Here is a 48,061-nt window from a genome sequence, read left to right as displayed (position 1 = left end):
GATCCCTTGAAGCCGCCCGCAAAATTGCCGCCCTGGATACACACTCGACGCCGTCAGCGCACACTCGATGCCGTCGGTGTCGGATTCGGCCCACCGATCCAGCGCGGCTAAGCTCGTCACCCATGACGAGCGTTTCCGAGAGCCATGTCGAAGCGGCCGCTGAGCACGAGATCGACATCCACACCACCGCGGGCAAGCTGGCCGAACTGCGCAAGCGGGCCAGCGAGACGCTGCATCCGGTCGGTGAGGCCGCAGTCGAGAAGGTGCACGCCAAGGGCAAGCTGACCGCCCGCGAGCGCATCACCGCGCTGCTCGACGAGGACTCGTTCGTCGAACTCGACGCACTGGCCAAGCACCGCAGCACCAACTTCGGGCTGGGCGAGAAGCGGCCGGTCGGCGACGGCGTCGTCACCGGCTACGGCACGATCGACGGCCGGGACGTGTGTGTCTTCAGCCAGGACGTCACGGTGTTCGGCGGCAGCCTCGGCGAGGTGTACGGGGAGAAGATCGTCAAGGTACAAGAGCTGGCGATCAAGACCGGCCGCCCGCTGATCGGCATCAACGACGGCGCCGGCGCGCGCATCCAAGAGGGTGTCGTCTCGCTGGGGCTCTACAGCCGGATCTTTCACCGCAACATCCAAGCCTCGGGTGTGATCCCGCAGATCTCGCTGATCATGGGCGCCGCCGCCGGCGGGCACGTCTACTCCCCTGCGCTGACCGACTTCGTCGTGATGGTCGACCAGACCAGCCAGATGTTCATCACCGGCCCGGACGTGATCAAGACGGTCACCGGTGAGGACGTCACGATGGAGGAGTTGGGCGGCGCGCACACCCACATGGCCAAGTCCGGCCTGGCGCACTATGTGGCCTCCGGCGAGCAAGACGCCTTCGACTACGTCCGCGAGCTGCTGAGCTACCTGCCGCCCAACAACTTCACCGACCCGCCGCGCTACCCGGTGCCGGTTCCCGACGGCGCCATCGAGGACAACCTCACCGTTGAGGACATCGAGCTGGACACGCTGATTCCGGACTCGCCGAACCAGCCGTACGACATGCACGAGGTGATCACCCGAATCCTCGACGACGACGAGTTCTGCGAGGTGCAGGCCGGTTACGCGCAGAACATCGTGATCGGGTTCGGCCGCGTCGACGGGCGACCGGTCGGAATCGTGGCCAACCAGCCCACCCAGTTCGCCGGCTGCCTGGACATCAACGCCTCGGAGAAGGCGGCCCGCTTCGTGCGGACCTGCGACTGCTTCAACATCCCGATCGTCATGCTGGTCGACGTGCCGGGCTTTCTGCCGGGCACCGGCCAGGAGTTCAACGGCATCATCCGCCGCGGCGCCAAGCTGCTCTACGCCTACGGTGAGGCCACCGTCGCCAAGATCACCGTCATCACCCGCAAGGCCTACGGCGGTGCCTACTGCGTGATGGGCTCCAAGGATATGGGCGCCGACGTCTGCGTGGCCTGGCCGACGGCGCAGATTGCGGTGATGGGCGCCTCAGGTGCGGTCGGGTTCGTCTACCGCCAGCAGCTGAAGGAAGCGGGCGAGGACGGCCGGGATGTCGATGCGCTGCGTTTACAGCTGCAGCAGGAGTACGAGGACACTCTGGTCAACCCCTACGTCGCCGCCGAGCGAGGCTATGTCGACGCGGTGATTCCGCCGTCGCACACCCGCGGCTACGTGGCGACCGCGCTGCGGTTGCTGGAACGCAAGATCGCCCAGACGCCGCCCAAGAAGCACGGGAACATTCCGCTGTGACCGACGGGAACGAGATGAGCGACCAGGAGCATGCACACGAGCCGCACATCGCGGTGCTCAAGGGCAACCCGACCGACGAGGAATTGGCCGCGCTGATCGCGGTATTGGGCAGCGCCGGCGGCGGCGCGGCCGAGGCGGTGCAGCCTCAGCGCAGCCGGTGGGGCTTGCCGATCGACAAGCTGCGCTACCCGGTGTACAGCTGGCAGCGGGTCACGCTGCTGGAGCGGACGCACATGCGCCGATGACCCGTCTGGTGCTCGGGTCCGCCTCGCCCGGCCGGCTCACCGTGCTGCGCCAGGCCGGTATCGAGCCGCTGGTCGTGGTCTCCGGCGTCGACGAGGACGCCGTCGTGGCCGGGCTGCCATCGGATGCCTCGCCCGCTGAGGTGGTCTGCGCGCTGGCGCGAGCCAAGGCCGAGCAGGTGGTCAATGACCTGGAGGCTTCCATCGCCGCGGATTGTGTTGTCGTCGGCTGTGATTCGATGCTGGAAGTCGATGGCCGGCTGGTTGGCAAACCCGGCTCGGCCGATGCTGCACAAGCCCAATGGCACTCGATGGGCGGCCGGTCCGGCCGGCTGCACACTGGTCACTGCCTGGCCCGCCTGCACGACGGCGCCATCACCGCATGCGAAGTCGAACCACTGTGCACCACAGTGCATTTCGCTATGCCTGACCAAGACGACCTGCAAGCGTACGTCGATAGCGGCGAGCCGCTGCGTGTCGCCGGCGGCTTCACGATCGACGGGCTCGGTGGCTGGTTCGTCGACCGGATCGAGGGCGATCCGTCGAACGTCATCGGTATCAGCCTGCCGTTGACCCGCCGGTTGTTGCAGCGCGTCGGGTTATCGGTCAGCGCCCTGTGGTCGAGCCGCTGATCGAGACCTGACCGAGATACAACCGCGACCGCTCCGAGCCGAGACACACCGGAAATGGTTGCTTAGCTTCGGCGTATTGGCGGCGACACTGGACCCATGCCGGTGGAAGAGACCATGTGGAACGTGCCCGTGTCGCGGGATATCGACCGCTACGACACCGAACAACTCCGAGCCGCACTGACCAACGTTGTGCGAGATCAGTTGTCGCCGGGCAAGCGACTTCTGCGAGTGGTCAGCTGGTGCCCCAATGGCGGCGCGCTGTTCCGGCCGAGGCCGGACGCCCGCCGCTTCGCGGTGGCCTACGAGGTGGCGCTGAGCGTCTGACTCCGGCGACGCGTCGAGGTCTTGGTGCCTGCTACGCCGTGAAATCCACGACGGTAGGCTCAATGCCGTGCCGCTACCAGCAGATCCCAGCCCCACCCTGAGCGCCTATGCCCACCCGGAACGGTTGGTCACCGCCGACTGGCTGGCCGGCAACATGGGCAAACCCGGCCTGGTGATCGTCGAATCCGACGAGGATGTACTGCTCTACGACGTCGGTCATATCCCCGGCGCAGTCAAGATCGACTGGCACACCGACCTCAACGACCCCCGGGTGCGCGACTACATCACCGGCGAGCAGTTCGCCGACTTGATGAACCGCAAGGGTATTTCGCGCGACGACACCGTGGTGATCTATGGGGACAAGAGCAACTGGTGGGCCGCGTACGCGCTGTGGGTCTTCACGTTGTTCGGCCACCCGGACGTCCGGCTGCTGAACGGCGGGCGCGACCTGTGGCTGTCCGACGGCCGGGAGACCACGCTGGATGTCCCGACCAAGACGTCGACCGGCTATCCCGTCGTGCAACGCAATGACGCACCGATCCGCGCTTACAAAGACGACGTCTTAGCAGCGTTGGGTTCTGGCCCGCTGATCGACGTCCGCTCGCCACAGGAGTACACCGGCGAGCGCACCCACATGCCCGACTATCCCGAGGAGGGCGCGCTGCGGGCCGGCCACATTCCCAGCGCGGTGTCGATTCCGTGGGCTAAAGCCGCCGATGACAGCGGCCGGTTCCGCAGCCGCGAGGAGCTCGAGCAGCTTTACGGGTTCATCGAGCCAGATGACAAGACGATCGTGTATTGCCGCATCGGTGAACGGTCCAGCCACACCTGGTTCGTGCTGACGCATTTGCTCGGCATCCCTGGTGTGCGTAACTACGACGGCTCCTGGACCGAATGGGGCAACACCGTGCGGGTGCCGATCGTCGCCGGCGAAAAGCCAGGAGCCGTACCGGTCCGATGAGCATGCCCGCACCGCTGGCCGAAGTGGTGTCCGACTTCGCCGAAGTCCAGGGCCAGGACAAGCTGCAGTTGTTACTGGAATTCGCCAATGACCTGCCGGCATTGCCGGCCGATCTGCAAGAGGCGGCCATGGAACCGGTGCCCGAGTGCCAAACCCCGCTGTTCCTGCACGTCGACGCTCATGACCCCGACCGGGTCCGACTGCATTTCAGTGCGCCCGCCGAGTCCCCCACGACTCGCGGATTCGCCTCGATCCTGGCCGCCGGGCTCGACGAGCAGCCCGTGGCCGACATCCTGGCGGTGCCCGATGATTTCTACGCCGATCTGGGGCTGGCGGCCCTGATCAGCCCGCTGCGGTTGCGCGGCATGTCGGCGATCCTGGCCCGGATCAAGCGGCGGCTGCGCGAGCCTTAGACTTTCCCCGACATACTTGTAAGAAAATCTCTTAAAGAGCGACAGACGTCCAGCCATACAGGAGGCGCAGTGCCTAGTCATGCCAGCTCGAAGATCGCCAAGGTTCTCGTCGCCAATCGCGGGGAGATCGCGGTCCGGGTGATCCGGGCGGCCAAAGACGCCGGCCTGCCCAGCGTCGCGGTGTATGCCGAACCCGACGCCGACGCGCCGCACGTGCGGCTGGCCGACGAGGCGTTCGCGCTCGGGGGGCAGACCTCGGCGGAGTCCTACCTGGTGTTCGACAAGATCCTGGAGGCCGCCGCGAAGTCCGGCGCCAACGCCATTCATCCCGGCTACGGATTCCTTTCGGAGAACGCCGATTTCGCCCAGGCGGTCATCGACGCCAACCTGATCTGGATCGGTCCGAGCCCGGAGTCCATCCGCGATCTCGGCGACAAGGTCACCGCCCGCCACATCGCCGCCCGCGCCCAGGCCCCGCTGGTGCCCGGCACTCCCGATCCGGTGAAGGACGCCGACGAGGTGGTGGCCTTCGCCCAGGAGTACGGCGTGCCGGTCGCGATCAAGGCCGCCTTCGGCGGCGGCGGCAAGGGCATGAAGGTCGCCCGCACCATCGAGGAGATTCCCGAACTGTTCGAGTCGGCCACCCGCGAGGCCGTCGCAGCGTTCGGCCGCGGCGAATGCTTCGTGGAGCGCTACCTGGACAAGCCCCGCCACGTCGAGGCGCAGGTGATCGCTGACCAGCACGGCAACGTCGTCGTCGCCGGCACCCGGGACTGCTCGCTGCAGCGGCGCTTCCAGAAGCTGGTCGAGGAGGCGCCGGCGCCGTTTCTGACCGACGCGCAGCGCAAGGAGATCCACGAGTCGGCCAAGCGGATCTGCAAGGAAGCCCACTACTACGGTGCCGGAACCGTCGAATACCTGGTCGGCCAGGACGGGCTGATCTCGTTCCTCGAGGTGAACACCCGGCTGCAGGTCGAACACCCCGTTACCGAGGAGACCGCCGGCATCGACCTGGTGTTACAGCAGTTCAAGATCGCCAACGGCGAAAAGCTGGACATCACCGAAGACCCGACCCCGCGCGGGCATGCCATCGAGTTCCGGATCAACGGCGAGGACGCCGGCCGCGGCTTCCTGCCGGCGCCCGGCCCGGTCAACCGGTACGACATCCCCACCGGGCCCGGTGTCCGGCTGGACTCCGGCGTCGAAGCCGGTTCGGTGATCGGCGGTCAGTTCGACTCGATGTTGTCCAAGCTGATCGTCTACGGAGCCAGCCGTGAGGAGGCGCTGGCACGAGCCCGCCGCGCGCTGGACGAATTCCACGTCGAGGGGCTGGCCACCGTCATCCCGTTCCACCGCGCGGTGGTCGCCGACCCCGCCTTCATCGGCGACGACAACGGCTTCTCGGTGCACACCCGCTGGATCGAGACCGAATGGAACAACACGATCGAACCGTTCACCGGCGGCGAGCCGCTCGACGACGAGGATGCCCGTCCGCGCCAGAAGGTGGTCGTCGAGGTCGGCGGCCGCCGCCTCGAGGTGTCGCTGCCGGCCGATCTGGCGTTGTCCAACGGTGGTGGCGACACGGCGGGCGTCATTCGCAAGAAGCCCAAGCCGCGCAAGCGTGGCGCTCTTTCCGGCGCCGCCGCCTCCGGTGACGCGGTGACCGCGCCGATGCAGGGCACAGTGGTCAAGGTCGCCGTCGAAGAGGGCCAGGAAGTGACTGCCGGTGACCTGGTCGTGGTGCTGGAAGCGATGAAGATGGAGAACCCGGTCACCGCGCACAAGGACGGCACGATCACCGGGCTGGCCGTCGAGGCCGGTGCCGCGATCACCCAGGGCACGGTGCTCGCCGAGATCAAGTAGCTCGGCAGGCGGCCAGATGGACCCAGTCGAAATCAATGCCGGCACATGGTATCTGCGAGCACTCCGCGCGGACGACCGGATCGACGACCGACCGGTGCTGGCCGAGCTCGGCGTCACCGACCCCGACTACATCGAGCGCAGTGCCGTCCACTGGACATCGGACAGCTGCTACACGTGGGCGGTATGCGAACCGACGACGGGCGAGATGCTGGTCGAAATCAGGCTCGACCCGGCGACCGGTGAGATCAGCACCCGAACCCGCGCAGCCCACGACCAGGCGGCGGCCGCGGGCAGCGCGTCGGTGCGGCGCTTCGCCATGACACTGCCGGCGAAACCCCAGTGACCAGGGTTTCTGAGAATCGCTCTCAGGTCGTTGTCGACCCGGCACGGCGGGAGTAATGTTCATCACCAGGTTGAGTTAACAGCCGCCCGGAAAAGCGTCAAAGACGTGCGGGAGGCGCGGCCGCCCGCCGCGAGGGGCATCACAACCGCCTGACGTGATCCACAGCACGAACACTCGTCGACTGATGGAGTCACCATGTCTTCCGCCAACAACAGACGCGTTGAGCGCAGCACCGCTGCGCCAGACGGCGTATTTCCGTCTCAACCGTGGGAAAACCACACCGTCCGATTCACTGCTCAGTGGGTGTCGTCGGTCGCCGTAATCGGTGCGTACGGTGAACTCGACGCGTCCAACGCCAATCAGCTCGCCAATTATGTCCAGCGCTGCTCCGCTCATTCCAAGCGAGTGATCGTGGACTTGACCGGCCTGGAATTCTTTGGCACAGCAGGTTTTTCAGCCCTGCACACAATCAACGTCAGGTGTGCGGGTGCCGATGTGGAATGGGCCGTCGTGCCCGGCCCAGCGGTTTCCCGGTTGCTGCGGATCTGCGATCCGGACAAAACACTGCCGACCACGGATTCGGCGGCGGCCGACCTGGCCACCGACGATGAGCCGCAGCGGTCACTCCAGCTGATCCCGCAGGCGCGCTAGCGATTTCGCGAGCAGCCGAGACACGTGCATCTGTGAGATGCCGACGCGCTCGGCGATCTGCGTCTGCGTCATCGAGTCGAAGAACCTGAGCACCAACACCGTTCGCTCACGTTCGGGCAGCGCATCCAGCAACGGGCGCAACGATTCACGGTTCTCGATTCGCTCCAGGCCGGTGTCGACATCGCCGAGCGTGTCGGCGATGGCACGGGCGTCCTCATCACCGCTGCCGCCGCCGCTGTCGATGGACAGCGTGTTGTACGAGCTGCCGGCCACCAGGCCTTCGATGACCTCGGTGCGGTCCATGTCCAGTTCTTCGGCCAACTCCGTCGCGGTGGGTGCGCGGCCCAGCCGCTGTGAAAGGTCGGCGGTAGCGGTGCCCAGCCGTAGATGGAGCTCCTTGAGCCGTCGGGGCACCTTGACCGACCAACTGTTGTCCCGGAAATGGCGCCGAACTTCGCCCATGATGGTCGGCACCGCGAACGAGACGAAGTCCGACCCCGCTTCGACGTCAAAGCGGACGACGGCATTGACCAGCCCGACCCGCGCAACCTGGACCAGGTCGTCGCGTGGTTCGCCCCGGCCCTCGAACCGCCGGGCGATGTGATCGGCCAGCGGCAGGCACCGTTCGACGATCTTGTCCCGCTGACGCTGGGATTCCGCGGAATCGGCCGTCAAACTGACCAGTTCACGGAACATGTCGGGAACGTCGGCGTATTCGTTGGGCCTCGAGCTCGAACCGCCGACAGCTCGCGGTGTCACCTGGCGGAGCCCGCCCGTCGCGTAGTCAGCGTGATGCCGAACACCCCGCCGGATCCGTCTTGGGCTCGCCCGTCGTGGAATGTCTGCACATCATCGGCCAGCGAGGTCAGCACATGCCAGCTGAAGCTCCCCGGGGTCACCACCTCCGCGGTCTGGCAGGCTGCCGACGCCTGCACCACCAACTCGTCGTCGCGCGGATCGACCACCAGCATCAACGACGCGTTGTCGGCGGCAGACCGGATCAACCGGGTGCACACCTCATCCACCGCCAGCCGAAGGTCGGCGACTGCGTCGAAGTCGAGGTCCTCAAAAGTGCCGACCGCGCCGACCAGGGTGCGCAGCACGGCAAGGTTCTCCAAGCGTGCGGCGACCCGAAGCTCAATGGCGCGGTCACTCCGTTGCTGGGTGTTGCCCGGCACATCGGTAGTGGTCATCTGCCCTCCCGGCATGGTTCGACTGAGACTACCCCCGCGTTGGAGCCGGTTAGTCATGGCCACCGCCGGGTATTCCAGCCGCCATGGACGAGGCTGAGACAACGGAAACTCCCCGCACGCGCCGACTTCGGCGCACTGCGCTGATCGCCGTTATCACGCTGGTCGTCTTGATTCTGGTCGCAGTGGGAATCTACGTGATCGCGTTTGTGATCCTGTCCCCGATGCTGGCGTAGCCGAGTTTTCGCATCGTTGCTGGATGCCGTCGAAGTGATCATTGTGCAGACTTGATACCCCTTCGCTGCGGCGATCAAAACCCAGGAGAATGTGATGGACGACCGCGACGACAGGTCCGACGAAGTTCCCGTCGCCGATGCCGTCGAGCAGGACCAGGAAACCACACCCGTGCCGAGCGTGCTGGAGGGCGAAATCCCGCCGGTAGAGGCCAATACCTCCGACTGGCAAGAGCAGCATCAGGAAATCGTCGGCGGCGACGATGACGACCGCGACGAGTACCGGCAGTAAGCCTCCACCGGCTGCGCCGCGGGACTTAGGCTTATTGCCATGAGCGTCACTATCCGGCGAGTTCTGCTGCGAGCTGTCGTGCTGCTGGGAGCGTGGGCGATTGGACTGTTGGTGGCTGCGTGGGTGGTGCCGGGTGTTTCAGTGTCGGTGTCGGGGTTCGTCGTCGCCATAGTGGTGTTCTCGGTAGCGCAGGCAATCCTGTCCTGGTGGATTTTGAGGTTGCCACGCGCCTATGCGTCGCTGCTGCTGGGGGCCACCGGCCTGGCACTGACCGTGGTCGCGTTGATCGTTGCCGCGGCTGTGACACGCGGGCTCGACATCCCCGACACGCCATCCTGGGTTGCCACAACGGTCGTGGTGTGGCTCGTGACAACGGTGGGGGCGATCATGGTGCCCGAACTGTTCGCCCGCGACGAGGTCGGCTCGCGCTGACCCCATCGAGGCTGCGCCTCCGGTCAGCGCCGACGACCCGCATTTCGCCAGGTCCGTCCAGTGTCGCGTGAGTAGCATTGTGTTTGTCTCGTCCTACGACGGAAGGCGCGATGATGGGAGACAGGCATCACGATCCGAGCGATCACTTCCGTACCACCCAGCCCCACGCTGGTATCTCCATGAAGGACAACCTGTTCTGGCCCGGATTTATCCTCTTAGCCGTCGCGGTAGCCGGGATGATCAGCACCGCGGCAGCCGCCGCTTACCAGCATTACGAGTGGCTCGGCACGACAGTGCTCGTCGCCGTGCTCGGCACGACAACCGGGGCGCTGTGGTTCGTCGTGGAGCGTCGCCGCGTGGTCCGCATCGACGAGCAGTGGCAGGTTGCGAACCGCGACGGCCGACCGCACCAGCCCGCGACCTAAGTCGACGCCCTCAGCCGGCCAAGGCGGGGCCGACGATCGGCGGGACGCCCATCGTCAGCGTCAGAACCATCAGCACCAATAGGAACCATCCGGCGCCCTGCCAAGCCCACCAGGTTCGACGATCACGCCACACGCGGTAGGTGCGCAGGAATGCCCAAAACCCGCCGGCCAGCAGTATCGCCGGTGCCCCGAACGCCAACAATGTGCGCTGCGGCGCGCCGCACGCCGCGGTGTCGACAGCCAGCGGACCGGTACAGGTGCTGACCCACAAGGCGGCCACGATGAAAAAAGCCACCGCGGCCGCTCCCGCCAACACCGCGAATCGGACGGCTGACCCAATGTCGCCGTCATGCTGCTCGATATGGTCGCCACGTGACCGTTGGCGCGATATCTGCATCCTGAACCTCGATCCTGCGTTCGGCTGCTCTAGATCCATCGTCCGATCGGTCGCATCAGTTACATCCGGTCGTAGTCAGCCATCCCGGCTCCGCCGCGCTCACGCGCGGGAGCGGTTATACCCAGTGGTCGGAGGGGGTAAACGTCCTTGCCGACCGGCGCCGCGCGCTACGACGCAACCGCATAGGAGACCGCCCGATGACACTGCCCACCGCCGATGAATTGCGCATCCGGGTGCACCGGGCATTGGCCGCTATCGGCGCCTCGCCGACGCTTGGCGAGCCCGGCGGCTCCGGCATGCCGGCCAGCACTCCCATCACCGGCGAGGTACTGTTCACGGTCGCCCAGACCGACGATGTCGAAAGCGTGGTCGCGACTGCCGCCCGGGCCTTTCCGGCGTGGCGTGCCACCCCGCCGCCGGTGCGTGGTGCGTTGGTGGGGCGCCTCGGCGAGTTGCTCACCGCGCACAAGGAAGCACTCGCCACCCTGGTGACCGTCGAGACCGGCAAAATCACCGCCGAGGCGCTGGGCGAGGTGCAGGAGATGATCGACGTCTGCCAGTTCGCCGTCGGGTTGTCGCGTCAGCTGTACGGCCGCACCATCGCTTCTGAACGGCCGGGCCATCGGCTGATGGAGACCTGGCATCCGCTCGGCGTGGTGGGTGTGATCACCGCGTTCAACTTCCCGGTTGCGGTGTGGGCCTGGAACATCGCGGCGGCGTTGGTGTGCGGCGACACCGTGGTGTGGAAGCCGTCGGAACTGACCCCGTTGACCGCGCTGGCCTGCCAGGCGCTGATTGAACGCGCGGCCGGCGATGTCGGTGCGCCACCCGAAGCCAGCCGCCTGGCCATGGGTGGTCCTGAGGTCGGCGAGCAATTGGTCGACGACGAGCGGATCGCGCTGCTGTCGGCGACCGGTTCGGTGCGGATGGGTCAGCGGGTCGGGCCGCGGGTCGCGCAGCGGTTCGGCCGGGTGCTGTTGGAGTTGGGCGGCAACAACGCCGCGATCGTGACGCCGTCAGCCGACCTGGACCTGGCGGTGCGCGCCATCGTCTTCGCCGCTGCCGGCACCGCCGGGCAACGCTGCACCAGCCTGCGCCGGCTGATCGTGCACCGCTCGATCGCCGACGAGGTTCTTGAGCGTGTCGTCTCGGCCTACGGTCAGCTGTCGATCGGCGATCCGTCCGACAGCGCCACCTTGGTCGGGCCGCTGATCCACGAAACCGCCTACCGCGACATGGTGGGCGCGCTGGACCAGGCGCGGGCCGACGGCGGCGAAGTGATCGGCGGTGAGCGCCACGATGTCGGACCGCCCGGTGCGTATTACGTTGCGCCAGCCGTAGTGCGGATGCCCTCGCCGACGGCCATCGTGGCGACCGAGACGTTCGCGCCGATTCTCTACACGCTGACCTATGACGATCTCGACGAAGCCATCGCGTTGAACAATGCTGTCCCACAAGGGCTTTCGTCATCGATTTTCACCACCGACATGCGGGAAGCGGAGCGCTTCATCGACGGGTCGGACTGCGGCATCACCAACGTCAACATCGGCACGTCCGGTGCCGAGATCGGCGGGGCGTTCGGCGGCGAGAAGCGCACCGGCGGCGGACGTGAATCCGGGTCGGACGCATGGAAGGCCTACATGCGCCGGGCCACCAACACCGTCAACTACTCCGACCAACTGCCGCTGGCACAGGGTGTGCACTTCGGCTGAGACCCGCTCACCGGGCGTCGCGGCCTTCGCGGCTGCGCTCGTAGGCGCCGCGACGGAGATCGGTCAGCCAGCCGGGGGCCAGTCTGATCTGCTGCGGGGCGTGGATCGTCGGGTCGAACACCACGTCGTGAACCTGGTCGGCGGGCCTCAACCGATCCAGCGTCAGTTGCGCCAGCGACTCGAACGCCTCAGTGCCACAGGCTTGCTCGATGTCGAATACCACACCGCCGTCGTCGATGCGATCGCTGATGCTGTCCAGTGACACACCGCGATCGTCGATTTCGGTGATCAACCGGGCACGGATCCACCAGTACTGCTGCTGATACCGCAATGGCATCAGGCTCGACAGCACGACGTCGCGCCACGACGTCACCGGCCGCAACCCGATCCGGGGCAGCACCCGCGCCCCGGTCGACGCCAACAAGACATCCCAGCCGGTCGGCGGAAACTGCGACCGCGGCATCTTCCAGGCCAAGCCGACGACATCAGGCACCGCGCCGGGAGTACCGGCGCCCTTGGACACCCGCGCGACCACATCACACGACGCGACCGGCAGCCCGCGGTCCCGCGGCGCCGACCGCTCGAGCCGACCGGTGGCCAACACTCCGGCCGGATGGAAGACGCGACGACCGCGCAGTGCGGATACCCACCGGAACGGAGTTGCAGCAACGTCGGAGACGTTCATGGTGAGGAGCTCAAGCGGACACCGAATCCGTCTCTCGATCCCAGACCCGGTGCTTGGCCAGCGCGGCCGCAAAGGCGTCGAAGAAATCGTCGGCCAGGTCGCCTGCGGCCGCTGTTGTCGTCAGCACGCCTTGGGCGTCGACCACATCCGTACTCTCAGCGGTCTGCTCGGATATGCCGGCTTTCGGCAGCAACTTCACGCCCGCCCCGAACGCCGCCACCGGCTTGAGGTGCTTGTAGGCCTCGGTCACGAAGTGCAGCGCATACCCGTCGCCGGAGAGCGTTTCGATGGCGTCGGGTCCGCACGGCACCACCACCGCGTCGTACAGCACCGACGCCACGCTATTGATGGCGCGGTCTACCGCGAGTTCGCCGCCGGAGCCACCGGACAGCGTCCCGCCCCCGATCGGCGCCAGCACCTCGGCGATCGCGCCGCGCTGCCGCATCGCCTCGATGAACGCTTCGGTGCCTTGCACGTCGACACCATCGGCGGCCAGGATGGCGATCTTGCGGCTTTCGATGGTGTCGGTGACGGTGTTCAGCTGGGACAGCGCCGGCGAGGCCGGCATCTTGTCGTCGACGGGTTGCTCGTCTGGCACGGGCAGACCCAACTGGCCGGCCACCTGGGCGGCCAGGTCGTGGTCGACCAGGTTCAGCTGATCGACGACCCGCGATCGGATTTCGATGGTTTCGCAATGGCCGAGTTCGAAAGCGTATGCGGCGACGATGTGTTTGGCTTCCGGCGCCGACATGCTCTTCCAGAACATCCGCGCCTGACTGTAGTGGTCCTGGAAACTCTCGGCCCGTTGACGGATCTTGTGACCGTCGACTTTTTCGGTGTAGTGCCGGAACACGCCCTCGTCGGCCATCGCGGGGCAACCACCACCCAGTGAATTCTTGTAGTAACTCGATTTGCCTTTCGGGATGGCGGTTTGGCTGTAGCCGTCGTGTTGGTTGTTGCGGACGTCAGCCACCGGCCGGTTAACCGGCAACTGCGCGAAGTTGGGTCCACCCAACCGGATCAGCTGGGTGTCCAGGTAGGAGAAGTTGCGGAACTGCAGCAGCGGGTCGTTGGTGAAGTCGATGCCGGGCACCACGTTGGCGGTGCAGAACGCGACCTGCTCGGTTTCTGCGAAGAAGTTGTCCGGGTTGCGATTGAGCACCATCTTGCCCACCGGCCGAACCGGAACTTGTTCCTCGGGAATGATTTTCGTCGCGTCGAGCAGATCGAACTCGAAGTTGAACTCGTCGCTTTCCGGGACCAGCTGCACACCGAGTTCGTACTCGGGATACTGACCGGCCTCGATGGCGTCCCACAGGTCGCGCCGGTTGAAGTCGGGGTCCTTGCCGGCGACCTTTTGGCATTCGTCCCATACCAGCGAATGCACGCCGAGCTTCGGCTTCCAGTGGAACTTCACGAATGTGCCCTCGCCCTTGGCGTTGACGAACCGGAAAGTGTGCACGCCGAAGCCCTGCATCATCCGGTAACTGCGCGGCAACGACCGATCCGACATCAGCCACATGATGGTGTGCAGCGTCTCGGGCTGCAGCGACACGAAGTCCCAGAGCGTGTCGTGGGCGGATTGGGCCTGCGGAATCTCGTTGTGCGGTTCGGGTTTGACGGCATGGACGAAGTCAGGGAATTTGATCCCGTCCTGAATGAAGAACACCGGGAAGTTGTTGCCGACCAGATCGTAGTTGCCCTGGTCGGTGTAGAACTTGGTGGCGAACCCGCGCACGTCGCGCACGGTGTCGGCGGAGCCGCGGAAGCCGGCGACCGTGGAGAACCGTACGAACACCGGCGTCTGCTTGCCCGGTGTGGTCAGAAACTTTGCGGCGGTGTATTCGGCAAGTGAGTCGTCGTAGGGCTCGAAATGGCCGTAGGCGCCGCTGCCGCGGGCATGGACGACGCGCTCGGGGATGCGCTCGTGGTCGAAGTGAGTGATCTTCTCCCGGGCGTGAAAGTCCTCCAGAAGCGTCGGACCGCGCGCACCGGCACTGAGCGCATCGTCGGTGTGGTCGACCCGAACACCTTGCTGCGTGGTCAAGTACCCGGTACTGCGGTCGAGTCGGTACTGGTCTAGCTGCTGTTGTTTTGCATCGTCTTTGTCTGCCATCGCGTCCCTCCGGGATAGGAATTCGCAGGCTGGGTACCCATACCCGATTTCGACAAACGCCCGACAGGCGCGCGCCGCCTCGGCGTCAGTTTGCCCGCGGCAACTGGCCCGGCTTGTATCCGAACACCGCCGAGGTCGGCCCGATCAGATGGCGCGCCTTGACGTCGACTAAGCCATGGGCCCGAAACATTTCGACACACTCTGCAACCGAGGATTCGTAGCCCTCGCGGGTCTCGAGCATGACATTGAGGCTCGACAGCAGGCTGGCGTAGTTGTGCCGGTGGCCGGGATCGACCATCGCGTCATAGACGATCACGGCGCCGCCGGGCGGAATCGCGGCATATGCCTTATCGATCAGTTCCCGCCGGGTGGCCTGGTTGTAACCGTGGAACACATGGCCGAAGGAAACGACATCGGCGGGTGGTAGGGGTTCCACGAGGCAATCGCCGGCGATGAAGCGGATCCGGTCCTCGAGCCCGAACGACGCGACGTACTCCTCGAAGACGGGCTGCACGGCGGCGAAGTCGAAACCGGTGCCGCGTAGGTGCCGGTGCGTGAGCGCGACCCGTACCGGAAGTGCCCCCTGGGCCGAGCCGACGTCGACGAACGTCCGAAAACGCTTCCAGGGGAATCGGACAGCCAGCAGGGTGGCCTCGACGGTCGAGACGCCGGTCATTCCGGTCAGGAATTCCCGCATCGCCGCAGGATCCCGATAGAGCGTGGAAAAGAACTTGTCTTCGCCCTGCCCTTCCTCGGCGGCGGGACGCCCCGTCCGCAGCAGATCCGGAAGGCCGCACCACAGCGCGTAGAGGCGTCTGCTGGACAGCTCCATCAGTCCGGCGGCATAGCTCGGCTTGGTTCTATCCAAGAATATGGCGCTGCGCGCGGCGTTGGAATACCGCCCCGATCGGTCGCGGCGCAGCAGCCCGAGGGCAACCAGCGCATCCAACGCGTCGCCGGCGGCCCGGGGGTGCCAGCCGAAGGCTTCGATCAGCTCCCCTTCCGACCGTGGCCCCTCGGCCAATTCGGTGAAAACACCGCATTCGACGGCGGTCAGGACGAGCCGGGAGGACCAGAACGCCATCCCGGTCTCCACGATCTGCTGCGGGCCGGCGATGCGCTGAACCACCCGACCGACTATCGGGCTCTGGAAAACTCGCATGATCAGCCGCTCACGCCGAATGTCGCGTGCCCCGTAGCTGATCAATGGACCGGCGGCCTTCTGCAATCCCTTATCGCGGCGTGCCATTGGCTAACTTTTACCATTCGCCGGTGCCGACCGGCACAGGTGGTGGAAAATTTGCCCGCATCCGGTTTATTGGACGTTTCGGCTGAATATGATGGCAGCAAACGACGCAACGGGATGTGCAAGTAGCATCGCGGTATGCCAGCAACCAGACGGCGGTTATCTCCCGAGAGTCGGCGCGCTGAGTTGCTAGCCCTCGGAGCGCAGGTCTTCGGCCAGCGACCCTACGACGACGTCCGCATCGACGAGATCGCGGAGCGGGCCGGTGTTTCGCGAGCGCTGATGTACCACTATTTCCCGGATAAGCGAGCGTTTTTCGCCGCAGTGGTCAAAGACGAGGCCGATCGGCTGTTCGACGCCACCCACAACCTTCCCGACTTGGGCTTGACGCTGTTCGACGAGGTTCGGGCAGGCGTGCTCGCGTACATGTACTACCACGAACAGCATCCGCACTCCTCCTGGGCGGCGTATGTCGGCCTGGGCCGCACCGATCCCGTGCTGCTGGGCATCGACGACGAGACCAAGAATCGCCTGATGATGCACATCATGTCGCGCATCTGCGATATCGAGGGACCCGGAAGCCAGCTCGAGCCCGATGTCGAGAAGGACGTGCACGTGATCGTGCACGGCTGGATAGCGTTCACCTTCGAGCTGGGCAGACAGCGGATCATGAACCCCTCGATCGAAGCGAGTCGACTCGCCGACGCGTGCGCGCACACGCTGCTTGACGCGGTTGCCCGGGTTCCCGGCATCCCACCCGAGCTGGTCGAAGCGGTGGGCCCGGACAAACGCTCATGACCGCCGCGTTGTCGTAGTCCCTTGGCACTATGGCTGAGTGAGCACCACACCGGCCGATCCACTTGCGCGGTTCAGCGCGGTCACCCGGGACTGGTTCGCCGGTACCTTCGCTGCGCCGACACCCGCCCAGGCCGATGCCTGGGCGGCGATCGCCGACGGACATAACACACTGGTCATCGCCCCGACCGGGTCCGGCAAGACGCTGGCGGCATTCCTGTGGGCGATCGACAGCTTGGCCGCCTTGGCCGAGCGGCCGGCCGGCACCCGGGTCCTGTACGTGTCGCCGCTGAAGGCCCTGGCCGTCGACGTCGAGCGCAACCTGCGCACGCCGCTCACCGGAATGGCCCGGGTCGCCGAGCGACGCGGTCTGCCCACCCCGGAGATCGGGGTGGGGGTGCGGTCGGGTGATACCCCGCCCGCACGCCGTCGCCAACTCGTCAGCACACCGCCCGAGGTGCTGATCACCACGCCGGAGTCGCTGTTCTTGATGCTGACCTCAGCGGCCCGTCAGACCCTGACCGGGGTGCAGACCGTGATCGTCGACGAGGTGCACGCCATCGCCGGCACAAAACGCGGTGCGCATCTGGCGTTGTCACTGGAGCGCCTCGATGAGCTGTTGCCCCGGCCGGCCCAGCGAATCGGGCTGTCGGCCACCGTTCGCCCCCCCGAAGAGGTCGCGCGGTTTTTGTCGGGGGCAGCCCCCACGACAATTGTGGCGCCGGCCGCGGCCAAGACGTTTGACCTGACGGTGCAGGTACCCGTCCCCGACATGGCCGACTTGGCGAACAACTCCATCTGGCCCGATGTCGAGGCCCGGTTGGTGGACTTGATCGAAGCGCACACCTCGACGATCGTGTTCGCCAATTCGCGGCGGTTGGCTGAACGACTCACCGCACGGCTCAACGAGATTCACGCCGAGCGCTCGGGCGTTGACCTGCCGGCGGAGGCCAACCCGCAGGTGGCGGGCGGTGCACCGGCCCAGCTGCTGGGCAGCGGCCAGACCTACGGCGCCGAGCTGGTGCTGGCCCGCGCCCATCACGGGTCGGTGAGCAAAGAGCAGCGCGCCGTCGTCGAAGAAGACCTCAAAAGCGGACGGCTCAAGGCGGTGGTCGCGACCTCCAGCCTGGAGCTGGGCATCGACATGGGCGCGGTGGACCTGGTGATTCAGGTCGAGGCGCCGCCGTCGGTGGCCAGCGGCCTGCAACGCATCGGCCGGGCCGGACACCAGGTCGGCGAGACCTCTCGGGGGGTGCTGTTTCCCAAACACCGCACCGACCTGATCGGCTGCGCGGTGACGGTGCAGCGCATGCTCAGCGGGCAGATCGAGGCGATGCGGGTGCCCGCCAACCCGCTGGACATCCTCGCCCAGCACACGGTGGCCGCCGCCGCGCTGGAGCCGGTTGACGCCGATCGCTGGTTCGACACGGTCCGGCGCAGCGCGCCGTTCGCGACGCTGCCGCGCAGCGCTTTCGAGGCCACGCTGGACCTGCTGTCCGGCAAGTATCCGTCCACTGAATTCGCCGAGCTGCGGCCACGGCTGGTCTACGACCGGGACAACGGAATGTTGACCTCCCGCCCGGGCGCCCAGCGACTGGCGGTCACCTCAGGCGGGTCCATTCCCGATCGTGGACTGTTCGCGGTGTACCTGGCCACCGAAACGCCTTCCCGGGTAGGAGAACTCGACGAAGAGATGGTCTACGAGTCCCGGCCCGGAGATGTCGTCGCTCTTGGTGCGACCAGCTGGCGGATCACCGAGATCACCCACGATCGGGTGCTGGTGATTCCGGCGCCGGGGCAGCCGGCCCGGCTACCGTTCTGGCGCGGCGACAATGTCGGGCGTCCGGCCGAGCTGGGCGCTGCAGTCGGTGCGTTCACCGGTGAGCTGGCCGGCCTGGATGCCGGTGCGTTCGAGAAGCGTTGCGCGGACTTGGGCTTCAACGACTACGCAACCGACAACCTGCGACGGCTACTCGAAGACCAGCGTGCCGCCACGGCGGTGGTGCCCACCGATGCCACGTTGTTGGTTGAGCGATTCCGCGACGAACTCGGTGACTGGCGGGTGATTCTGCACTCCCCCTACGGGCTGCGGGTGCACGGTCCGCTGGCGCTGGCGGTGAGCCGCCGGCTGCGCGAACGCTACGGCATCGACGAGAAGCCCACTGCCTCTGACGACGGGATCGTGGTACGGCTGCCGGACGCAGATGCCGCGGACAACCCACCGGGCGCCGAGCTGTTCGTCTTCGACGCCGACGAGATCGACCCCGTCGTCACCGCCGAGGTGGGCGGATCGGCGTTGTTCGCGTCGCGCTTTCGGGAGTGCGCGGCCCGCGCCCTGCTGCTGCCCCGCCGCCATCCCGGTCGCCGCTCTCCGCTGTGGCACCAGCGCCAGCGCGCGGCTCAACTACTCGACGTGGCCCGCAAATACCCGGACTTCCCGATCGTGTTGGAGACGGTGCGCGAATGCCTGCAGGACGTCTATGACGTCCCCACGCTGACCGCATTGATGGCCCAGATCGCCCAGCGTCGGGTGCGGGTGTTGGAGGCCGAGACCGCAACACCTTCGCCGTTCGCGGCGTCGCTGCTGTTCGGCTATGTCGGGGCGTTCATGTACGAGGGTGACAGCCCGCTGGCGGAACGCCGCGCCGCCGCACTGTCCTTGGATGCCACCCTGCTGGCCGAGCTGCTTGGCCGTGTCGAGCTACGCGAGCTGCTCGATCCGAACGTCGTCGCCGCCACCGGCCGGCAGTTGCAGCACCTGGCGGATGACCAGGCCGCCCGCGACGCCGAGGCGGTCGCCGACCTGCTGCGGCTGCTGGGCCCGCTGACCGAAGACGAAGTCAGCGCGCGCGCCGGCGGCGCCGACGTGGGCGGCTGGCTGGAAGGTCTGCGCACCGCTAAACGGGCACTGCCGGTGTCGTTTGCCGGGTGCGATTGGTGGGTGGCCATCGAGGACATCGGCCGGCTGCGCGACGGGGTCGGGGTGGCGGTGCCCGTCGGAGTGCCGGCCAGTTTCACCGAAACCGTCGCCGACCCGCTGGGTGAACTATTGGGGCGCTATGCCCGCACCCACGGCCCGTTCACCACTGCCGAGACCGCCGCGCGGTTTGGCCTGGGCCTGCGGGTGGCGGGCGACGTTTTGGGCCGGTTAGCCGTCGACGGCCGGTTGGTGCGCGGCGAGTTCACGACCGATACCTCCAGCGACCAGTGGTGTGACGTCGAGGTGCTGCGGATTCTGCGTCGACGGTCGTTGGCAGCGCTGCGCGCGCAAGTCGAACCGGTCAGCACCACCGCCTATGCCCGCTTCCTGCCGGGCTGGCATCAGGTGGGGTCTTCGACTAACGCGGGCGCGGATGGCCTGGCGTCGGTCATCGATCAGCTCGCCGGCGTCCCGCTGCCGGCCTCGGCAATCGAGCCGCTGGTGCTGGCGCCGCGGGTGCGCGACTATTCGCCCGCCATGCTCGACGAGCTGCTGGCGTCGGGAGAAGTCATCTGGTCGGGTGCGGGGTCGATCTCTGGTTCCGACGGCTGGATCATCTTCCACGCCGCCGACGCAGCGCCGTTGACGCTGCCCGCCGGCACAGACATCGAGTTCACCGACGCCCACCGCGCAGTGCTGGAAACGCTGGCCCGCGGCGGCGCATTCTTCTTCCGGCAGCTCTGTGACGGGATCACCGACGGCGAACTCAAAGCCGCGCTGTGGGAACTGATTTGGGCCGGCTGGGTCACCGGCGACACCTTCGCGCCGGTACGCGCAATGCTCGGCGGCGGCCCGGGCGCCCGCAAACGTTCCGCGCCGGCGCACCGCAACCGCCGCCCACCGCGGCTGAGCCGCTACAGTGTCGCGCACGCTCAGACGCGCGCCACCGACGCGACGGTGGCCGGTCGGTGGTCGGCGCTGCCGGCGCCGGAGCCGGACTCGACTCTGCGGGCCCACTATCAGGCCGAGCTGCTGTTAAACCGCCACGGTGTGCTGACCCGCGGCGCAGTGGTCGCAGAGGCCGTTCCCGGTGGGTTCGCCACGCTCTACAAGGTGCTGACGGCGTTCGAAGACGCCGGCCGCTGCCAGCGCGGCTATTTCGTCGAATCGCTGGGCGGCGCCCAGTTCGCCGTCGCGTCCACGGTCGACCGGCTGCGCAGCTACCTCGACGGCGTCGACCCGGAACGCCCCGAGTACCGGGCGGTGGTATTGGCCGCCGCCGACCCGGCCAACCCGTACGGCGCCGCGCTGCCGTGGCCGCCGAGCGACGGCACGGCCCGGCCCGGCCGCAAAGCGGGTGCGCTCGTCGTACTGGTGGACGGCGCGCTGGCCTGGTTTTTGGAGCGCGGCGGCCGGTCACTGCTCAGTTTCACCGACGACCCCGAGGCCGGCCGCGCGGCAGCCACCGCCGTTGCTGATGTGGTCGGCATGCGGCGTGTCGACTCGCTCCTGATTGAGCGGGTCAATGGCGTGCCGGTGCTGGAGCTGCGCGATTCGCCGGTGCACGCGGCTCTTACCGATGCCGGGTTCACCCGCACCCCACGCGGGCTACGGCTGCGGACGTGAGCCACCATGCCTGAAGGTGACACCGTTTGGCACACGGCCGCCACGCTGCGCCAGGCGTTGGCCGGAAAGACCTTGACTCGTTGCGACATCCGAGTGCCGCGGTTCGCCACCGTCGACCTGACCGGGCACACCGTCGACGAGGTGCTCAGCCGGGGCAAGCACTTGTTCATCCGGGCCGGGTCCGCCAGTATCCATTCGCACCTGAAGATGGACGGCAGCTGGCGGGTCACCAATCGTTCCCCCGACCACCGGGTGCGGATTATTTTGGAAGCCGGCGATGTTCGGGTAGCGGGAATCGACCTCGGCCTGCTGGAGATCCTCGACCGGGCGCACGACCAGGACGCGGTGACACATCTGGGACCGGACCTGCTGGGTGAAGACTGGGACCCGCGGCTCGCGACCGCCAACCTGACGGCCGATCCGCAGCGGCCCCTGGCCGAGGCGCTGCTCGACCAGCGGGTGATGGCCGGGATCGGCAACGTCTACTGCAATGAACTGTGCTTCGTCAGCGGCCTTGCGCCGACGGCGCCGGTCACCGCACTCGCCGATCCACAGCGGCTGGTCGCGCGAGCTCGGGACATGTTGTGGGCCAACCGCTCCCGTTGGTCGCGCTGCACGACCGGTGACACCCGCCGCGGCCGTCAGCTGTGGGTTTACGGACGCGCCGGCCAGCCGTGCCGCCGCTGCGGCACCGCGATCGCATCGGACGACACCGGCGACCGGGTCGCGTTCTGGTGCCCGTCGTGTCAGCGCTAGCCAAAGTGCCGTCCGGTGACGAATGTTTGGTGGATCCCGCTGATCGGGTCGTCGAACTCCAGGGTGTGCGCCAACAACCGCAATGGCGCACTGAAATCATCAGCAGCGACGTCAACGATGTTGGGGTACAACGGGTCCCCGTGGATAGGCAAGCCGACCGACGCCATGTGCACGCGCAGCTGATGGGTTCGTCCGGTCCGCGGTGTGAGCCGGTACAACCCGTGTGGGGCTAGCAACTCGACCAGCGTCTCGGCGTTGGGTTCGCCGGGCTCCTCGACGGCTTGTAAACAGCCTCGCCGCTTGATGATTCGGCTGCAGATCACCCGAGGCAACGGGACATCTGGGTCTACGTCGGCGCGCGCCAGATACGTCTTGCGGACCGCTCCGCGAGCGAACATCGTCTGGTAGATGCCGCGCACTTCACGGCGGGTAGTGAACAACAACACGCCGGCGGTCAACCGGTCCAAGCGGTGCGCCGGGCTCAGCTCCGGCAGACCCAGTTCGCGGCGCAACCGCACCAGTGCGGTCTGCGCGACGTGGCGGCCGCGCGGCATGGTGGCCAGAAAGTGCGGCTTGTCGACGACGACGATGTCGTCATCCCGATAGATCACCGGGATCTCAAAGGGCACGGCAACCTCCACCGGCAACTCGCGGTAGAGGTAGACGCTGGCACCTGTCGGCAGCACGGTCGTGTCGTCAACCGGATTCCCGTCGGCGTCGACGACTTCGCGGGCCCGCACGCCGAACCGGGCGTTCAGCTCGGCCAGCACCGGTCCCCCGCGCAGCCGCACCCGCGCCGGCCCCAATCCGTCGCGGACCGGCAACGGCGCCGGTCTCACGTTAACGGCACCGGCTCGAGAATTTCGGCGCGAGCCTCGGGAGCGCTGGCGCGCAACGCATCCGCGGACTCGTCGTCGGGCTGCGTCTGTGACAGTATTTCGGCTTCCACCCGCGCGATGTAAGTCTGCACCTCGCGGTCGATGTCCGCGGCGCTCCAGCCCAGTATCGGCGCGACGACCTCGGCCACCTCGCGCGCGCAATCGACCCCGCGGTGCGGGTACTCGATCGAAATCCGCATCCGGCGGGCCAAGATGTCCTCCAGATGCAGCGCGCCCTCGGCGGCAGCGGCGTAGGCCGCTTCCACCTTCAGGTAGACCGGTGCCTGCGCGATCGGGTCCAGCAGGTCGGGACGGTCATCGGCCATCGCCAGCACCTCGCCGATCAGCGACCCGTAGCGGTCCAGCAGATGACGCACCCGATACGGGTGGAGCCCGCGCAGCGCACCGACGTGTTCGGTCTGGTTGATCAACGCAAAGTATCCGTCGGCGCCCAACAGCCGCACCTTCTCGGTGATCGACGGCGCGACGCGGGCCGGGATATATTGCGCCGCCGCGTCAATCGCGTCGGCCGCCATCACCCGGTAGGTGGTGTATTTGCCGCCTGCGATGGCGACCAGGCCGGGGGCGGGAACCGCCACCGCGTGCTCGCGGGACAGCTTGGAGGTGTCGTCGCTCTCGCCGGCCAGCAATGGCCGCAATCCTGCGTACACCCCGTCGATGTCGGTATGGGTCAGCGGGGTCGCCAGCACGGTGTTGACGGTGCCGAGGATGTAGTCGATATCGGCCTTGGTGGCCGCCGGGTGGGCCAGGTCGAGGTTCCAGTCGGTGTCGGTGGTGCCGATGATCCAGTGGCTGCCCCACGGGATGACGAACATCACCGACTTCGCGGTGCGCAGAATGATCGCGACGTCGCTGACGACGCGGTCACGCGGCACCACGATGTGCACGCCCTTGGAGGCACGCACCTGAAACCGGCCGCGCTGCTTGGACAATGCTTGAATCTCGTCAGTCCACACCCCGGTCGCGTTGACCACGACATGACCGTGTACGTCGGTGACCGCGCCATCCTCGGAGTCGCGGACCTGCACCCCGGTCACCCGGTCGCCTTCCCGCAGCAACGACACGACCTGGCTCGAGGACCGCACCACCGCGCCGTAATGCGCGGCGGTGCGTGCCACGGTCATGGTGTGCCGGGCGTCGTCGACGACGGTGTCGTAGTAACGGATCCCGCCGATCAGCGAACTGCGCTTCAGCCCCGGGCACAGTCGAAGCGCACCCGCCCGGGTCAAATGCTTCTGCGCCGGAACGGATTTCGCACCGCCGAGTTGGTCGTAGAGGAAGATGCCGGCGGCCACATACGGGCGTTCCCACCACCGCTTGGTCAGTGGGAACAGGAATGGCAACGGCTTGACCAGATGCGGAGCCAGCGTGGTCAAGGACAGTTCCCGCTCATAGAGCGCCTCGCGGACCAGCCCGAATTCCAGTTGCTCGAGGTAGCGCAGACCACCGTGGAACATCTTCGACGACCGACTGGAGGTGCCGGCCGCAAAGTCACGCGCCTCGACCATCGCCACTTTCAGTCCGCGGGTGGCGGCATCCAGCGCGCATCCCGCGCCGACCACGCCGCCGCCGATCACCACCACGTCGAATTGCTCGGCACCCAGCCGCTCCCAGGCAGCCGCACGTTGTTCGGGTCCCAAGGCGGAGGCCGGCCAGAACTGCCCGTTGCCCGGTCCGCGGATCGGGTCGCTCACGACACAGAACTCCTGTCGGTTACTCGTCGGTAGACGCTGGCCTAAGGCTACCGGGAGTCAATCCAGATCATCGTGAGCCATCAGCCGCCGCGCAGCCTCGGTGATCGAGCCCGACAGCGACGGATAGACCACCAGCGTCCGGGCCAACTGATTGACCGTTATGCGGTTCTGCACCGCCACCGCGATCGGCAGGATCAGCTCCGAGGCAATCGGTGCGACAACCACACCGCCGATCACCACGCCGGTGGCCTGGCGGCAGAACAGTTTGACGAACCCGTGGCGCAGTCCGGACATCTTGGCCCGCGCGTTGGTCTTCAACGGCAACATGATGGTGCGGGCCAGCACGGACCCGTCGTCGATGGCCGATTGCGGGACACCGACCGCCGCGATCTCGGGCCGGGTGAACACCGCCGCCGCGACCGTGCGCAACCGGATCGGGCTGACCGCCTCCCCCAGCGCGTGCCACATGGCGATCCGGCCCTGCATCGCGGCCACCGACGCCAGTGGCAGTAAACCGGTGCAGTCCCCGGCGGCATAGATGCCGGGGACTGAGGTCCGCGAGACCCGGTCGACGGTGAGATAGTTGCCGCGGCCCAGCTCGATGCCGACCCGGTCCAGGCCCAGGCCGGCGGTGTTGGGTGTCGACCCGATCGTCATCAGGGCGTGGCTGCCCTCGACGGTGCGGCCGTCGGTCAGCTTCACCACGACCCCGTCGTCGGTGCGGGTCACCGAGTCGGCGCGCGCGTTCTTGACCAGCTGGACGCCGCGTTCGGCGAACGACTCCTCGAGCACCCGCGCGGCGTCGGCGTCCTCGTAGGGCAGCACCCGATCCCGGCTGGCCACCACGGTCATCTCGACGCCCAATTCGGTGTAGGCGTGGACGAACTCGGCACCGGTGACCCCGGAGCCCACGACGATGAGGTGGTCAGGCAGCGACTCCAGGTCATAGAGCTGACGCCAGGTGAGGATCCGCTGGCCGTCGGGCTGCGCCGACGGCAAGATGCGCGGGCTGGCACCGGTGGCGATCAGCACGAAGTCGGCGGTGAGTTCGCTGGTGCCGCCGTCGTGAGCGGCCACCTTGACGCAGTGCCGGGCCAGGCCGGGGGCGGTGTCGACCAGCTCTCCGTGCCCGGCGATCACCTCGACGCCCGCGCTGAGCAGCTGGGCGGTGATGTCGGCGGACTGGGCAGCGGCCAGGGTCTTGACCCGCTGGTGAATTTCGGCGAGCGAGATCTTGGCGTCGTCGATGTCGATGTCGAAGCCGAGGTGGGGGGCGCGACGCAATTCGGTGCGCACGCCGGTGGAAGCGATCAACGTCTTGGACGGCACCACGTCGGCCAGCACGGCTGCGCCGCCGATGCCGTCGGAGTCGACGACAGTGACCTCGGCATCGCGTGCAGCGGCCACCAGCGCCGCCTCGTAGCCGGCCGGCCCACCGCCGATGATCACGATGCGGTTCGCCACAGCCCCTAACCTAACCAAGTTGTCGGATGACCGCCGAGTGAGCGGGTGGCGTCTAAGCTTTGTCCACGTGCCGCTCTACGCCGCCTACGGGTCGAATATGCATCCTGAGCAGATGCTGCAGCGGGCACCCCACTCGCCGATGGCCGGAACCGGCTGGCTGCATGGTTGGCGGCTGACATTTGGCGGCGAGGACATCGGCTGGGAAGGCGCGCTGGCCACCGTCGTCGAGGAGCCGGACTCGAAGGTGTTCGTGGTGCTCTACGACGTGACATCGTCGGACGAGATGAACCTGGACCGCTGGGAAGGATCCGAGCTGGGGATCCACAAGAAGATCCGATGCCGGGTGGAGCGGTTGTCGTCGGACACCACAACCGATCCGGTGCTCGCGTGGCTGTACGTGGTGGACGCCTGGGAGGGCGGTCTGCCGTCGGCGCGCTACCTCGGCGTGATGGCTGATGCGGCTGAAATAGCCGGTGCGCCAGAGGAATACGTCCACAAGATACGCACCCGCCCGGCCCGGAACATCGGCCCGGGCACGTAACTTTTTCGGGCCCTTCTGCGCCGAGCGTGCGTGTCCCCGGCCGACACGCCGGGATTAATCCGTATTTTGCGCACGCTCGCGCCGAAAGTCAGAAGGCGGCGGCCTGCTCGACGATGTTGACCAACACCCGCACACCGATCGCCAGGGCGCGCTCGTCGAGATCGAAGGTCGGCTGGTGCAGATCCAACTGCGGCCCCTGGCCCGACCACACCCCGAGTCGCGCCATCGCGCCGGGGATTTCCTCCAAATACCAGGAGAAATCCTCGCCACCGCCGGACTGCCGGGTATCGGACAGCACATCGGGGCCCACGGCCTCGATGGCGTGCGCCAGGATCCGCGTGGAAACCTCCTCGTTGACCACCGGCGGCACGCCGCGGTGGTATTGCAGCGTGTGCTCGATTCCCAGCGGTCCCAATAGCGCGGAGACAGTCTCGCGGATGATGCCCTCCAGGCTCTGCCAGGTCTCCCGGCTGGCGGTGCGGACCGTCCCGGCCAGCACGCCGGTCTGCGGGATCGCGTTGGCGGCCACCCCGGCGTTGACTGCGCCCCACACCAGCACCGTGCTTTTGCGCGGGTCGATGCGGCGCGACAGCACACCGGGCACTCCGGTGATCAGGGTGCCGATCCCGTAGACCAGGTCGGCGGTCAGGTGCGGACGCGACGTGTGCCCGCCGGGTGAGTACAACGAGATCTCGAGCCGGTCAGCCGCCGAGGTGATCGGGCCGGGTTTCACCGCGACCCGGCCGACCGCGAGCCGGGGATCACAGTGCAACGCGAAGATCCGGGTGACTCCGGACAGCGCCCCCGCCGCGATCGCGTCGATCGCCCCGCCGGGCATCAGCTCTTCGGCGGCCTGAAAGATCAGCCGCACCCCGACCGGCAGTTCGGGCACCGAAGCCAAGGCCTGGGCGGTGCCGAGCAGGATCGCGGTGTGCCCGTCGTGTCCACAGGCGTGCGCGACGTTGGGCATCGTCGACTCGTAGGGAGCGCCGGTCCGCTCGGCCATCGGCAACGCGTCCATGTCGGCGCGCAGCGCGATCCGCGGTTCGTTCTCCGGGCCGAAATCGCAGGTCAGCCCAGTGCCACCGGGGAGCACCTTGGGGTTGAGGCCGACGTCGGCCAGCCGCTCGGCGACAAATTGAGTGGTGGCGTACTCCTGCCGGCCCAATTCCGGGTAGCGGTGGATGTGACGCCGCCAGTCGATCAGGTCGTCGTAGTGGGCGGCCAGCCAGGATTCGGCGCTGTCGACGAGGCTCATGTCGCCGCCGGACGAAACACGAGGCGCGCGAACGTCAATTCCGGTTGAGGATGGATTGGCTCGAGCAGCTCGACCAGGCCGGTGCCCCGGCGCCGCGCCGCATCGTCGACGGCATTCAACGCGGTGGCAGTGGGCATTCTCGCAGTATCTCACCGAGTAGGCTCGCGCTTTGTGACTGGTCCGCCCGACGCCGACGCGCTGGCGCAACGGGCGGCGAAACTCATCGCCGAGGGCACCGGTGTCGCCGAGCACGACGTCGCGATTGTTCTCGGGTCGGGGTGGGCACCGGCCGTCACGGCGCTGGGCACGGCAACCGCAGTACTACCGATGGCCGAATTGCCCGGGTTCACGCCCCCCACCGCGGTCGGGCACATCGGTCAGGTGTTGTCGGTAGGCGTCGCTGAGCACCGGGTATTGGTAATGGCCGGTCGCATCCACGCCTACGAAGGACACGACCTGCTGCACGTCGTGCATCCGGTGCGGGCGGCCTGCGCGGCCGGTGCCCGGGTCGTCATCCTCACCAACGCGGCAGGTGGTCTTCGCACGGACTTCGCGGTCGGTCAATCGGTGCTGATCAGCGATCATCTGAATCTGACCGCCCGGTCTCCGCTGGTCGGGCCGCAGTTCGTGGACCTGGTCGATGCGTACGCGCCACGGCTGCGGGAGCTGGCCCGGCAGGTCGACCCCGAGCTGGCCGACGGTGTGTACGCGGGATTGCCCGGACCGCATTTCGAGACGCCGGCCGAAATCCGGATGCTGCGTGTGCTGGGAGCCGACCTGGTGGGAATGTCGACCGTGCACGAGACGATCGCCGCGCGGGCCGCGGGCGCCGAGGTGCTGGGTGTGTCGCTGGTGACGAACCTGGCGGCCGGGATCACCGGCGAGCCGCTCAGCCACGTCGAGGTGCTGGCCGCCGGCGCCGCCTCGGCCACCCGGATGGGTTCGCTACTGGCCGATGTCGTTGCGCGGTTGTGAGGCCCCAGGAGTGGATCGCGCACGATCCAGATCCGCTGACAGCTGCCGAACTCGCCCGCTGCGACCCCGCTGAACTGTCCGCGCGGTTCTCGCGGCCGTTGATGTTCGGCACCGCCGGGTTGCGCGGCCCAGTGCGGGGCGGTCCGGATGCGATAAACCTCGCGGTGGTGTTGCGCGCCAGCTGGGCGGTGGCCCAAGTGCTCAAACGCCGCGGTTCGGCCGGTTCGACGGTGATCGTCGGGCGCGACGCCCGGCACGGCTCGGATGCGTTCGCCGTGGCAACCGCTGAAGTGTTTGCGGCCGAGGGTTTTTCGGTGCTGTCGCTGCCGCAGCCGGTACCTACACCGGTAGTGGCGTTCGCGGTGCGGCATATCGGCGCGGCGGCCGGCATCCAGATCACCGCATCACACAATCCGCCGGTCGACAACGGCTACAAGGTGTATTTCGACGGTGGCATTCAAATCATCTCCCCCGCCGACCGCGACATCGAGACCCAAATGGCGACAGCCCCTTTCGCCGACCGCATTGCGCGCTCGCCCGTCGAACCCGCGGATAGCGCGCTGATCGATCGCTACATCGAGCGGGCCGCCAGCGTGCGGCGTTCGAAGACGGGGCCGGTTCGAGTAGCGCTGACGCCGCTGCACGGGGTGGGCGGTGCGGTGGCCATCGAAACTTTGCGTCGCGCCGGGTTCGACGACGTGCACACCGTGTCCGCCCAATTCGCGCCCGACCCCGACTTCCCCACCGTGACGTTCCCCAATCCCGAAGAGCCCGGCGTCACCGACGCGCTGTTGGCCCTGGCCGTCGACGTCGACGCCGACATCGCGATCGCGCTCGATCCCGACGCCGACCGCTGCGCAATCGGAATACCCAGCCCGTCGGGGTGGCGCATGCTGTCCGGCGACGAAACCGGCTGGTTGCTCGGCGATTACCTCCTCTCCCATGCCGGTGCCCGCGCGACGAGCGTGGTGGCCAGTACGGTCGTGTCGTCGCGGATGCTGGCCGCGATCGCCGAGCATTATGGCGCCCGGCACGTCGAGACGCTCACCGGTTTCAAATGGCTGGCCCGCGCCGACGCGGAGCAGCCCGAGAGCACCCTGATCTACGCCTACGAGGAGGCGATCGGGCACTGTGTAGACCCGGTCGCGGTGCGCGACAAGGACGGCATCAGCGCCGCGGTGCTGGCATGTGATCTGGCGGCGTCATTGCGGCAACAGGCTCGCTCGGTACTCGACGTGCTTGACGATCTCGCGCGCCGCTACGGGGTGCACCTCGGGGCCGCCGTCACGCGCCCGGTTGCCGACACCGGCGAGGCCACCGAGTTCATGCGCCGGTTGCGGTCAACCCATCCGACGCGGTTGGCCGGAGTCGAGATCAGCACCACCGACCTCGCGCCGCGCACCGATGCACTGGTGTTCACCGGCGCCGCCGCCGACACGTCAGTCCGGGTGGTCGTCCGCCCGTCGGGAACCGAACCAAAGCTCAAGTGCTATCTGGAAGTTCGCTGCGCACCGGTCGGCGACCTGGATCATGCCCGGCATCACGCAGCCGCGCTGCGCGACGAACTGGTCACCGTGATCCAAAGGTGGTAGGTCAGCGTGGACCGAATTGTCGATCGCCGGCGTCGCCGAGGCCTGGGACAATGTAGCCGTTCTCGTTGAGTCGCTCGTCGATCGCAGCGGTGAACAGTCGCACTGTTGGGGCCAACTCCTGCAGCGCCGCAATGCCTTCCGGTGCCGCCACCACGCACAGCGCGGTGATGTCGACCGCGCCGCGGCGACACAGTAATGCGATGGTGTGCGCCATCGACCCGCCGGTGGCCAGCATCGGGTCAAGCACCATCACCGCCTGCTCGCTCAGGTCTTCGGGCAGCGACTCCAGATATGGGACCGGAAGGAAGGTTTCCTCATCGCGGGTGACCCCGACGAACCCGACACCGGCTTCCGGCAGCAACGCATGCGCCTGATCAACCATGCCCAGACCGGCCCGCAGCACCGGCACCAGCAGCGGCGGCCTGGCCAGCCGCGTACCGCTCGTGTCGGCCAACGGTGTGCGCACCGTGACCGTCTCACAGGGCGCGTCCCGGGTGGCCTCGTAAACCAGCATCAACGTCAGATCGCGCAGCGCGGCGCGAAACGCAGCGCTGCCGGTCTGTTCGTCGCGCAGCGTGGTGAGTCTGGCCGCGGCCAGCGGGTGGTCGACGACGCATACCTCCACGGCAATCGACCCTAGTATTTTGCTGCTGGACACGCGTGCGTTCATGGCGGGCTTGCCGGACAACGGCTCCTATACTCCCGGCATGCGACGCCGTCGCGGGCGCTACGGCAACCGATACCGAACAGTCAGCCTGTTTGGCACATTGCTGCTACTGGTCGTCGTGATGTCCTGGCCGACAACGCATTTCGCGGTGCCGAAAGCTCCGGTGAGCTTCGCCGCCGCCGCCGTCCCGTCGCCGGCCCACGTCGTCGTCGTGGTGGAGGAGAACCGCTCCTACTCGAACATCATCGGTAACGCGGCGGCCCCCTATATCAACGCACTGGCTGCCGGCGGCGCGTCGATGACGCAATCGTTCGCCGAAGTACATCCGAGCCAACCGAATTACTTCGCGCTGTTCGCCGGAAGCACACTTGGGGTCAAGGAGAACACCTGCCCGGTCAACGGCGCCAACACCCCGAACCTGGGCGCACAGTTGCTGGCCTCGGGGCGCACCTTCATCGGGTTCGCCGAAGGGCTGCCGGCCGCAGGCTCGCAGGTCTGCAGCACCGCGAAGTACGCCCGCAAGCACGCACCGTGGGTCAACTTCAGCAACATTCCGCCGTCGTACTCGCTGCCGTTCTCCGCATTTCCGCCGCCGCAGAACTACGCCAGCCTGCCAACCGTCTCATTCGTCATCCCCGACGTCGACAACGACATGCACGACGGCTCGATCGCCCGCGGCGACACCTGGCTGCAGCAGAACTTGGCGGCCTATGCCGAGTGGGCAAAAGCCAACAACAGCTTGCTGATCCTGACCTGGGACGAGGACGACAACTCCGAAAACAACCGGATCCCGACGATCTTCTACGGGGCCAACGTCAGGCCCGGCACCTACAGTCAGCCGATGAGCCACTACAACCTGCTGTCCACCCTGGAGCAGATGTACGGGCTGCCCAAGCTCGGATTGGCGGCGCGGGCGCCGGCCATCACCGATATCTGGGTCGGCTAACCCGCTGGGCCACCGGCACCGCACCCGTCGTTATTCTGTGCCGCATGGCTGCTGACCTCGTGCCGATCCGCCTGAGCCTGACCGCTGGTGACCGCTACACCATCTGGGCGCCCCGCTGGCGCGACGCCGGTGACGAGTGGGAGGCGTTCCTCGGCCAGGATGAAGACTTGTATGGCTTCGACACGGCCGCTGACCTGGTCGCCTTCGTGCGTACCAACACCGACAACGACCTGGTCGACCATCCGGGCTGGCAGCGGCTGACCGAGGCCAACGCGCACAAGCTGGACCCCGCCGAGGGTCAGCAGTTCGACCTGATCGCGGTCGAGGAGATGGTCGCCGAGAAGCCGACCGAGGAGTCGGTGACGGCGCTGGCCGGCACGCTGGCCGTGGTGTCCTCCATCGGCTCGGTCTGCGAGCTGCCGGCGGTGATGAAGTTCTTCAACGGCAACCCCAGCCTGGGCACTGTCGCCGGCGGTTTTGATCACTTCACCGGGAAAGCGGGCCTGCGGCGCTGGCACGGGATCGCCGAGGTGATCGGCCGCAGCTGGGACGACGTGCTGGCCGCCGTCGACCGCGTCATCAGCACTCCTGAGGTCGACGCCGCGGCGGCGTCGAAGGCCGCCGACGAACTGGCGGAACCGCTCGAAGAGCCCGAGGAAGACGACGTCGCAGAGGCAGCGACGGACGAGGTCGAGCCCGCCGACGAGGCCGCCGAAGAAGAGGAAACCCGGGCGGCAGGTGACACTGCGGTGCTGGGCGGCGACGAGGACTTCTGGGGCCAGGTGGGTATCGACCCGATCCAGCTCCTGACCGGGGCCGGCACGTTCTACACACTGCGGTGCTATTTCGACGATCGTCCGATCTTTTTGGGCCGCAACGGGCGGATCAGTGTGTTCAGCTCGGAGCGGGCCCTGGCGCGTTATCTCGCCGACGAGCACGACCATGACTTGTCGGACCTGAGCACCTACGACGACATCCGCACCGCCGCCACGGACGGCTCGCTGCAGGTCGAGGTCACCGACGACAACGTCTACGTGCTGACTGGCCTGGGTGACGATCTTGCCGACGGGCCGGATGCGGTGGACCGGGAGCAGCTCGACCTGGCCGTGGAATTGCTGCGCGATGTCGGCGACTACGCCGAGGACAACACCGTCGACAAGGCGCTGGCGAACGAACGCCCGCTGGGCAAGTTCGTGGCTTACGTCTTGGAGCCGGGTTCGGCAGGCAAGCCCGCCGCCCCGTTTGCCGAAGTGGTGCGGGAGTGGGAGTCGCTGGACCGGTTCGTGGAGTCGCGGCTGAGGCGCGAATAGCGCCGCGGCTCAGGCGCGAATAGCGCGCAGCGCCAGCAGCCGTCGGACCGCGTCGTCCATGTGCTCGTCGATGAGTCGCAGCGCCGCTGTCTTGTCACCGGAGCCGATGGCGTCGCGCAGCGTGACATGCTCGGCGACCTGCTCGGCCAGGTCCGGGTAGGCGTCTTGGAGTTCGCCGAGCAGCATTCGAGTTTCCAACAGCAGCGTCCGCATCGCCCGATGCAGCCGGGGGCTGCCGGCGCAGGCGACCAGCACCTCATGGAACTGCTGGTCCGCGTCCGCCACTGCCGCGCCATCAAGGCGGGCGGCCGCCGCGATCATCGCGTCGACGGGCTCCCCCAAACAGGCCCGGGCAGCCGCGGGGCCGTCGCGCAGAATCTCCTCGATGGCTGCCCGCTCGATGGCTTTACGGACCCGGTACACATCAGCCACGTCGGCCTCGGTGAGTTCGACCACGAAGATGCCGCGGTGGCGTTCGCTGCGCAACAGCCCCTCGGCCACCAGACGCTGCATCGCCTCGCGCAACGGGCCGCGCGATACCGCGAACTGGGCAGCAAGGCCGGCTTCCCCCAGCTGTTGACCGGGTGCCAGCTGGCCGCGGGTGATTGCCTCACGCAGCCGCTCGGCGATCAGCTCGGCCGTCGACTGTCTGCTCAACGGCTGGAAGGCTGCCGGGTCTGAAACCGTCATCGTCGCTCCTCGAACAGCGACCCCAGACCCGTTGCATGTCGCGTTATCCCGGCAATACGCAAGCCCTCCCACACGGTGACCGCGTTGGCGGTCAGCACCGGCTTGTCGAGCAGCTGCTCGAGCGCCTCGACCTGCGCCACGGTGTGCATGGCGGTGTCCGGAATCAGCAGCGCGTCGGCATTCGGATCGTCGTTACGTTGGGCCAGCTTCTGCACCTGTTCCGGGTCCAGCCGCCCCACTTCGGCGGCAGTGTCAATACCGGCGTTACCCATCGATTCGACGCTGATGTTATGTGCGGCAAGGAAACTGACGAACAGGTCGGCGATGTCTCGCGGATAGCTGGCCGCTACGGCAACCCGCGAGCAGCCCAGCGCGGCCAGCGCATGGACGAACGCGAAGGAGGTGCTCGACGCCGGCACTCCGGCAGCCTTGGCCAGTCCGTCGGCCTGCTCGACCGCGCCATCCGGCCCGTACACGAATCCCCCTGAGGTGCAGGCGAACATCACCGCATCCGGCCGATGTGGCTCCAACAACGCCGCCCCCTCGGCCAGTTTGGCCGGGCTTCCCAGGTCACGCAGCTCGTCGACGGCGTGCAGGTCTGTTCCGTATACGTGCACCACGGCCAAGTTCACGCCGAGCCGCTCAGCGGCCCGCGGGTAGTCGGATTCCGCGGCGTGGTCGGGGTAGATGAAGCCGACGGTGTCGTTCATCGCTGTGCCTCCGCGAAGACGTCTCGCAACCAGCGGCCCGGTCCCATCATCGGTAGCTCCATCCGGCCCAGGCACGCCCACATGGTCAGCTGGTTGGCCGTCAGGATCGGCTTACCGAGCATTTTCTCCAGCGGAGCGATGATGTCGTAGGTGCGCAGGTTCGTGCAGCTGACAAAAATGGCCTGCGCGTCGGGGTGGTCGGCAGCGACGATCCGTTCAGCCACCGTGCGGTAGTTCACCTTCCAAATGCCGCCGCCCAGGCCGAGATAATCGGATTGCAGCACCGTTACGCCCAGCTGGTTGAGGAAGATGTGCAAAAGTTCGGTCAACTCTTCGTCATAGGGCGTGATCACGGATATCCGTGAAACCTTCAGCGCTGTAACGGCTTCGGCCAACGCGCCTGATGTTGTGACAGCCGCCTTGGCGCCGGCCGCTTCGATGGCGGCGACCAAGGTCTTTTCATACTCCACGCCATGGACGAAACTACCCGAAGTACATAGGTAAGCGACCACCTCCGGCTCGACGTGCAGCACGTCACGAGTCGCCGCCTCCAGATGGCTTGTGTTCGAAACCAGTTCGGCCATCAGCCGGCTCACCGGAACGGGTTCATAGTGGGTGCGGGCCAGATGCAGGGACACGTCGGCCGGGATCCAGCGCCACAACTCGCGTTCTAAGGCCAGATCGAAGGGCGCGATAATGCCGATGCCTCGTTGCTCAGCTGGACCGTCGAACTCTGGCAAGCTCGACAGATCCATGGGTGGTCCCAACTGACGTACCACTCCAGGCCGGCCCTGGATTGTTGACAATCATACGATGTGTTTCTACCGTGTCAATGTGGGCGCGCGCTCTGTCGTCACGGTCCAACACGGCGAGTCGGTCCCCGGCCAACTTTCCTCGCTCGACGCGGACGCCGAACTGCGGCTGGTGCCGTCGTCGCGGCTCGCCGACGCGCTGCCGGGTGCCGATGTGCTCTTCGTCTACGACTTCTCCTCGCCGGCGTTGCGGTCGGCCTGGTCGGCTGCTGATTCGCTGCGCTGGGTGCAGGTGGCGGCCGTCGGGGTGGATGCGGTGCTGTTCGACGATCTGATCGACAGCACGGTGGTGCTCACCAATTCGCGTGGCATCTTCGAACGTCCGATCGCTGAATACGTTCTGGGCCAGATCCTGGCGTTCGCCAAGGATTTTCGACGGTCCATGCGTGCGCAGGAGACTCAACAATGGTGCCACTTCGAATCGGAGCCGATTGCCGGCGCATCGGTCGTCGTCGTCGGCACCGGCCCGGTCGGCCGGGCCATCGCCCGGTTGCTGCGGGCCGTCGGCATGAGCGTGCGCGGTGTCGGACGCACACCGCGCGCCGATACAGACTTCGGTGAGATCAGCGCTGACCTGCATGCCGCGGTGGCCGACGCCGACTATGTGGTGCTCGCCGCTCCGCTGACGCCGCAGACCCGCGGAATCGTCGACGCCGAAGCGCTGGCCGCCATGTCGCCGCGGGCGCGGTTGATCAACATCGGCCGCGGTGAGTTGGTGGTCACCGACGCGCTGGTGGCGGCGCTGCAGGGCGGGCGCCTTGCCGGTGCGGCACTCGACGTCGTCGATCCAGAACCGTTGCCGCCGGGCCATCCGCTCTGGACTACGCCCAATATTGTTCTGACTCCGCACAATAGCGGCGACGTGCACGGATGGACCGTCGAACTGCAGCAGCAGTTCATCGCCAACTTCCACCGCTATCGCGCCGGCCAACCATTACACAATGTCGTCGACAAGCACCGCGGCTACGCGCCGAGCGGGGCCGGCTAAGGAGTAGCGCGCATGACACCGCCAGCGACGATGCAGAGCGAAGCGATGAAGAGGAGCGGCGCATCATGACCCAGCCCACCGACCTGACTGCGCTGCAGCTGGTCGCTGCCTACACATCTGGTGAACTCTCACCCGTCGAGGCGACCGCGGCCGCGCTCTCGGTCATCGCCGAGCGCGACAGCGAGATCAACGCCTTCTGTCTGGTCGACGAGGAGGCGGCGCTGGCGCAGGCCCGCAAGTCCGAGGCCCGTTGGCAAGGCCACTACACCAAGGGACTGCTCGACGGTGTGCCGGTCGCCATCAAGGACGTGTTCCGAACCGCCGGTTGGCCTACCCTGCGCGGCTCGCGGCTCACCGACGCCGCCGGACCCTGGCCCGATGACAGCCCGGCGGTGGGCAAGATCCGCAACGACGGCATGGTGATGCTGGGCAAGACCACCACCCCGGAGTTGGCCTGGAAAGGCGTCACTGACAGCGCGCTGCACGGTGTGACCCACAACCCGGTCGATTCCACTCGCACGGCGGGCGGTTCGTCGGGCGGCAGCGCCGCGGCGGTGGCCGCCGGCATGGCGCCATTGTCGATCGGTACCGACGGCGGCGGCAGCATCCGAATTCCGGCCAGCTTTTGCGGAGTGGTCGGCTTCAAACCCACCCATGGGCGGGTGCCGATGTACCCGATCAGCCCGTTCGGCCCACTGGCCCACGGCGGGCCGATCACCCGGACCGTCGAGGACGCCGCGATGTTGATGGACATCATCGCGTTGCCGGACCATCGTGACCCGACCTCGCTGCCGCCGACGCTGGCCACCTATCGCGGCGAACTCCACCGTGACGTCGTGGGATTGGGTGTCGCCTATTCGGCCACGCTGGGCTACGTCGAGGTCGATCCCGAGATCGGATCGGCGGTGGCGACGGCCGTGCGGGCGCTGGCCGATGCAGGGCTGAACGTCGTCGAGGCGGATCCCGGCTTCGCCGACCCGATTGACGCCTTCGAAACCGTCTGGGCCACTGGCGTTGCCGGCAGCCTGCGGGCCTACGGCGACCAGGGCCGCGACCTCGTCGACCCCGGTCTGGCGGAGATGTGGGAACAGGGGTTGACCGTATCCGGCGTCGACTATCTCGACGCGCGGCAGGTCTGTGTCGACCTGGGCTTGGCGATGGGGCAGTTCCATGAAACGCACAACCTGCTGATCACCCCGACGACGCCGATCCCGGCGTTCACTGCCGGCCATGACGTGCCGGTCGGGTCCGGGATGCGCTGGTGGGCGCAGTGGACACCATTCACCTACCCGTTCAACATGACTCAGCAGCCCGCGCTGAGTATCCCGATCGGGGTGACGCGCGACGGGCTGCCCATTGGCCTGCAGATTGTCGGTCCCCGACACAGCGACGACCTGGTACTGGCGGTGGGCCGGTTCGCCGAGCAGGTGCTGGGTTAACCGGGGTTAGCCCGTTCTGCCCCGAGCGTGCGCAAAAGCGGTGTCCCGCCCGGCGTGTCGGCCGGGGACACGCACGCTCGCGCAGAAATGCCTAGGCGCGGGCGAAGGCCAGTTGCTCGCCGATCGCGCCACCCATCCACAGGTCGGTGCAGGCCGCCGCGATGTCGTCGAGCCCCTCTTCGATCGTGGCGAAGACATTGCCGGGCACCCAGCCAATGTCCCCATTGATAAGTAAGTTGTTGCGGCCGTAGAAGATTGCCAGATCGGTGGCGCCTTGCGGGGAATGTGCCTCGGAGCCTTGGTCATAGCCGTAGGCCGGATTCCCGATCTCGGACGCCTCGAAGCCGAAGAAGCACACGTCGCCGGGAATCGGTGTCACCGTGCAGTTTTCGCGCCCCGGCACACCCAGCGGCGGTAGCAATGTGTACACCTCGTTGCGGGCGTACTTACCGTGATAGGCCTGGCCGGCCACCGGCAGCGCTTCCCAGACGGCCGCGCAGGTGCGCGGCGCGTGGTCGTCGAGCAACCGCGCCCGGCAGGACACGTTGCGCTTAGTCAGCGTGATCGAGATAAAGCGCGCCACGTCGGCCCCCTACCTTTGTCGATTGTTGACAATTCACTAGCATAGTGGCGTGCCAACGGATACCGAACGCATGGTGGTGGCCCGGGCCATGGGACAGCAACCGGCCGATGGCACCCGATTCGACGTCGTCGATCCCTCGACCGAGCAGCCGATCGCCGCGGTGCTGGACATGGGTCCCGACCCGGCCACGGCCTGCCTGGACGCCGCGGTCTCGGCGCAGCCCTGCTGGGCGGCGACCACCCCCACGCAACGAGCCGACGTCTTGACTCGCGCCTACCAGTTGATGATCGAGCGCACCGACGAGTTGGCCCTGCTGATGACGCTCGAGATGGGCAAACCCCTGCCGGAGGCGGCAGGTGAGGTGCGTTATGCGGCCGAGTTCTTCCGCTGGTTTGCCGGTGAGGCGCTGCGGATCGACGGCGGGCTGATGACCTCACCCGACGGCCGGTCCCGTCTGCTGGTCACCCACCAGCCGGTCGGGCCGTCGCTTCTCGTCACACCGTGGAACTTTCCGCTGGCGATGGGCACCCGCAAGATCGGCCCGGCACTGGCAGCGGGCTGCACCTGTGTGGTCAAGCCGGCCGAGCAGACCCCGCTGTCGATGCTTGCGCTGCTGGGCATCCTGCGCGAGGCCGGTGTTCCCGACGGCGTGGTCACCGTGGTGACGACCACCGACCCGGCAGCGGCGATGGCGCCGTTGCTGGCCGACCCGCGGGCCCGCAAGCTGTCGTTCACCGGTTCCACCGCCGTCGGTCGGGTGCTGCTGGCGCAGTGCGCCCAGACCGTCAAGCGCACTTCGATGGAACTCGGCGGCAACGCGCCCTTCATCGTGTTCGACGACGCCGACATCGACGAGGCTGTCGGCGGAGCGCTGGCCGCCAAGATGCGCAACATCGGCCAGGCCTGCACCGCCGCCAACCGCATCTACGTCCAGCGCTCCATCGCCGAGTCGTTCACCGCCGCGCTCGTCGGCCGGATGGGCGCGCTGAAAGTCGGGCGCGGCACCGAGACCGGGGTGGACCTCGGGCCGCTGATCGACGCCGACGCGGTGGCCAAGGTGTCGGCATTGGTGGCCGACGCCCGCGCCCGTGGGGCCACCTTAAGGCTCGGCGGTCAGCGCCTCGACATGCCCGGGTACTTCTATCCCCCAACGGTTCTCACCGATGTTCCGGACGATGCCGACATGGCGTGCACCGAGATCTTCGGACCGGTGGCCGCAGTCAGCGCCTTCGACACCGAGGATGAGGTCGTCGCACGGGCCAACGACACCGAATACGGCTTGGTCGCTTACCTCTACACCAACGACACCCGGCGCGGCTGGCGCGTGGCCGAGGCGCTCGACACCGGGATGGTCGGCCTGAACCAGGGTGTGGTGTCCACACCGTCCGGCCCGTTCGGCGGGGTCAAGCAGTCCGGGCTGGGACGCGAAGGCGGCTTCCTCGGCATTGCCGAATTCCTGGAAACCAAGTACATCGGCGCGGCCCGCTGAGCCCAACGGGTCTAGCGGCTTTCCTGGCGACGGCCGAGCGGCAGCAATCGGTGGTCGCGGGTGAATATCCGACGCACCAGCCCGAGCGCCACCACCACGGTGGTGACCGCGACCGATCCCAGGATCAGAAACATCACGACCGCCTGCACCAGTACCGCCTCTACCGGGGAAACCCCCGCCAGGATGAGCCCGGTCATCGCGCCCGGCAAGAAAACCAGGCCGGTGGCCTTGGTGGTTTCGATTTGCGGAGTCAGCGCCGACCGCAACGCCGTTCGCAGGTACGGGGCGGCAGCTTGCCGGTAGGGCTGAGCAAGAGCCAGTCGGGCTTCGACCTCGTCGCGTTTGTCGCGCAACTCGTCGACCAGGCGGCGGGCCACCAGCACGGTGGCCGTCATCGAGTTGCCGATCATCATGCCCGCGATCGGGACCAGGGTTCGGGGCTCCAGGGGAAACACCCGCAACCCGAATATCACGCCGAGCGTGGCGATCGCCGCGGTGGCAAAGGCGGCGATCGCCAACGGCCCCAGTCGGGGGACCTCCGGCGCGCGTTTGCGGGCGACATCGCCGGCATACGCGACCATGCCCGCGGTCCACGCCCACGACCACCACATCGACCGGCCCGGCTCGAAAAGCAAGACCAATACCCCGCCCACCAGCAGCAGCTGCACCAGCGCACGCACCGCCGACCACACCACCTGGCGTTCCAAATCCAGCCGCTGCCATAGCGAGATCGCCGCCGCGAACCCGACCAACGCCAGCGATATCGCCAGCCCTACCCATCCGACCTCGCCGTTCATCGCGTCACCTCCCCGCTGCCGGGCCGGCTGCGGTGCAGCGGCCCTGTTCGATCTGCACCACCCAATCGGCAATGCGCTCAACCTGCGCCGAGTCGTGGGTGACCCACAGCGCGGGAATTCCGTCCTCGTCGGCCAGGGCGCGCACCGCCTGTTCAATTGCGCGCGCCGCGGTGTTGTCGACGGCCGACGTCGGTTCGTCCAGCAGCAACACCTGCGGCTGCGCAATCAGCGTGCGGGCCAAGCACATCCGCTGTGCCTCGCCGCCGGACAGCGCCGTCGCGTCACGATCCAGCCATGACCCGGTCAACGCCACCCGAGCCAGCATGTCGCGCATCTGCGCATGCGATGCCTGCGGGTCGGCGGTCCGCAGGTTGTCACTGACGGTGCCGGGAAACGGTGTCGGGCGCTGAAAACACATGCCAGCCTGGCGGCGTAACCACAGCGGATCGGCGTTTTCAACATCATTGCCGTAAAACAACACTCGCCCGCTCGTCGGTACCTCCAGCCGATTACACAATCGCAGCAACGTCGACTTGCCCGATCCCGACGGGCCGAACACCACCGTTACCCCCTGCTTCGGGATCTCGGCGGTGAACCCGTCCAGCGCACGCACAGTGTCACGTTCGACCACGACGTCGGCGAAGTCGAACACCGAGTCGGTAGCGGCCACTGTGCTAGCCGACCAGCACCGCGTACCGCGGTTTGATGACGTCGTCAATGATCGCCAACCGCTCGTCGAATGGAATGAAGGCCGACTTCATCGCATTAATGGTGAACCGCTCGAGGTCAGTCCAGCCGTAGCCGAAAGCCTCTACCAGCCGCTGCATTTCGCGGCTCATGAAGGTGTCGCTCATCAGCCGGTTGTCGGTGTTGATCGTCACCCGGAATCTGGCCCGCGCCAACAGGTCAAACGGGTGGTTGGCGATGCTGTCGACCGCGCCGGTCTGCACGTTGGAGCTGGGACACATCTCGAAGGGGATCCGCTTGTCCCGCAGGATCGATGCCAGCCGACCCAACCGAACCCGGCCATCGGGCTCGACGTCGATGTCGTCGACGATCCGCACGCCGTGACCCAGCCGGTCGGCGCCGCAAAACGCGATCGCTTCGTGGATGGACGGCAAACCGAACGCCTCGCCGGCATGAATGGTGAAGCGGGCGTTGTGGTTTCGCATGTATTCGAACGCGTCGAGATGCCGGGTGGGCGGGTAGCCGGCCTCCGCGCCGGCGATGTCGAATCCGACGACACCCTTATCCCGGAATCGGATCGCCAGCTCGGCGATCTCGCGGGACAGCGCGGCGTGCCGCATGGCGGTGACCAGGCAGCGCACCGTGATAGCGCGCCCCTCGGCTGCGGCCGCTTTCTCGCCGTCGGCGAAACCTGCCAGCACGGCATCGGTGACTTCGTCGAAGGACAGCCCACGGTTGATGTGCAGCTCGGGAGCAAATCGAACTTCGGCGTACACCACCGAGTCAGCGGCCAGGTCTTCCACGCATTCGCAGGCCACCCGATGCAGCGCCTCGGGAGTTTGCATGACCGCGACAGTGTGCGAGAACGGTTCCAGGTAGCGCTCCAGCGAGCCGCTGTGCGACGCAGTGCGAAACCACGTGGCCAGCTCCTCGACATCGGTGGCCGGCAGGTCGTCGTATCTGGTCTGACCGGCGATGTCGAGCACGGTCGCCGGGCGCAGCCCGCCGTCGAGGTGATCATGCAACAACGCCTTCGGCGCCTGCCGGATCATCTCCAGGCTCAGCGGTGTGGTCATGACCCAATCCGATCGATGATCAGCGGCCGCCGGGCCGGCGGGGTGTCACCGATGCTCCACGCGGCATCCAGCTCGGCCATTGCCGCGCCGAAACGTTCGGGGGTGTCGGTGTAGAGGGTGAACAGCGGCTCACCGGCGGCCACCGGTTCACCGGGGCGGCGGTGGATTCGGATGCCGGCCCCGGGCTGCACCCGCTCGCCCGGCCGGGACCTGCCCGCACCGAGCCGCCATCCCGCCAGCCCTACTGCCATTGCCTCGATGTCGCCCATTGTGCCGCCCCGTGTTGCTGTGACGGTCTCGGAACACCTACCGATTGGCAACGGTACCGACAAGTCACCCTGCTGCGCGGCCACTAATGCCCGAAAGCGGTCCATCGCGGTGCCGTCGCGCAACGTCTGGGCCGGATCGCGACCGTCGACCCCGGCGATCTGCAGCATCTCGGCGGCCAGCCGCAGCGTCAGCTCCACCACGTCGGGCGGCCCGCCGCCGGCCAGCACCTCGAGGGCTTCGGCCACCTCCAGCGCGTTGCCTGCGGTGCGGCCGAGCGGAGCGTTCATGTCGGTGAGCATGGCGCAGGCGGGTACGCCGTGGGCGTCGCCCAGCCGCACCATCGCACGTGCCAGCTCCTCGGCCTGCGGCCGCGACGTCATGAACGCTCCCGAACCGACCTTGACGTCGAGCACCAGCGCGCCGGCTCCTTCGGCCAGCTTCTTGCTCATCACCGAGCTGGCGATCAGTGGCAGCGACTCCACCGTGCCGGTGACGTCACGCAACGCATAGAGTTTCGCGTCGGCCGGCGCCAATCGGCCAGCCGCGAAGATGGCGGCGCCGATGTCGCGGAGTTGTTGGCGGACTTGCTGTTTCGGAAGGTCCGCGGTGAAGCCGGCGATCGATTCCAGCTTATCCAGCGTCCCGCCGGTGTGGCCGAGTCCGCGCCCCGACGCCTGGGGCACCGCGGCACCGCAGGCTGCGACGACGGCGACCAACGGCAGCGTGATCTTGTCACCGACCCCACCGGTGGAGTGCTTGTCCACCGTGGGCAGCGGCGCGCCGTCGCGGCGCAGATCACCGAAGTCCATCCGCTCACCGGAGGCGATCATCGCCGCCGTCCAGCGGGCGGTTTCGTCGCCGTCCATGCCCTGCAAAAGAATCGCCATCAGCAACGCCGCCATCTGTTCCTCGGCGACACGTCCGTCGGTGTAGGCGTCGATGACCCAGTCGATCGCGGCATCCGACAACCGATTCCCATCGCGTTTGGTCTTGATGACCGTTGGCGCGTCGAAGCTCACGGGAGGTCGCCCGGACCGAAAGCCTCGGGCAACAAGTCACCCAGCCGGCGCGGGCCGTCGGGGTGATCGATCAGCAGCTGCGGTCCGCCGTGCTCCAACAGCACCTGCCGGCAGCGCCCGCATGGCATCAAGAGGGAGCCACCCGCCTCGAGGCAGGACAGCGCGAGCAGCCGGCCGCCGCCGCCAGTATGCAGGGCACACACCACAGCACACTCGGCACAGAGACCTAGGCCATATGAGACATTCTCCACATTGCAGCCGGTGATCACGCGCCGATCGTCGACCAACGCCGCTGCTCCCACCCGCAGCCCCGAATACGGTGCGTAAGCATCCTGCGCTGCCTGGATCGCCTTGTCGCGCAGCGATTCCCAGTCAACAGTGTCGGTCATCGTCGCGGCAACGAACGTGGATGCAATACACGGGGCGGGCTCCGATCACTGTTGGTCAACTCACAACGCCAGCCTAGATCCACCGCCGTCCACAGCGTCGGCGGCCGCGGAGTGGTTTATCCGGCCTATAAATGGGTTTAGAGTCCACCCGACGGCCCATCAATTCACTGGTGGCCGTCTCAAGCGCGGCGAAGCCGGGCCGCGGCGGGTCAACACGAGATTCCGGAGGCGGTGATGACGACGGCGACATCCTCGACAGTGCCAGGATCGCGGGCTCGGCCGCGGCGCCGAACTCTGTATCGCGGCGATCCGGGTATGTGGTCGTGGGTGCTGCACCGCATCACCGGCGCCACCATCTTCTTTTTCCTGTTTGTGCACGTGCTGGACACCGCGCTGGTCCGGGTCGCTCCGCAGACCTACAACGCGGTCATCGAGACCTACAAGACCCCGATCGTGGGCCTGATGGAGCTGGGGCTGGTGGCCGCCGTGCTCTACCACGCGCTCAACGGCATCCGGGTCATCCTGATCGACTTCTGGTGGCAGGGCGCCCGCTATCAGCGGCTGATGCTGTGGGCCATCGCGATCATCTGGCTGCTGGTCATGGTTCCGGCGTCGGTGGTGGTCGGTATCCACATGTGGGGGCGGTTCGGATGAGCACACCTGATCTTCAGTTAGGCCGTGGCGACCTCGCCCCGGTGCGCCAGCGCAGCCAGGACCGCCCCGCCGGCCTGGACAATCCGCGGGCGCCGCGCCGCCGGGCCGGGATGCCCAACTTCGAGAAGTACACCTGGCTGTTCATGCGGTTTTCCGGCATCGTGCTGGTCTTCCTGGCGCTCGGGCACCTGTTCGTGATGCTGATGTGGGACGACGGCGTGTATCGCATCGACTTCAACTACGTCGCACAGCGCTGGGCGTCGCCGTTCTGGCAGACCTGGGATTTGCTGTTGTTGTGGCTGGCACAGTTGCACGGCGGCAACGGTCTGCGCACGATCATCGACGACTACACCCGCAAGGATTCCACCCGGTTCTGGCTGAACACGCTGCTGGCGTTGTCGATGATCTTCACGCTGGTGCTGGGGACTTATGTGCTGTTGACCTTCGACCCGAACATCTCATGATTACGCCGCCTCCTCCTCATCGCTCCGCTCTGCATCGCCGGCGGCGGTCATGATTCAAGAACATCGATACGACGTGGTGATCGTCGGCGCCGGCGGTGCCGGTATGCGGGCGGCGGTGGAAGCGGGTCCGCGCGTTCGGACTGCCGTGTTGACCAAGCTCTATCCCACCCGCAGCCACACCGGCGCCGCCCAGGGCGGAATGTGCGCGGCGCTGGCCAACGTCGAAGACGACAACTGGGAATGGCACACCTTCGACACCGTCAAGGGCGGCGACTACCTCGCCGACCAGGACGCAGTCGAGATCATGTGCAAAGAGGCCATCGACGCGGTGCTCGACCTCGAGAAGATGGGGATGCCGTTCAACCGCACCCCTGAGGGCCGCATCGACCAACGCCGATTCGGCGGCCACACCCGCGATCACGGCAAGGCCCCGGTGCGCCGGTCCTGCTATGCCGCCGACCGCACCGGCCACATGATCTTGCAGACGCTGTACCAGAACTGCGTCAAGCACGACGTGCAGTTTTTCAACGAGTTCTACGTGCTCGACCTGGCGCTCACCCAAACCCCGAAGGGGCCGGTGACCACCGGAGTGGTCGCCTATGAGTTGGCCACCGGCGAGATTCACGTGTTCCACGCCAAGGCCGTCGTGATCGCCACCGGTGGCTCGGGGCGGATGTACAAGACCACCTCGAATGCGCACACCCTGACCGGCGACGGCATCGGCATCGTCTTCCGCAAGGGACTCCCGTTGGAGGACATGGAGTTTCACCAGTTCCACCCGACCGGCCTGGCCGGGCTGGGCATCCTGATCTCCGAGGCCGTGCGTGGTGAGGGCGGCCGGCTGCTCAACGGCGAGGGTGAGCGGTTCATGGAGCGCTACGCGCCGACGATCGTCGACCTGGCGCCGCGCGACATCGTCGCCCGCTCGATGGTGCTCGAGGTGCTGGAGGGCCGCGGCGCCGGGCCCAACAAGGACTACGTCTACATCGACGTGCGGCACCTGGGCGAGGACGTGCTGGCGGCCAAGCTGCCCGACATCACCGAATTCGCCCGCACCTATTTGGGTGTCGACCCGGTCAACGAGCTGGTCCCGGTGTATCCGACCTGTCACTACGTGATGGGCGGCATTCCGACCACGGTTACCGGGCAGGTGCTGCGGGACAACACCACCGCCGTGCCGGGGCTGTATGCGGCGGGCGAGTGCGCCTGCGTGTCGGTGCACGGCGCCAACCGGCTCGGAACCAATTCGCTGTTGGATATCAACGTCTTTGGGCGCCGGGCCGGGATTGCCGCCGCCAACTACGCTTCTGGGCACGACTTCGTCGAACTGCCGCCGGAGCCGGCGGCGATGGTCGTCAACTGGGTCGCGGATATTTTGTCCGAGCACGGCAACGAACGTGTTGCCGACATTCGCGGCGCGTTGCAGCAGACCATGGACAACAACGCCGCGGTGTTCCGCACCGAGGAAACGCTGAAGCAGGCGCTCACCGACATCCACGCGTTGAAAGAGCGGTATTCCCGAATCACGGTGCACGACAAGGGGAAACGGTTCAACAGCGATCTGCTGGAAGCCATCGAGCTGGGATTCCTACTGGAACTGGCCGAAGTCACCGTGGTGGGCGCGTTGAATCGCAAGGAATCCCGCGGCGGGCACGCCCGCGAGGACTACCCCAATCGCGACGACACCAATTACATGCGCCACACCATGGCCTACAAGCAGGGTAGCGAGCTGCTGTCCGACATCCGGCTGGATTTCAAGCCGGTGGTGCAGACCCGCTACGAGCCCAAGGAACGGAAGTACTGATGTCGTCAGACGAGGTTGTGGAGACCCCGGAAGCCGGTGACCTGCCGTTGCCGCCGGTTCCCGACGGCGCGGTGACGGTGACGCTGAAGATCGCCCGGTTCAATCCGGAAAATCCGGATGCTGCCGGATGGCAGAGCTTTCGGGTGCCGTGCCTGCCCAGTGACCGGCTGCTGAATCTGCTGATCTACGTCAAGAGTTACCTCGACGGCACGCTGACGTTCCGGCGGTCCTGCGCGCATGGGGTGTGCGGTTCCGACGCGATGCGGATCAACGGCCACAACCGGCTGGCCTGCAAGGTGCTGATGCGTGACCTGCTGCCCAAAAAGCCGAGCAAGCAATTGACCATCACCATTGAGCCGATCCGCGGACTGCCCGTGGAGAAGGACTTGGTGGTCGACATGGAGCCGTTCTTCGACGCCTATCGCGCGGTCAAGCCCTACCTGATCACCAGCGGCAATCCGCCGACCCGGGAGCGAATCCAAAGCCAGACCGACCGGGCCCGCTACGACGACACCACCAAATGCATCCTGTGCGCGGCCTGCACCACCAGTTGCCCGGTGTTCTGGCATGAGGGTTCATATTTCGGGCCGGCCGCGATCGTCAATGCGCACCGCTTCATCTTCGACAGCCGCGACGAGGCCGCCGCTGAGCGCCTCGACATCCTCAACGAGGTCGACGGGGTGTGGCGCTGCCGCACCACATTCAACTGCACCGAGGCCTGTCCGCGCGGCATCGAGGTGACCAAGGCCATTCAAGAGGTCAAGCGCGCGCTGATGTTCGCGCGCTAGGGTTTCCGCCGCGAGCGCGCGTGTCCCCGGCAATCAGCC

At 67.0% G+C, this 48,061-nt stretch carries 50 protein-coding genes; 29 read left to right on the top strand and 21 right to left on the bottom strand.

Annotation, left to right across the window (positions count from 1 at the left end; translation table 11 throughout):
• The first annotated feature begins 122 nt into the window (after nt 1-122).
• The 9 genes from AC5Y42_RS22040 to AC5Y42_RS22000 all read left to right on the top strand — a co-directional run bounded on the left by AC5Y42_RS22040 (nt 123) and on the right by AC5Y42_RS22000 (nt 7,192).
• Nucleotides 123-1,763: an acyl-CoA carboxylase subunit beta gene (locus AC5Y42_RS22040; protein ID WP_499900698.1), complete on the top strand. Its 1,641-nt coding sequence runs from the start codon at nt 123-125 to the stop codon at nt 1,761-1,763.
• Nucleotides 1,760-2,008: an acyl-CoA carboxylase subunit epsilon gene (locus AC5Y42_RS22035; protein ID WP_499900697.1), complete on the top strand. Its 249-nt coding sequence runs from the start codon at nt 1,760-1,762 to the stop codon at nt 2,006-2,008. Before AC5Y42_RS22040 ends, AC5Y42_RS22035 begins: the two co-directional genes overlap by 4 nt.
• Entirely contained in the window at nt 2,005-2,637 is a 633-nt protein-coding gene (locus AC5Y42_RS22030) for a Maf family protein (RefSeq protein ID WP_499900696.1), read from the top strand. The genes AC5Y42_RS22035 and AC5Y42_RS22030 overlap by 4 nt, the downstream gene beginning before the upstream one ends.
• Nucleotides 2,638-2,733: 96 nt before the next feature.
• Nucleotides 2,734-2,961: a hypothetical protein gene (locus AC5Y42_RS22025; protein WP_499900695.1), complete on the top strand. Its 228-nt coding sequence runs from the start codon at nt 2,734-2,736 to the stop codon at nt 2,959-2,961.
• Between the two features lie 67 nt (nt 2,962-3,028).
• A complete protein-coding gene (locus tag AC5Y42_RS22020; RefSeq protein WP_499900694.1) occupies nt 3,029-3,922 on the top strand; it encodes a sulfurtransferase in 894 nt (297 codons plus the stop codon).
• On the top strand, nt 3,919-4,335 hold the full coding sequence (locus AC5Y42_RS22015) for a SufE family protein (RefSeq protein WP_499900693.1): 417 nt from the start codon (nt 3,919-3,921) through the stop codon (nt 4,333-4,335). Before AC5Y42_RS22020 ends, AC5Y42_RS22015 begins: the two co-directional genes overlap by 4 nt.
• 69 nt (nt 4,336-4,404) lie before the next feature.
• Nucleotides 4,405-6,198: an acetyl/propionyl/methylcrotonyl-CoA carboxylase subunit alpha gene (locus tag AC5Y42_RS22010; protein ID WP_499900691.1), complete on the top strand. Its 1,794-nt coding sequence runs from the start codon at nt 4,405-4,407 to the stop codon at nt 6,196-6,198.
• A gap of 16 nt (nt 6,199-6,214) precedes the next feature.
• On the top strand, nt 6,215-6,541 hold the full coding sequence (locus AC5Y42_RS22005) for a hypothetical protein (protein ID WP_499900690.1): 327 nt from the start codon (nt 6,215-6,217) through the stop codon (nt 6,539-6,541).
• A 195-nt stretch (nt 6,542-6,736) separates the two neighbouring features.
• Entirely contained in the window at nt 6,737-7,192 is a 456-nt protein-coding gene (locus AC5Y42_RS22000) for an STAS domain-containing protein (RefSeq protein ID WP_499900689.1), read from the top strand.
• On the opposite strand, the gene AC5Y42_RS21995 is transcribed toward AC5Y42_RS22000, so the two are convergent.
• A complete protein-coding gene (locus AC5Y42_RS21995) occupies nt 7,163-7,951 on the bottom strand; it encodes an RNA polymerase sigma factor SigF (protein ID WP_499900688.1) in 789 nt (262 codons plus the stop codon). The genes AC5Y42_RS22000 and AC5Y42_RS21995 overlap by 30 nt on opposite strands.
• A complete protein-coding gene (locus AC5Y42_RS21990) occupies nt 7,948-8,385 on the bottom strand; it encodes an anti-sigma factor (RefSeq protein ID WP_499900687.1) in 438 nt (145 codons plus the stop codon). The genes AC5Y42_RS21995 and AC5Y42_RS21990 overlap by 4 nt, the downstream gene beginning before the upstream one ends.
• An 83-nt stretch (nt 8,386-8,468) precedes the next feature.
• Here AC5Y42_RS21990 and AC5Y42_RS21985 point away from each other — a divergent pair, with 83 nt between their 5' ends.
• From AC5Y42_RS21985 to usfY, 4 genes are all read left to right on the top strand, one after another.
• Entirely contained in the window at nt 8,469-8,618 is a 150-nt protein-coding gene (locus AC5Y42_RS21985) for a hypothetical protein (protein ID WP_499891239.1), read from the top strand.
• Nucleotides 8,619-8,712: 94 nt separating this feature from the next.
• Nucleotides 8,713-8,907 carry a hypothetical protein gene (locus tag AC5Y42_RS21980; RefSeq protein WP_499900686.1) on the top strand — a complete coding sequence of 65 codons (195 nt, stop codon included), beginning with the start codon at nt 8,713-8,715 and terminating at the stop codon, nt 8,905-8,907.
• 39 nt (nt 8,908-8,946) lie between these two features.
• On the top strand, nt 8,947-9,339 hold the full coding sequence (locus AC5Y42_RS21975; RefSeq protein ID WP_499900685.1) for a hypothetical protein: 393 nt from the start codon (nt 8,947-8,949) through the stop codon (nt 9,337-9,339).
• 110 nt (nt 9,340-9,449) lie between these two features.
• Nucleotides 9,450-9,764: a protein UsfY gene (usfY, locus tag AC5Y42_RS21970; RefSeq protein ID WP_499900684.1), complete on the top strand. Its 315-nt coding sequence runs from the start codon at nt 9,450-9,452 to the stop codon at nt 9,762-9,764.
• A 10-nt stretch (nt 9,765-9,774) separates the two neighbouring features.
• Here the strand turns inward: usfY and AC5Y42_RS21965 are convergent, their stop codons facing one another.
• Entirely contained in the window at nt 9,775-10,161 is a 387-nt protein-coding gene (locus tag AC5Y42_RS21965) for a hypothetical protein (RefSeq protein WP_499900683.1), read from the bottom strand.
• A gap of 197 nt (nt 10,162-10,358) precedes the next feature.
• Here AC5Y42_RS21965 and amaB point away from each other — a divergent pair, with 197 nt between their 5' ends.
• Nucleotides 10,359-11,873, top strand: a complete 1,515-nt coding sequence (gene amaB / locus AC5Y42_RS21960; RefSeq protein ID WP_499900682.1) for an L-piperidine-6-carboxylate dehydrogenase — start codon at nt 10,359-10,361, stop codon at nt 11,871-11,873.
• 7 nt (nt 11,874-11,880) lie between these two features.
• Here the strand turns inward: amaB and AC5Y42_RS21955 are convergent, their stop codons facing one another.
• The 3 genes from AC5Y42_RS21955 to AC5Y42_RS21945 all read right to left on the bottom strand — a co-directional run bounded on the left by AC5Y42_RS21955 (nt 11,881) and on the right by AC5Y42_RS21945 (nt 15,923).
• The gene (locus tag AC5Y42_RS21955; protein ID WP_499900681.1) at nt 11,881-12,558 is read right to left on the bottom strand and encodes a phosphodiesterase; all 678 of its coding nucleotides are present in this window, start codon (nt 12,556-12,558) and stop codon (nt 11,881-11,883) included.
• 10 nt (nt 12,559-12,568) lie between these two features.
• Nucleotides 12,569-14,674 carry a catalase gene (locus AC5Y42_RS21950; protein WP_499900680.1) on the bottom strand — a complete coding sequence of 702 codons (2,106 nt, stop codon included), beginning with the start codon at nt 14,672-14,674 and terminating at the stop codon, nt 12,569-12,571.
• An 85-nt stretch (nt 14,675-14,759) separates the two neighbouring features.
• Nucleotides 14,760-15,923: a methyltransferase gene (locus AC5Y42_RS21945; RefSeq protein WP_499900679.1), complete on the bottom strand. Its 1,164-nt coding sequence runs from the start codon at nt 15,921-15,923 to the stop codon at nt 14,760-14,762.
• Nucleotides 15,924-16,058: 135 nt separating this feature from the next.
• Here AC5Y42_RS21945 and AC5Y42_RS21940 point away from each other — a divergent pair, with 135 nt between their 5' ends.
• From AC5Y42_RS21940 to nei2, 3 genes are read left to right on the top strand one after another with little or no spacing between them, the layout of a single operon-like run.
• Nucleotides 16,059-16,718 carry a TetR/AcrR family transcriptional regulator gene (locus tag AC5Y42_RS21940; RefSeq protein WP_499900678.1) on the top strand — a complete coding sequence of 220 codons (660 nt, stop codon included), beginning with the start codon at nt 16,059-16,061 and terminating at the stop codon, nt 16,716-16,718.
• Between the two features lie 37 nt (nt 16,719-16,755).
• Nucleotides 16,756-21,261, top strand: a complete 4,506-nt coding sequence (locus tag AC5Y42_RS21935; protein ID WP_499900677.1) for an ATP-dependent helicase — start codon at nt 16,756-16,758, stop codon at nt 21,259-21,261.
• A 6-nt stretch (nt 21,262-21,267) separates the two neighbouring features.
• Nucleotides 21,268-22,017: an endonuclease VIII Nei2 gene (nei2, locus tag AC5Y42_RS21930; protein WP_499900676.1), complete on the top strand. Its 750-nt coding sequence runs from the start codon at nt 21,268-21,270 to the stop codon at nt 22,015-22,017.
• On the opposite strand, the gene AC5Y42_RS21925 is transcribed toward nei2, so the two are convergent.
• From AC5Y42_RS21925 to AC5Y42_RS21915, 3 genes are read right to left on the bottom strand one after another with little or no spacing between them, the layout of a single operon-like run.
• Nucleotides 22,014-22,856, bottom strand: coding sequence for a pseudouridine synthase (locus AC5Y42_RS21925; protein WP_499900675.1), 843 nt, complete (start codon nt 22,854-22,856; stop codon nt 22,014-22,016). The two genes, nei2 and AC5Y42_RS21925, sit on opposite strands and share 4 nt — an antisense overlap.
• Nucleotides 22,853-24,610, bottom strand: coding sequence for a glycerol-3-phosphate dehydrogenase/oxidase (locus tag AC5Y42_RS21920; protein ID WP_499900674.1), 1,758 nt, complete (start codon nt 24,608-24,610; stop codon nt 22,853-22,855). The genes AC5Y42_RS21925 and AC5Y42_RS21920 overlap by 4 nt, the downstream gene beginning before the upstream one ends.
• Nucleotides 24,611-24,667: 57 nt before the next feature.
• Nucleotides 24,668-26,074 carry an NAD(P)H-quinone dehydrogenase gene (locus AC5Y42_RS21915; protein ID WP_499900673.1) on the bottom strand — a complete coding sequence of 469 codons (1,407 nt, stop codon included), beginning with the start codon at nt 26,072-26,074 and terminating at the stop codon, nt 24,668-24,670.
• 67 nt (nt 26,075-26,141) lie between these two features.
• Between AC5Y42_RS21915 and AC5Y42_RS21910 the strand changes: the two genes are divergently transcribed.
• Entirely contained in the window at nt 26,142-26,615 is a 474-nt protein-coding gene (locus AC5Y42_RS21910) for a gamma-glutamylcyclotransferase family protein (RefSeq protein ID WP_499900672.1), read from the top strand.
• Nucleotides 26,616-26,703: 88 nt separating this feature from the next.
• Here the strand turns inward: AC5Y42_RS21910 and AC5Y42_RS21905 are convergent, their stop codons facing one another.
• Both AC5Y42_RS21905 and AC5Y42_RS21900 read right to left on the bottom strand, forming a co-directional pair.
• Complete coding sequence (locus tag AC5Y42_RS21905; protein WP_499900671.1) at nt 26,704-27,873, bottom strand: amidohydrolase; 1,170 nt, start codon at nt 27,871-27,873, stop codon at nt 26,704-26,706.
• A complete protein-coding gene (locus AC5Y42_RS21900) occupies nt 27,870-28,010 on the bottom strand; it encodes a hypothetical protein (protein ID WP_499900670.1) in 141 nt (46 codons plus the stop codon). The genes AC5Y42_RS21905 and AC5Y42_RS21900 overlap by 4 nt, the downstream gene beginning before the upstream one ends.
• A gap of 34 nt (nt 28,011-28,044) precedes the next feature.
• Between AC5Y42_RS21900 and AC5Y42_RS21895 the strand changes: the two genes are divergently transcribed.
• Both AC5Y42_RS21895 and AC5Y42_RS21890 read left to right on the top strand, forming a co-directional pair.
• Complete coding sequence (locus tag AC5Y42_RS21895) at nt 28,045-28,848, top strand: purine-nucleoside phosphorylase (protein ID WP_499900669.1); 804 nt, start codon at nt 28,045-28,047, stop codon at nt 28,846-28,848.
• Entirely contained in the window at nt 28,845-30,440 is a 1,596-nt protein-coding gene (locus AC5Y42_RS21890; RefSeq protein WP_499900668.1) for a phospho-sugar mutase, read from the top strand. Before AC5Y42_RS21895 ends, AC5Y42_RS21890 begins: the two co-directional genes overlap by 4 nt.
• A 1-nt stretch (nt 30,441) precedes the next feature.
• On the opposite strand, the gene upp is transcribed toward AC5Y42_RS21890, so the two are convergent.
• Nucleotides 30,442-31,065, bottom strand: a complete 624-nt coding sequence (upp, locus tag AC5Y42_RS21885; protein WP_499900667.1) for a uracil phosphoribosyltransferase — start codon at nt 31,063-31,065, stop codon at nt 30,442-30,444.
• Nucleotides 31,066-31,147: 82 nt separating this feature from the next.
• On the opposite strand from upp, the gene AC5Y42_RS21880 reads away from it, so the two are divergent.
• Complete coding sequence (locus tag AC5Y42_RS21880) at nt 31,148-32,053, top strand: alkaline phosphatase family protein (protein ID WP_499900666.1); 906 nt, start codon at nt 31,148-31,150, stop codon at nt 32,051-32,053.
• Nucleotides 32,054-32,097: 44 nt separating this feature from the next.
• Nucleotides 32,098-33,363 carry a protein export chaperone SatS gene (satS, locus tag AC5Y42_RS21875; RefSeq protein ID WP_499900665.1) on the top strand — a complete coding sequence of 422 codons (1,266 nt, stop codon included), beginning with the start codon at nt 32,098-32,100 and terminating at the stop codon, nt 33,361-33,363.
• A gap of 9 nt (nt 33,364-33,372) precedes the next feature.
• On the opposite strand, the gene AC5Y42_RS21870 is transcribed toward satS, so the two are convergent.
• Genes AC5Y42_RS21870 through AC5Y42_RS21860 form a run of 3 tightly spaced genes read right to left on the bottom strand, consistent with a single transcriptional unit; the run spans nt 33,373 to nt 35,518 of the window.
• Nucleotides 33,373-34,053: a GntR family transcriptional regulator gene (locus AC5Y42_RS21870; RefSeq protein ID WP_499900664.1), complete on the bottom strand. Its 681-nt coding sequence runs from the start codon at nt 34,051-34,053 to the stop codon at nt 33,373-33,375.
• Nucleotides 34,050-34,763, bottom strand: coding sequence for a maleate cis-trans isomerase family protein (locus AC5Y42_RS21865; RefSeq protein ID WP_499900663.1), 714 nt, complete (start codon nt 34,761-34,763; stop codon nt 34,050-34,052). Before AC5Y42_RS21865 ends, AC5Y42_RS21870 begins: the two co-directional genes overlap by 4 nt.
• Complete coding sequence (locus AC5Y42_RS21860; protein WP_499900662.1) at nt 34,760-35,518, bottom strand: maleate cis-trans isomerase family protein; 759 nt, start codon at nt 35,516-35,518, stop codon at nt 34,760-34,762. Before AC5Y42_RS21860 ends, AC5Y42_RS21865 begins: the two co-directional genes overlap by 4 nt.
• A gap of 58 nt (nt 35,519-35,576) precedes the next feature.
• On the opposite strand from AC5Y42_RS21860, the gene AC5Y42_RS21855 reads away from it, so the two are divergent.
• Together AC5Y42_RS21855 and AC5Y42_RS21850 are read left to right on the top strand one after the other, a co-directional pair.
• Nucleotides 35,577-36,563, top strand: a complete 987-nt coding sequence (locus AC5Y42_RS21855; protein ID WP_499900661.1) for a D-2-hydroxyacid dehydrogenase — start codon at nt 35,577-35,579, stop codon at nt 36,561-36,563.
• A gap of 65 nt (nt 36,564-36,628) precedes the next feature.
• Complete coding sequence (locus tag AC5Y42_RS21850; RefSeq protein ID WP_499900660.1) at nt 36,629-38,002, top strand: amidase; 1,374 nt, start codon at nt 36,629-36,631, stop codon at nt 38,000-38,002.
• Nucleotides 38,003-38,093: 91 nt separating this feature from the next.
• On the opposite strand, the gene AC5Y42_RS21845 is transcribed toward AC5Y42_RS21850, so the two are convergent.
• Nucleotides 38,094-38,585: a DUF3830 family protein gene (locus AC5Y42_RS21845; protein ID WP_499900659.1), complete on the bottom strand. Its 492-nt coding sequence runs from the start codon at nt 38,583-38,585 to the stop codon at nt 38,094-38,096.
• Nucleotides 38,586-38,673: 88 nt separating this feature from the next.
• Between AC5Y42_RS21845 and AC5Y42_RS21840 the strand changes: the two genes are divergently transcribed.
• On the top strand, nt 38,674-40,074 hold the full coding sequence (locus tag AC5Y42_RS21840; protein WP_499900700.1) for an NAD-dependent succinate-semialdehyde dehydrogenase: 1,401 nt from the start codon (nt 38,674-38,676) through the stop codon (nt 40,072-40,074).
• A gap of 11 nt (nt 40,075-40,085) precedes the next feature.
• Here the strand turns inward: AC5Y42_RS21840 and AC5Y42_RS21835 are convergent, their stop codons facing one another.
• Genes AC5Y42_RS21835 through AC5Y42_RS21815 form a run of 5 tightly spaced genes read right to left on the bottom strand, consistent with a single transcriptional unit; the run spans nt 40,086 to nt 44,312 of the window.
• Entirely contained in the window at nt 40,086-40,871 is a 786-nt protein-coding gene (locus tag AC5Y42_RS21835) for an ABC transporter permease (RefSeq protein ID WP_499900658.1), read from the bottom strand.
• Between the two features lie 4 nt (nt 40,872-40,875).
• A complete protein-coding gene (locus AC5Y42_RS21830; RefSeq protein WP_499900657.1) occupies nt 40,876-41,541 on the bottom strand; it encodes an ABC transporter ATP-binding protein in 666 nt (221 codons plus the stop codon).
• Between the two features lie 4 nt (nt 41,542-41,545).
• Nucleotides 41,546-42,634: an adenosine deaminase gene (locus tag AC5Y42_RS21825; protein WP_499900656.1), complete on the bottom strand. Its 1,089-nt coding sequence runs from the start codon at nt 42,632-42,634 to the stop codon at nt 41,546-41,548.
• Nucleotides 42,631-43,923: a thymidine phosphorylase gene (locus AC5Y42_RS21820; RefSeq protein ID WP_499900655.1), complete on the bottom strand. Its 1,293-nt coding sequence runs from the start codon at nt 43,921-43,923 to the stop codon at nt 42,631-42,633. Before AC5Y42_RS21820 ends, AC5Y42_RS21825 begins: the two co-directional genes overlap by 4 nt.
• Complete coding sequence (locus tag AC5Y42_RS21815; RefSeq protein WP_499900654.1) at nt 43,920-44,312, bottom strand: cytidine deaminase; 393 nt, start codon at nt 44,310-44,312, stop codon at nt 43,920-43,922. Before AC5Y42_RS21815 ends, AC5Y42_RS21820 begins: the two co-directional genes overlap by 4 nt.
• 315 nt (nt 44,313-44,627) lie before the next feature.
• Here AC5Y42_RS21815 and sdhC point away from each other — a divergent pair, with 315 nt between their 5' ends.
• The 4 genes from sdhC to AC5Y42_RS21795 are packed head-to-tail and all read left to right on the top strand — an operon-like array spanning nt 44,628 to nt 48,022.
• Nucleotides 44,628-44,966, top strand: a complete 339-nt coding sequence (gene sdhC, locus AC5Y42_RS21810) for a succinate dehydrogenase, cytochrome b556 subunit (RefSeq protein ID WP_499900699.1) — start codon at nt 44,628-44,630, stop codon at nt 44,964-44,966.
• Nucleotides 44,963-45,430, top strand: a complete 468-nt coding sequence (locus tag AC5Y42_RS21805; protein WP_499900653.1) for a succinate dehydrogenase hydrophobic membrane anchor subunit — start codon at nt 44,963-44,965, stop codon at nt 45,428-45,430. The genes sdhC and AC5Y42_RS21805 overlap by 4 nt, the downstream gene beginning before the upstream one ends.
• Nucleotides 45,431-45,479: 49 nt before the next feature.
• A complete protein-coding gene (gene sdhA / locus AC5Y42_RS21800; protein ID WP_499900652.1) occupies nt 45,480-47,234 on the top strand; it encodes a succinate dehydrogenase flavoprotein subunit in 1,755 nt (584 codons plus the stop codon).
• Nucleotides 47,234-48,022, top strand: a complete 789-nt coding sequence (locus AC5Y42_RS21795) for a succinate dehydrogenase iron-sulfur subunit (protein ID WP_499900651.1) — start codon at nt 47,234-47,236, stop codon at nt 48,020-48,022. The genes sdhA and AC5Y42_RS21795 overlap by 1 nt, the downstream gene beginning before the upstream one ends.
• Nucleotides 48,023-48,061: the final 39 nt, after the last annotated feature.

It is taken from the genome of Mycobacterium sp. NGS48, from assembly GCF_059812585.1.
The sequence above is the reverse complement of the archived record's forward strand: the minus strand, read 5'-3'. Positions and strand labels throughout refer to the sequence as shown.

What these genes read in the sequence shown, in the direction of transcription:
- AC5Y42_RS22040 (WP_499900698.1), top strand. Translation starts at nt 123, where the DNA reads ATGACGAGCGTTTCCGAGAGCCATGTCGAAGCGGCCGCTGAGCACGAG.
- AC5Y42_RS22030 (WP_499900696.1), top strand. Translation starts at nt 2,005, where the DNA reads ATGACCCGTCTGGTGCTCGGGTCCGCCTCGCCCGGCCGGCTCACCGTG.
- AC5Y42_RS22025 (WP_499900695.1), top strand. Translation starts at nt 2,734, where the DNA reads ATGCCGGTGGAAGAGACCATGTGGAACGTGCCCGTGTCGCGGGATATC.
- AC5Y42_RS22015 (WP_499900693.1), top strand. Translation starts at nt 3,919, where the DNA reads ATGAGCATGCCCGCACCGCTGGCCGAAGTGGTGTCCGACTTCGCCGAA.
- AC5Y42_RS22005 (WP_499900690.1), top strand. Translation starts at nt 6,215, where the DNA reads ATGGACCCAGTCGAAATCAATGCCGGCACATGGTATCTGCGAGCACTC.
- AC5Y42_RS22000 (WP_499900689.1), top strand. Translation starts at nt 6,737, where the DNA reads ATGTCTTCCGCCAACAACAGACGCGTTGAGCGCAGCACCGCTGCGCCA.
- AC5Y42_RS21990 (WP_499900687.1), bottom strand. Translation starts at nt 8,385, where the DNA reads ATGACCACTACCGATGTGCCGGGCAACACCCAGCAACGGAGTGACCGC.
- AC5Y42_RS21985 (WP_499891239.1), top strand. Translation starts at nt 8,469, where the DNA reads ATGGACGAGGCTGAGACAACGGAAACTCCCCGCACGCGCCGACTTCGG.
- AC5Y42_RS21980 (WP_499900686.1), top strand. Translation starts at nt 8,713, where the DNA reads ATGGACGACCGCGACGACAGGTCCGACGAAGTTCCCGTCGCCGATGCC.
- AC5Y42_RS21975 (WP_499900685.1), top strand. Translation starts at nt 8,947, where the DNA reads ATGAGCGTCACTATCCGGCGAGTTCTGCTGCGAGCTGTCGTGCTGCTG.
- usfY (WP_499900684.1), top strand. Translation starts at nt 9,450, where the DNA reads ATGATGGGAGACAGGCATCACGATCCGAGCGATCACTTCCGTACCACC.
- AC5Y42_RS21965 (WP_499900683.1), bottom strand. Translation starts at nt 10,161, where the DNA reads ATGCAGATATCGCGCCAACGGTCACGTGGCGACCATATCGAGCAGCAT.
- amaB (WP_499900682.1), top strand. Translation starts at nt 10,359, where the DNA reads ATGACACTGCCCACCGCCGATGAATTGCGCATCCGGGTGCACCGGGCA.
- AC5Y42_RS21955 (WP_499900681.1), bottom strand. Translation starts at nt 12,558, where the DNA reads ATGAACGTCTCCGACGTTGCTGCAACTCCGTTCCGGTGGGTATCCGCA.
- AC5Y42_RS21950 (WP_499900680.1), bottom strand. Translation starts at nt 14,674, where the DNA reads ATGGCAGACAAAGACGATGCAAAACAACAGCAGCTAGACCAGTACCGA.
- AC5Y42_RS21945 (WP_499900679.1), bottom strand. Translation starts at nt 15,923, where the DNA reads ATGGCACGCCGCGATAAGGGATTGCAGAAGGCCGCCGGTCCATTGATC.
- AC5Y42_RS21940 (WP_499900678.1), top strand. Translation starts at nt 16,059, where the DNA reads ATGCCAGCAACCAGACGGCGGTTATCTCCCGAGAGTCGGCGCGCTGAG.
- nei2 (WP_499900676.1), top strand. Translation starts at nt 21,268, where the DNA reads ATGCCTGAAGGTGACACCGTTTGGCACACGGCCGCCACGCTGCGCCAG.
- AC5Y42_RS21905 (WP_499900671.1), bottom strand. Translation starts at nt 27,873, where the DNA reads ATGAGCCTCGTCGACAGCGCCGAATCCTGGCTGGCCGCCCACTACGAC.
- AC5Y42_RS21900 (WP_499900670.1), bottom strand. Translation starts at nt 28,010, where the DNA reads ATGCCCACTGCCACCGCGTTGAATGCCGTCGACGATGCGGCGCGGCGC.
- AC5Y42_RS21880 (WP_499900666.1), top strand. Translation starts at nt 31,148, where the DNA reads ATGCGACGCCGTCGCGGGCGCTACGGCAACCGATACCGAACAGTCAGC.
- satS (WP_499900665.1), top strand. Translation starts at nt 32,098, where the DNA reads ATGGCTGCTGACCTCGTGCCGATCCGCCTGAGCCTGACCGCTGGTGAC.
- AC5Y42_RS21870 (WP_499900664.1), bottom strand. Translation starts at nt 34,053, where the DNA reads ATGACGGTTTCAGACCCGGCAGCCTTCCAGCCGTTGAGCAGACAGTCG.
- AC5Y42_RS21865 (WP_499900663.1), bottom strand. Translation starts at nt 34,763, where the DNA reads ATGAACGACACCGTCGGCTTCATCTACCCCGACCACGCCGCGGAATCC.
- AC5Y42_RS21860 (WP_499900662.1), bottom strand. Translation starts at nt 35,518, where the DNA reads ATGGATCTGTCGAGCTTGCCAGAGTTCGACGGTCCAGCTGAGCAACGA.
- AC5Y42_RS21855 (WP_499900661.1), top strand. Translation starts at nt 35,577, where the DNA reads ATGTGTTTCTACCGTGTCAATGTGGGCGCGCGCTCTGTCGTCACGGTC.
- AC5Y42_RS21850 (WP_499900660.1), top strand. Translation starts at nt 36,629, where the DNA reads ATGACCCAGCCCACCGACCTGACTGCGCTGCAGCTGGTCGCTGCCTAC.
- AC5Y42_RS21840 (WP_499900700.1), top strand. Translation starts at nt 38,674, where the DNA reads ATGGGACAGCAACCGGCCGATGGCACCCGATTCGACGTCGTCGATCCC.
- AC5Y42_RS21835 (WP_499900658.1), bottom strand. Translation starts at nt 40,871, where the DNA reads ATGAACGGCGAGGTCGGATGGGTAGGGCTGGCGATATCGCTGGCGTTG.
- AC5Y42_RS21825 (WP_499900656.1), bottom strand. Translation starts at nt 42,634, where the DNA reads ATGACCACACCGCTGAGCCTGGAGATGATCCGGCAGGCGCCGAAGGCG.
- AC5Y42_RS21815 (WP_499900654.1), bottom strand. Translation starts at nt 44,312, where the DNA reads ATGACCGACACTGTTGACTGGGAATCGCTGCGCGACAAGGCGATCCAG.
- sdhC (WP_499900699.1), top strand. Translation starts at nt 44,628, where the DNA reads ATGTGGTCGTGGGTGCTGCACCGCATCACCGGCGCCACCATCTTCTTT.
- AC5Y42_RS21805 (WP_499900653.1), top strand. Translation starts at nt 44,963, where the DNA reads ATGAGCACACCTGATCTTCAGTTAGGCCGTGGCGACCTCGCCCCGGTG.
- sdhA (WP_499900652.1), top strand. Translation starts at nt 45,480, where the DNA reads ATGATTCAAGAACATCGATACGACGTGGTGATCGTCGGCGCCGGCGGT.
- AC5Y42_RS21795 (WP_499900651.1), top strand. Translation starts at nt 47,234, where the DNA reads ATGTCGTCAGACGAGGTTGTGGAGACCCCGGAAGCCGGTGACCTGCCG.